50 protein-coding genes and 1 pseudogene (2 of these 51 only partly in view) are annotated in these 57,671 nt (G+C 64.3%); 7 read left to right on the plus strand and 44 right to left on the minus strand.

What is annotated here, in order from left to right; genetic code table 11:
* Nucleotides 1-659, plus strand: the 3' portion of a protein-coding gene (locus L8V00_RS03290) for an HNH endonuclease signature motif containing protein (RefSeq protein WP_239317050.1). The gene continues 493 nt to the left of window position 1, outside the view; the window shows 659 of its 1,152 coding nt (coding positions 494-1,152); the start codon falls outside the window, past its left edge; it ends in the stop codon at nucleotides 657-659.
* Here L8V00_RS03290 and L8V00_RS03295 read toward each other — a convergent pair.
* The 5 genes from L8V00_RS03295 to L8V00_RS03315 are packed head-to-tail and all read right to left on the minus strand — an operon-like array spanning nucleotide 656 to nucleotide 5,757.
* Complete coding sequence (locus tag L8V00_RS03295) at nucleotides 656-1,207, minus strand: carboxymuconolactone decarboxylase family protein (protein WP_035006035.1); 552 nt, start codon at nucleotides 1,205-1,207, stop codon at nucleotides 656-658. The genes L8V00_RS03290 and L8V00_RS03295 overlap by 4 nt on opposite strands.
* Before the next feature lie 25 nt (nucleotides 1,208-1,232).
* On the minus strand, nucleotides 1,233-2,102 hold the full coding sequence (gene map / locus L8V00_RS03300) for a type I methionyl aminopeptidase (protein ID WP_035006037.1): 870 nt from the start codon (nucleotides 2,100-2,102) through the stop codon (nucleotides 1,233-1,235).
* Nucleotides 2,103-2,113: 11 nt separating this feature from the next.
* Nucleotides 2,114-3,994, minus strand: coding sequence for a penicillin-binding transpeptidase domain-containing protein (locus tag L8V00_RS03305; RefSeq protein ID WP_269944205.1), 1,881 nt, complete (start codon nucleotides 3,992-3,994; stop codon nucleotides 2,114-2,116).
* A 20-nt stretch (nucleotides 3,995-4,014) separates the two neighbouring features.
* Nucleotides 4,015-4,665, minus strand: coding sequence for a response regulator (locus L8V00_RS03310; RefSeq protein WP_239317049.1), 651 nt, complete (start codon nucleotides 4,663-4,665; stop codon nucleotides 4,015-4,017).
* A 9-nt stretch (nucleotides 4,666-4,674) separates the two neighbouring features.
* Nucleotides 4,675-5,757 carry a sensor histidine kinase gene (locus L8V00_RS03315; protein WP_269944206.1) on the minus strand — a complete coding sequence of 361 codons (1,083 nt, stop codon included), beginning with the start codon at nucleotides 5,755-5,757 and terminating at the stop codon, nucleotides 4,675-4,677.
* A gap of 154 nt (nucleotides 5,758-5,911) precedes the next feature.
* Here L8V00_RS03315 and L8V00_RS03320 point away from each other — a divergent pair, with 154 nt between their 5' ends.
* A complete protein-coding gene (locus L8V00_RS03320; RefSeq protein WP_239199764.1) occupies nucleotides 5,912-6,793 on the plus strand; it encodes an FtsX-like permease family protein in 882 nt (293 codons plus the stop codon).
* Nucleotides 6,790-7,512 (plus strand): ABC transporter ATP-binding protein, encoded by a 723-nt coding sequence (locus L8V00_RS03325; protein WP_269944207.1) that lies wholly within the window; start codon nucleotides 6,790-6,792, stop codon nucleotides 7,510-7,512. The genes L8V00_RS03320 and L8V00_RS03325 overlap by 4 nt, the downstream gene beginning before the upstream one ends.
* Here L8V00_RS03325 and ispG read toward each other — a convergent pair.
* The 3 genes from ispG to dxr form a co-directional block, all read right to left on the minus strand.
* Nucleotides 7,505-8,665, minus strand: coding sequence for a flavodoxin-dependent (E)-4-hydroxy-3-methylbut-2-enyl-diphosphate synthase (gene ispG, locus L8V00_RS03330; protein WP_011273699.1), 1,161 nt, complete (start codon nucleotides 8,663-8,665; stop codon nucleotides 7,505-7,507). The two genes, L8V00_RS03325 and ispG, sit on opposite strands and share 8 nt — an antisense overlap.
* Nucleotides 8,666-8,756: 91 nt before the next feature.
* Complete coding sequence (locus L8V00_RS03335; protein WP_070487660.1) at nucleotides 8,757-10,001, minus strand: M50 family metallopeptidase; 1,245 nt, start codon at nucleotides 9,999-10,001, stop codon at nucleotides 8,757-8,759.
* On the minus strand, nucleotides 9,986-11,176 hold the full coding sequence (gene dxr, locus L8V00_RS03340) for a 1-deoxy-D-xylulose-5-phosphate reductoisomerase (RefSeq protein WP_269944240.1): 1,191 nt from the start codon (nucleotides 11,174-11,176) through the stop codon (nucleotides 9,986-9,988). The genes L8V00_RS03335 and dxr overlap by 16 nt, the downstream gene beginning before the upstream one ends.
* 144 nt (nucleotides 11,177-11,320) lie before the next feature.
* Here dxr and L8V00_RS03345 point away from each other — a divergent pair, with 144 nt between their 5' ends.
* A complete protein-coding gene (locus L8V00_RS03345) occupies nucleotides 11,321-11,722 on the plus strand; it encodes a DUF2631 domain-containing protein (RefSeq protein ID WP_035006047.1) in 402 nt (133 codons plus the stop codon).
* A gap of 71 nt (nucleotides 11,723-11,793) precedes the next feature.
* Here the strand turns inward: L8V00_RS03345 and rlmN are convergent, their stop codons facing one another.
* Nucleotides 11,794-12,891, minus strand: a complete 1,098-nt coding sequence (rlmN, locus tag L8V00_RS03350; RefSeq protein WP_035006049.1) for a dual-specificity RNA methyltransferase RlmN — start codon at nucleotides 12,889-12,891, stop codon at nucleotides 11,794-11,796.
* Between the two features lie 86 nt (nucleotides 12,892-12,977).
* Here rlmN and L8V00_RS03355 point away from each other — a divergent pair, with 86 nt between their 5' ends.
* A complete protein-coding gene (locus tag L8V00_RS03355; RefSeq protein ID WP_274707043.1) occupies nucleotides 12,978-13,373 on the plus strand; it encodes a LapA family protein in 396 nt (131 codons plus the stop codon).
* On the opposite strand, the gene L8V00_RS03360 is transcribed toward L8V00_RS03355, so the two are convergent.
* The 5 genes from L8V00_RS03360 to rpsB all read right to left on the minus strand — a co-directional run bounded on the left by L8V00_RS03360 (nucleotide 13,374) and on the right by rpsB (nucleotide 17,574).
* Complete coding sequence (locus tag L8V00_RS03360) at nucleotides 13,374-14,228, minus strand: phosphatidate cytidylyltransferase (protein ID WP_034986404.1); 855 nt, start codon at nucleotides 14,226-14,228, stop codon at nucleotides 13,374-13,376.
* Between the two features lie 43 nt (nucleotides 14,229-14,271).
* The gene (frr, locus tag L8V00_RS03365) at nucleotides 14,272-14,829 is read right to left on the minus strand and encodes a ribosome recycling factor (protein WP_034986349.1); all 558 of its coding nucleotides are present in this window, start codon (nucleotides 14,827-14,829) and stop codon (nucleotides 14,272-14,274) included.
* Nucleotides 14,830-14,891: 62 nt separating this feature from the next.
* On the minus strand, nucleotides 14,892-15,674 hold the full coding sequence (gene pyrH, locus L8V00_RS03370; RefSeq protein ID WP_049050452.1) for a UMP kinase: 783 nt from the start codon (nucleotides 15,672-15,674) through the stop codon (nucleotides 14,892-14,894).
* A gap of 88 nt (nucleotides 15,675-15,762) precedes the next feature.
* Nucleotides 15,763-16,581, minus strand: coding sequence for a translation elongation factor Ts (tsf, locus tag L8V00_RS03375; RefSeq protein WP_034986351.1), 819 nt, complete (start codon nucleotides 16,579-16,581; stop codon nucleotides 15,763-15,765).
* Between the two features lie 171 nt (nucleotides 16,582-16,752).
* Complete coding sequence (rpsB, locus tag L8V00_RS03380) at nucleotides 16,753-17,574, minus strand: 30S ribosomal protein S2 (RefSeq protein WP_034986352.1); 822 nt, start codon at nucleotides 17,572-17,574, stop codon at nucleotides 16,753-16,755.
* Nucleotides 17,575-18,196: 622 nt separating this feature from the next.
* On the opposite strand from rpsB, the gene L8V00_RS03385 reads away from it, so the two are divergent.
* Nucleotides 18,197-18,616, plus strand: a complete 420-nt coding sequence (locus L8V00_RS03385) for a M23 family metallopeptidase (protein ID WP_237746336.1) — start codon at nucleotides 18,197-18,199, stop codon at nucleotides 18,614-18,616.
* On the opposite strand, the gene L8V00_RS03390 is transcribed toward L8V00_RS03385, so the two are convergent.
* The 12 genes from L8V00_RS03390 to betT (L8V00_RS03445) all read right to left on the minus strand — a co-directional run bounded on the left by L8V00_RS03390 (nucleotide 18,591) and on the right by betT (L8V00_RS03445) (nucleotide 33,404).
* Nucleotides 18,591-19,499 carry a tyrosine recombinase XerC gene (locus L8V00_RS03390; RefSeq protein ID WP_049050450.1) on the minus strand — a complete coding sequence of 303 codons (909 nt, stop codon included), beginning with the start codon at nucleotides 19,497-19,499 and terminating at the stop codon, nucleotides 18,591-18,593. The two genes, L8V00_RS03385 and L8V00_RS03390, sit on opposite strands and share 26 nt — an antisense overlap.
* 17 nt (nucleotides 19,500-19,516) lie before the next feature.
* Nucleotides 19,517-20,707, minus strand: coding sequence for a DNA-processing protein DprA (dprA, locus tag L8V00_RS03395; RefSeq protein ID WP_269944208.1), 1,191 nt, complete (start codon nucleotides 20,705-20,707; stop codon nucleotides 19,517-19,519).
* Nucleotides 20,704-22,242, minus strand: a complete 1,539-nt coding sequence (locus L8V00_RS03400) for a YifB family Mg chelatase-like AAA ATPase (protein WP_269944209.1) — start codon at nucleotides 22,240-22,242, stop codon at nucleotides 20,704-20,706. The genes dprA and L8V00_RS03400 overlap by 4 nt, the downstream gene beginning before the upstream one ends.
* Before the next feature lie 3 nt (nucleotides 22,243-22,245).
* On the minus strand, nucleotides 22,246-22,608 hold the full coding sequence (locus L8V00_RS03405) for a YraN family protein (protein ID WP_237746337.1): 363 nt from the start codon (nucleotides 22,606-22,608) through the stop codon (nucleotides 22,246-22,248).
* 171 nt (nucleotides 22,609-22,779) lie between these two features.
* The gene (locus tag L8V00_RS03410) at nucleotides 22,780-23,085 is read right to left on the minus strand and encodes a DUF2469 domain-containing protein (RefSeq protein WP_005295294.1); all 306 of its coding nucleotides are present in this window, start codon (nucleotides 23,083-23,085) and stop codon (nucleotides 22,780-22,782) included.
* 4 nt (nucleotides 23,086-23,089) lie between these two features.
* The gene (locus tag L8V00_RS03415) at nucleotides 23,090-23,716 is read right to left on the minus strand and encodes a ribonuclease HII (RefSeq protein ID WP_269944210.1); all 627 of its coding nucleotides are present in this window, start codon (nucleotides 23,714-23,716) and stop codon (nucleotides 23,090-23,092) included.
* A gap of 18 nt (nucleotides 23,717-23,734) precedes the next feature.
* Entirely contained in the window at nucleotides 23,735-24,532 is a 798-nt protein-coding gene (lepB, locus tag L8V00_RS03420) for a signal peptidase I (protein ID WP_420840022.1), read from the minus strand.
* Nucleotides 24,533-24,617: 85 nt separating this feature from the next.
* Nucleotides 24,618-24,959 carry a 50S ribosomal protein L19 gene (gene rplS, locus L8V00_RS03425; protein ID WP_005295302.1) on the minus strand — a complete coding sequence of 114 codons (342 nt, stop codon included), beginning with the start codon at nucleotides 24,957-24,959 and terminating at the stop codon, nucleotides 24,618-24,620.
* A 113-nt stretch (nucleotides 24,960-25,072) separates the two neighbouring features.
* Nucleotides 25,073-27,361, minus strand: a complete 2,289-nt coding sequence (locus tag L8V00_RS03430) for a Tex family protein (protein WP_035006068.1) — start codon at nucleotides 27,359-27,361, stop codon at nucleotides 25,073-25,075.
* A 19-nt stretch (nucleotides 27,362-27,380) separates the two neighbouring features.
* Complete coding sequence (betT, locus tag L8V00_RS03435; RefSeq protein WP_269944211.1) at nucleotides 27,381-29,558, minus strand: choline BCCT transporter BetT; 2,178 nt, start codon at nucleotides 29,556-29,558, stop codon at nucleotides 27,381-27,383.
* Nucleotides 29,559-29,564: 6 nt separating this feature from the next.
* Nucleotides 29,565-31,136 (minus strand): aldehyde dehydrogenase family protein, encoded by a 1,572-nt coding sequence (locus L8V00_RS03440; protein ID WP_255721415.1) that lies wholly within the window; start codon nucleotides 31,134-31,136, stop codon nucleotides 29,565-29,567.
* Nucleotides 31,137-31,202: 66 nt separating this feature from the next.
* Entirely contained in the window at nucleotides 31,203-33,404 is a 2,202-nt protein-coding gene (gene betT, locus L8V00_RS03445) for a choline BCCT transporter BetT (RefSeq protein ID WP_269944212.1), read from the minus strand.
* Nucleotides 33,405-33,648: 244 nt separating this feature from the next.
* Between betT (L8V00_RS03445) and betA the strand changes: the two genes are divergently transcribed.
* On the plus strand, nucleotides 33,649-35,433 hold the full coding sequence (betA, locus tag L8V00_RS03450) for a choline dehydrogenase (protein ID WP_269944213.1): 1,785 nt from the start codon (nucleotides 33,649-33,651) through the stop codon (nucleotides 35,431-35,433).
* Between the two features lie 3 nt (nucleotides 35,434-35,436).
* Here the strand turns inward: betA and trmD are convergent, their stop codons facing one another.
* The 18 genes and pseudogenes from trmD to L8V00_RS03540 form a co-directional block, all read right to left on the minus strand.
* Nucleotides 35,437-36,285: a tRNA (guanosine(37)-N1)-methyltransferase TrmD gene (gene trmD / locus L8V00_RS03455; RefSeq protein WP_035006077.1), complete on the minus strand. Its 849-nt coding sequence runs from the start codon at nucleotides 36,283-36,285 to the stop codon at nucleotides 35,437-35,439.
* Nucleotides 36,286-36,287: 2 nt separating this feature from the next.
* Nucleotides 36,288-36,851: a ribosome maturation factor RimM gene (gene rimM / locus L8V00_RS03460; protein WP_049050441.1), complete on the minus strand. Its 564-nt coding sequence runs from the start codon at nucleotides 36,849-36,851 to the stop codon at nucleotides 36,288-36,290.
* Nucleotides 36,852-36,854: 3 nt separating this feature from the next.
* Entirely contained in the window at nucleotides 36,855-38,198 is a 1,344-nt protein-coding gene (gdhA, locus tag L8V00_RS03465; RefSeq protein ID WP_035006082.1) for an NADP-specific glutamate dehydrogenase, read from the minus strand.
* A 250-nt stretch (nucleotides 38,199-38,448) separates the two neighbouring features.
* Nucleotides 38,449-38,973, minus strand: coding sequence for a 30S ribosomal protein S16 (gene rpsP / locus L8V00_RS03470; protein ID WP_070487682.1), 525 nt, complete (start codon nucleotides 38,971-38,973; stop codon nucleotides 38,449-38,451).
* A gap of 232 nt (nucleotides 38,974-39,205) precedes the next feature.
* Nucleotides 39,206-40,804: a signal recognition particle protein gene (ffh, locus tag L8V00_RS03475; RefSeq protein ID WP_269944214.1), complete on the minus strand. Its 1,599-nt coding sequence runs from the start codon at nucleotides 40,802-40,804 to the stop codon at nucleotides 39,206-39,208.
* Nucleotides 40,805-40,919: 115 nt separating this feature from the next.
* Nucleotides 40,920-41,618: pseudogene (locus L8V00_RS03480) on the minus strand (ammonium transporter); the annotation flags it as partial.
* A gap of 257 nt (nucleotides 41,619-41,875) precedes the next feature.
* A complete protein-coding gene (gene ftsY, locus L8V00_RS03485; RefSeq protein WP_269944215.1) occupies nucleotides 41,876-43,369 on the minus strand; it encodes a signal recognition particle-docking protein FtsY in 1,494 nt (497 codons plus the stop codon).
* Nucleotides 43,370-43,413: 44 nt separating this feature from the next.
* On the minus strand, nucleotides 43,414-46,989 hold the full coding sequence (locus L8V00_RS03490) for a hypothetical protein (protein WP_274707077.1): 3,576 nt from the start codon (nucleotides 46,987-46,989) through the stop codon (nucleotides 43,414-43,416).
* Between the two features lie 81 nt (nucleotides 46,990-47,070).
* Nucleotides 47,071-50,559, minus strand: coding sequence for a chromosome segregation protein SMC (gene smc / locus L8V00_RS03495; protein WP_269944217.1), 3,489 nt, complete (start codon nucleotides 50,557-50,559; stop codon nucleotides 47,071-47,073).
* A 20-nt stretch (nucleotides 50,560-50,579) separates the two neighbouring features.
* Complete coding sequence (locus L8V00_RS03500; RefSeq protein WP_269944218.1) at nucleotides 50,580-52,055, minus strand: alanine/glycine:cation symporter family protein; 1,476 nt, start codon at nucleotides 52,053-52,055, stop codon at nucleotides 50,580-50,582.
* Between the two features lie 98 nt (nucleotides 52,056-52,153).
* Nucleotides 52,154-53,020, minus strand: a complete 867-nt coding sequence (gene mutM / locus L8V00_RS03505; RefSeq protein WP_049050436.1) for a bifunctional DNA-formamidopyrimidine glycosylase/DNA-(apurinic or apyrimidinic site) lyase — start codon at nucleotides 53,018-53,020, stop codon at nucleotides 52,154-52,156.
* Nucleotides 53,013-53,747 (minus strand): ribonuclease III, encoded by a 735-nt coding sequence (gene rnc, locus L8V00_RS03510; protein ID WP_049050435.1) that lies wholly within the window; start codon nucleotides 53,745-53,747, stop codon nucleotides 53,013-53,015. Before rnc ends, mutM begins: the two co-directional genes overlap by 8 nt.
* Before the next feature lie 39 nt (nucleotides 53,748-53,786).
* The gene (locus L8V00_RS03515; protein WP_049050434.1) at nucleotides 53,787-54,329 is read right to left on the minus strand and encodes a YceD family protein; all 543 of its coding nucleotides are present in this window, start codon (nucleotides 54,327-54,329) and stop codon (nucleotides 53,787-53,789) included.
* Nucleotides 54,330-54,347: 18 nt separating this feature from the next.
* A complete protein-coding gene (locus tag L8V00_RS03520) occupies nucleotides 54,348-55,103 on the minus strand; it encodes a DivIVA domain-containing protein (protein WP_070487696.1) in 756 nt (251 codons plus the stop codon).
* Between the two features lie 59 nt (nucleotides 55,104-55,162).
* On the minus strand, nucleotides 55,163-55,648 hold the full coding sequence (gene coaD / locus L8V00_RS03525; RefSeq protein ID WP_049050432.1) for a pantetheine-phosphate adenylyltransferase: 486 nt from the start codon (nucleotides 55,646-55,648) through the stop codon (nucleotides 55,163-55,165).
* 10 nt (nucleotides 55,649-55,658) lie between these two features.
* Nucleotides 55,659-56,228, minus strand: a complete 570-nt coding sequence (locus L8V00_RS03530; RefSeq protein WP_239317017.1) for an RsmD family RNA methyltransferase — start codon at nucleotides 56,226-56,228, stop codon at nucleotides 55,659-55,661.
* A 54-nt stretch (nucleotides 56,229-56,282) separates the two neighbouring features.
* A complete protein-coding gene (locus tag L8V00_RS03535; protein WP_269944219.1) occupies nucleotides 56,283-56,495 on the minus strand; it encodes an acyl-CoA carboxylase biotin carboxyl carrier protein subunit in 213 nt (70 codons plus the stop codon).
* Nucleotides 56,496-56,546: 51 nt separating this feature from the next.
* Nucleotides 56,547-57,671, minus strand: the 3' portion of a protein-coding gene (locus L8V00_RS03540) for an ATP-dependent DNA helicase RecG (RefSeq protein ID WP_269944220.1). The gene runs 1,041 nt beyond the window's last position; 1,125 of the gene's 2,166 nt are visible here — the last part of the coding sequence; its start codon lies beyond the right edge, outside the window; its stop codon occupies nucleotides 56,547-56,549.

Raw genomic sequence — 57,671 nt, forward strand, 5'->3', positions numbered from 1 at the left:
GCCTCGACATCGACGATCGGCCCGATACCACCACTGTTTTCTTCTTGACGCTACCTAAGCTCGAGGGGCTCGAGATGCTCAAAGCGGTCAACAGTGTGGCCAAGAGCAATTCCTGCTCCCGCGCCGAGGCGCTGATGCAGCTCGTGCGCAGGCAGACCACGGCGGAGGTAACGCTGAACCTGTACCGCAGTGTGGACGAACCGGACTCGCAGATCTGGGCTGCAGGGGGCTGGCTCAGCTCGCTGGCCACGCCGGAGTGGATGAAACGGGTGACGCACGTCCAGATCCCGGGAGCCGCGAGCAACGAGGGCTACTCCCCTACACCCCTGGTGCGCGCTGGCGTGGAAGGCCGCGACGGGACGTGCCGCTTCCCTGGCTGCTCGGTGCCCGCGCACAAGTGCCAGTTGGATCACGTGCAGCGCTACGACCATGAAAATCCGCAGGCAGGAGGGCCTACGGCCACGTCAAATCTCCACTGCCTTTGCGCCAAGCACCACAATGCGAAGACGACTGGCTCCTGGGACGTCACCATCCACCCGAACGGCAACGAGACCTGGACCAGCCACGGCGACGGGCACACCGTCATGACGGCACCCAACGGGCCGCTGGGGCGGGAAACCTTCGCCCAGCGCGCGGCGAATCGCAGGAGGGTTGCCTAACGCGGCTCGTCTACTGGGACTCCCATGACGTCCAACGCTGTGGCCAGGCCGTCGTAGTTGGTGACCAACATGACGAACGCGACCTGCTCGCGTTCGCTCAGCAGATCCCGCAGCCGCTGAGCCATGTCGGCGGAAAGCCCACGGTCGCGGACGAGCTGCTCGGCGGCGTCCAGCAAGGTGCCGTGGCGACCGGTGCGGCCGTGGTCGGGCTGGAATAGGGCGTCAATATCCTTGACCCCAACCTTTGCCGCGAGGGCACGGTGCTGGTCGGCTTCGTAGGCGCTGCCGCGCAGATAGGCGACGCGCAGGATGATCATTTCGGTTTCGACGCGCGAGAGGTAGCCGAAGGGCATCATCGAGCCGCCGTAAAGCAGCCAAAAGAAGAACAAGCGCGGGGCGCGGCCGATGGTGGCGAACACTCCGAGGTTCTTCTTTTTGGTCACGCGGGCGCCCACGCGCGTGGCGAAGGCGCCGAACGGGCCGAGGCGGCGCAGGTGTTCAGAACGTTGAGCGGGGCCGGGACCCAGCGGTGTAGTTTTGTCTCCCATACTTTTGGGAGGTTAGTCGGTCGAGCTAGTCCTCGCTGGGAATTGTCAGAACCTCGTAGCCGTCTTCGGTGACGACCAGGGTGTGCTCGAACTGCGCGGTCCACTGGCGGTCCTTGGTTTGGACAGTCCAGTCGTCATCCCAGACCTCGTAGTCGAGGCCGCCGAGGTTGATCATCGGCTCGATGGTCAGGGTCATGCCCGGCTCGAGCAGGTCGGTGTACATGGTCGGGCGGTCGTAGTGCAGCACGACGAGACCGTTGTGGAAGGTCGGACCAACGCCGTGGCCGGTGAAGTCCTCCACGACGTTGTAGCCGAAGCGCTTTGCGTAGCTTTCGATCACGCGGCCGATGACGTTGATCTGCCGACCGGGCTTCACGGCCTTGATGCCGCGCCACATCGCCTTCTCGGTGCGCTCGACCAGCAGGCGGTGCTCCTCGGAGACGTCGCCAGCCAGGAAGGTCGCGTTGGTGTCGCCGTGCACGCCGTTCTTGTAGGCGGTGATGTCGATGTTGACGATGTCGCCGTCCTGGATCACGGTGCTGTCGGGGATGCCGTGGCAGATGATCTCGTTGAGGCTTACGCAGCTGGACTTCGGGAAGTGCCGGTAGCCAAGCGTGGAGGGGTAAGCGCCGTGGTCGCACATGTACTCGTGCGCCACGCGGTCGACCTCATCGGTAGTCACGCCGGGGGCGACGGCGGCGCCGGCGGCCTGCAGGGCATCGGCGGCGATGCGGCTGGCCTCGCGCATCTTCTCGATGGTCTCGGGAGTCTGCACCCACGGCTCGCCCACGTTCTCCTGCACACTGTCCTTCCAGGCGTACTCCGGCCTTTCGATGTGAGCCGGGACGGAGCGGATGGGCGTGGGGTTACCGGGGGTCAATGGTGCTCGAGTCATGGCTCCCTATCTTACTCTTGACGCCCTTCCGCCTCCGCGTCTGGGCCATCCAGGTTCTTGAAGAAGTCGGCGGTCACGGAAGTAGCGTGCTCGGAGCCGCCGCCAAGGACAATGAGGGTGGCAAAGGCCAGGTCGCCGCGGTATCCGGCGAGCCAGCTGTGGGAACCCTCGTTAATTTCGGCTTCACCGGTCTTGGCATAGACCTCGCCGGCGCCGGCGACACCGGAGCCCGAGCCGTTGGTGACCACGGCGCGCATCATGCGGCGGAGTTCCCCGATAGCCTTCGGATCCAGCTTCTTCTTGGCGTCCTTCTTGGCCTCGTCGTTCTTGGCTTCGGTGTTGTGGTTCTCGCCGGCGATGAGGTACGGGGTGGGCGCCTTGCCGGCTGCCACGGCGGAAGCGACCAGGGCCATGCCGAAGGGGCTGGCGAGGTCGAGGCCCTGGCCATAGCCGGCCTCGGTGCGGTCGAGCATCGTCTCGCCCTCGGGTACGGCGCCGGTGATGGTCTCCAGCCCCTCGATGTCATAGTCGGCGCCTAGGCCGAACTGCGCGGAGATGTCCTTCAGTTCGCCCGGCTTCAGCTTGGTGGAGATGTCCGCGAAGGTGGTGTTGCACGACTTGGCGAAGGCATTCTCCAACGGGGTGTTGCCCAGCGAGAAGCCGTTGTAGTTGGTGACGATGCGCCCGCCGATGTCCTGCGTGCCGGGGCAGCCGACGATCGAATCCGGGCTAAGCCCCTGCTTCTGCAGGCCCGCGTATGCGGTGAGCATCTTGAACGTCGAGCCCGGCGGGTACTGGCCCATCAGGGCAACGTTGCCGTCCTCGTCGGCCTTCTCAGACTGGGCGACCGCCAGCACTTCGCCGGTCGAGGGGCGCATGACCACCATCATCGTCTTGGCGTCGGCTCGGGTATCCACGGCCTTCTGGGCGGCCTCCTGGACCTTGCGGGACAGGGATACGCGCACACTCGGGGAAGACTTCGGATCCTCGCCGCCAACCTTGGCCACCTCGTTGCCCTCGCTGGTGGCGGCGACGACCTTCCAGCCAGCCTCGCCCTGCAGGTCCTTCTCCACGACTCCCCTGACGCGCGCCATGATGTCGGGGGCGAAGGAGGGGTCGGGGCGCACAAGGGCGGGTTCCTCATTCAGGCGTACGCCTTCGACGTTGCCGAGGGCGCCCTGCAGGCGCTTGCCCTGGGCCTGGTTGACGGTCAGTACGGAGTACTCCCCGTCCACATCGGTGGCCTCCTTGGCCTTCTCCACCGGGTCGATGCGGGGCACGGACTTATCGCCGCCCCGTAGCGCATCCAGCTCGCCGGCGATGCGCCGCATGGTCCCCTGGACGCTGGAAACCTTGTTCGGATCGACGAGGACGCGATACTGGGTACCTGGCTCCAGCAGCACCGCGCCATCGGAGCCCACCACGTTGGCGACGGTGGCGGGAACGCTGCGCAGCTCCAGGTGCTGGTTGGCGCCCAGCTCCGGGTGTAACACGGCGGGCTGCCAGCGCACGGACCAATCGTCGCCGGTGCGGGTGAGGTTCATCGAGGAGTCATAGGAAAACTCGCGGTCGCCCGGCAGGTCCCAGCGCATCGAATACTGCGCGGTGGCCTGATTGTCCTGAGTATTAACGTTCTTCAGTTCCGTATGCAGGCCCTCGGCCTGCAGAGACTGCCACGCCTTCTCGATGGCCTGGGTTGCCTTGTCAGGGTTATCGGTCTCCCCTCCGGCCTGCGAGGCTTCACCCGGGTTGGAAAGGGCGGCGAGGAAGGCCTGGGCGGCGTCATCAGCAACATCGGGTTTCGGCGTACAAGCCGCAGCGCCCAGCACCAGGCCAGCCGTCGTGACGGCCGCGGTGATGCTCCGGCGAGGGGTCCAAGAGGTGGTGCGCATAGGCACAGAGAGTAACAGGATTAATCGATGATTCCGCGTTCCCTCGCCACGGCGACGGCAGCTGTTCTGTTTTTCACATTCAGCTTGGAGAAAACGTGTGCCATGTGGGACTTCACGGTCGCCTCGGTGAGGATGAGGTCCTTCGCGATTGCCCGGTTGGACTTGCCTTGGCTGGCGAGCACAAGGACCTCCTGCTCGCGATTGGTCAGCGACTCGAAGGGATTGGCCAGCCGGCCGCGGAGCTTGCCCATGATGTTCTTGTTCATCACCGTCTGCCCGCGGGCAGCCTGGCGGATGCCCTCGGCCAACTCGTCGGGGGCGCAGTCCTTGAGCAGATAGCCGACCGCGCCGGCGGAAATGGCTCCCAGGACGTCACTGTCGGTGGAATAGTTCGTCAGGATCAGCACCTGCGGAGCGGGCTTGCGCTTGCGGATCGCGCGGGTGGCGCGCACTCCCCCGGATTCAGCGCCCTCGCTGCCGGGGCCTTCCCCGAAGCGCAGATCCATGAGCACCACGTCGGGCTGTTCCTCGGCGCAGATGGCGACGGCGCGGTCGGGGTCGCCCACGGAGGCCACGATCTCCACGTCCCCCGTTCCGCGCAGCATCGCCTCGATCCCGGCGCGAACCACGGGGTGATCGTCGCAGATCAGGACACGTAGCTGGTCTGGCACTTCTAACTCCTAACGAATCGGCACCTGGATGGATACACCACAGCCGGCGCCCGGCGAGCTTTCCACGTGCATGGTCGCGCCGATGAGGTTGGCGCGGCGCCGCACGCCCGCCAGACCGACCGGCGACAGGCTCATCTTGTCGGCGGCGATCTTACTGACTAGTTCTTCGTCCATGCCCCGGCCGTTGTCCACGACGTCGAGGCTGAGAAGGTCGCTCTGGTAGGTCAAGGTGACCCGGGCGCGCGTGGCCTCCGAGTGCTTCACCACGTTGGAGACAAGGGACTGCGCGATGCGGGTGAGCTCCTGCTCCACCTTTTCGTCCAGGTCATAGGGCTCGCCCTCGACCTCGAAGCTCAAGGCCTCGCCCAGTGGGGTGCCGGAGCTTACGCGCGCCAGGGCTATTGGCAGGTCGCCGCCGACCAACGGGCCGGGCTGCAGTGCGGCGATGATGCGTCGGGTTTCGGCCAGGTTGTCCTCGGCGGTGGTGCGGGCAAGGCGCAGGTCCTCCAGAACCTCCGGGTCCTCCACCCGCTTTTCTACGGCCTGCAGGATCATGTGGATGGAGCTTAGCCCTTGCGCGATGGTGTCGTGGATCTCCCCGGCCAGGCGCGTGCGCTCTCCCATTTCGCCTGCGTGGCGGCTGGCTACCTCGCGAGCACTAGCTTCGTCGCGCAGCTCCTTAAAGCCCACGCCGACGACGGTGGCGACCACGGCGGCGACGATCGGCCCCAGTGCCTCTCCACCCTGATAGACCGACAGGATGGTCACCACCGCGTTACACACGATCGCCGGCCACAGGGGCAGCACGCCGACGCACAGGAAGAACAGCGCGAATGCCATGAAAACGGCGCTCGGGGCGACCAGCAACAGGCACGCCCAGGTGGCGATGACCAACGTCAGCCACAGCCAGGTGGGGCGCAGCCACAGGCCCATGACGTAGATGAAGCACAGGGCCACCGCGTTCCAGGACCAGCCGTCCCTGATGACGGTCACGGCCATCAGCAGGGCCATCAGCAGGTGGAGCCCCAGACCCAGGTAAGCCCAGGCGCGGTTCAGCGCAACGACTTTGTTCGACTTGGCTTTGTGCATCATGATCGCTCCCAAGTCTAGTGGCCGAAAGGTGCTGCCCGCCTCCACCAAAAGTATGAGGCAAAGACTACTCCTTAGCCCGATGTGTTCCTTCTATAACGCGCGAAGAATAAGAACCATGCTAAGTAATAAGTCGTTAACCCCGGTCCGGGGATTCATGTTTCAAGGGATCCGCGAGCTGCGCGTATCCCGTGGCAAGACGGCGCTCATCATCACCACCGTCCTGCTCATCACCGCAATGGTCACGCTCCTGAGCTCCCTGTCGGCAGGCCTGAGCTACCAGTCCGCCTCCGCCTTGGAGCACAAGGTCGGAAGCGATCGCCAACTCGTGCTGAACGATACCGGCGGCACTGTGAACTTGAGTACTGGTTCTCTTACTGACGCCCAAGTCAGCGAGGTCAAGAGCCGTGGCGGAGAGGTCGTCACGATGGCCCGCTCGAAGGATGAGGAGGGTCAGGCCTTCATCGCAATGTCCGACAACGGCCACAAGCCCAGCGAGGACCTCTACCTCGAGCACCAGCCCATCCACTGGATGAGCACCGGCGAGGTGGAGAACCTGCCCGGAGCCTCCACCTTCGGCGTGGTTGCCGAGGATGCCAAACCGATAGACGGCGCAGTCATGCTGAAGGGCAAGAACGCCCTGGATGCCAGTGCCTCCTACAAGGGCGAGCAGTCCTCCCTGAACCTCATGATCGTCCTCCTCTACGTAATCTCCGCTCTGGTGCTGGGAGCGTTCTTCACCGTGTGGACGATGCAGCGCCTGCGCGGCGTGGCCATCACCGTGGCACTCGGCGGCACGCGCTCCAGCATCCTGAGCGACGCGGTCGGGCAGGCTCTGGTCGTGCTCTTCGTTGGCATTGCCGCAGGCACCCTGCTCACCGTCGGCGTCGGCGGATTCATGGAAGGCATCCCCATGGAGGTCGCCGCCAACACCACCCTCGTCCCGGCCGCCATCCTGCTGGCCGCAGGCCTGCTCGGCGCCGGCCTGTCCATCATCCCCGTAATGAAGGTCGATCCGCGAAAGGCAATGAACTCATGATTTTCCCAGCACTCGAAGTAAAGAACATTTCCCTCGAGATCACCGACGGAACCACCAAGCGCAACCTGCTGACGGACGTCAGCTTCAACGTGGACCCCGGCGAGGTCGTAGGCATCACCGGCCCCTCCGGTTCCGGTAAGTCCACCCTGCTGTCCATCATCGGCTGCCTGGAGACCGCCACCTCCGGCTCCGCCACCCTGCACGGCGCGGACACCCTAGAGCTCGGCACCGTCTCCGGCCGCCAGGCCGCGGAGATCCGTCGCCGTCACCTGGGTATTGTGTTCCAACAGCCGAACCTGCTGCCGGCACTGACAGCCAAGGAACAGCTCATGGTGATGAGCCGTCTGGATAAGCCATTCGGCATCAGCGGCAAGACGTGGCGTCAACAAGAAGAAAAGGCCGAGCGCCTGCTCAAGGAAGTGGGGCTGGAAGGGCGAGAAAATGCGAAGGTCTCCGAGCTCTCCGGCGGCCAGCAGGCGCGCGTGAACCTGGCGCGCGCCCTGATGAACGATCCGGCACTGCTGCTGGTCGACGAGCCGACCGCGGCGCTGGATACCGCCAACGCGCAGCGCGTCACCGAGCTGATCGTGGACCTGGCCCGCGAACGCAACACGCCGGTACTGTACGTCTCCCACGACCAGGAGCAACTTGCCACGCTGGACCGCCGCATCGAGCTGGTAGACGGCAAGGCCAACGAGGCAGAGCTGGCGACTACTTAGTCACCCGCACCTCGGCCTTCTGGCCCTCGACGGCCTCCAGGCCCTCCTCCTCGGCGATGCGCATAGCTTCCTCGATGAGGGTTTCCACAATCTGGTCTTCCGGCACGGTCTTGATGACCTCGCCCTTGACGAAAATCTGGCCCTTGCCGTTGCCGGAGGCCACGCCCAGGTCGGCATCGCGCGCCTCGCCCGGGCCATTCACCACACAACCCATGACGGCCACGCGCAGCGGGAACTCCATGCCCTCCAGCCCCGCGGTGACCTCGTCGGCCAGCTTGTACACATCCACCTGCGCGCGACCACAGGAGGGGCAAGACACGATCTCGAGCTTGCGCGGGCGCAGGTTCAGCGACTGCAGGATCTGGTCGCCGACCTTGATCTCCTCCACCGGATCGGCGGACAGGGACACACGGATCGTGTCGCCGATGCCCTCGGCCAGCAGGGCTCCGAAAGCCACGGAGGACTTGATGGTGCCCTGGAAGGCCGGGCCGGCCTCCGTGACACCCAAGTGCAGCGGGTAATCCGACTGGGCGGCGAGCTGGCGGTAGGCCTCCACCATCACGACCGGGTCGTTGTGCTTCACAGAAATGGCGATGTCGCCGTAACCGTGCTCTTCGAACAGGCTGGCCTCCCACAGCGCGGATTCAACCAGCGCCTCGGGCGTGGCCTTCCCATACTTCTCCATGATGCGCTTATCCAGTGAACCGGCATTGACGCCAATACGGATCGGAATGCCCGCATCCCCGGCGGCCTTCGCAACTTCCTTGACTCGGCCGTCGAACTCCTTGATGTTGCCGGGGTTCACGCGCACCGCCGCGCAGCCGGCGTCGATGGCGCTGAAGATGTATTTCGGCTGGAAGTGAATGTCCGCGATCACCGGGATCGGGGACTTCGCGGCGATCGCGGGCAGGGCCTCGGCATCCACCGTCTTCGGGCAGGCCACGCGGACGATGTCGCAGCCGGAGGCGGTCAGCTGGGCGATCTGCTGCAGAGTCGCATTAACATCGTGCGTCTTCGTGGTGGTCATCGACTGCACCGAAATCGGGTGGTCACTACCGACCCCTACCCCGCCGACCATCAGTTGGCGGGTCTTGCGCCGCGGAGCCAGCACCGGAGGCGGACCGTCGGGGATACCCAGGGAAATACCAGACATGTACGAAGACAACCTTTCAGTCGTGAATGCCGTTCAAACTCCCACCAATTCTACGCGCCGTTCGGCGGGCGCAGAGGTGGGCGTCAACTAACTAGAAAATACGGATCGGGTTAACCACATCGGCGACGATCACGATGATGCCGAACACCAGCAGCACCGCCGTGGCCGCGTACGTGAGCGGCATTAGCTTCGTGTAGTCGGCGGGGCCGCCGGGCTGCTTGCCGCGCAGGCGGCGGAAGAAATCGCGGATCTTTTCGTAGATCACCACGGCGATGTGCCCGCCGTCCAGCGGTGGCAGCGGCACCAGGTTGAAGGCGGCCAGGAAGAGGTTCAGGCTAGCCAAGGTCATGAGGAAACTCATCCACTGCTGGTACTGCACCAGCTCGCCGCCGACGCGGGAGGCGCCGACCACGCTCATCGGGGAATCGTCCTCGCGGTTGCCGCCGAAGATGGACTCGACCACGCCCGGCACGCGCTGCGGCAGGGCGATCAGGCCGTGGAAGGTGTCGTTGACCATGCCGCCGGTGAAGGACAGCGTGCCGCCCACCGCGCTGGCGGGGTTGTACTGGTTGATCACGAGATCCGGGCGCTTGGCGCGGATGCCGACGGCGCCGGAGGTCATGGTGTTGCCGGCGGTGTTTAGGCGCTCGACCAGCTCGATCTGCAGGTCGAGGTTCTTGTGCTGCCCGTTGCGGTCGACGACGGCCGGGACCGTGATGCGGTCGCCGACCTGCTTGCCGTCGTCGGCGGCGCGCTCGGCTTCGGCGGCGATGGCCTTGGTGAACTCCCGGAAGTCTTCTGTTTCTTCGCCGTTGACGGAGAGGAATGTATCGCCGGTCTGGACGCCAGATTCCGCCGCGGGACCGTCGCCCGAACACTTGGCGAGCGTGCCATCCGAATTTTGCTTCGCCGGGGCGCACTGAGTGGATTCGACGGTGGGAGTAAAGACCACGTTGCGGTCCGGCAGTCCCCAGGCCAGCGCCACCCCGTAGAGAATGCCGAGAGCCAGCAGAATATTCATGATGATGCCGCCGAGCATGACGAAGATGCGCCGGTGCGCCGGCTTGTCGTACATGGCGTACGGGCGCTCCTCGTCGGTCATCTCGTCCAGCTTCGTCATGCCGGCGATGTCGCAGAAGCCACCGAGGGGCACTCCCTTCAGGCCGTACTCGGTGTGGCCCTTGCGGAAGCTAAAGATCGTCGGGCCGAATCCGATGAAGTAGCGCCGCACGCGCATGCCGGACATGCGGGCGGCAATCAGGTGCCCTGCCTCGTGCAGGGCGATGGATAGGGCGATGCCTAGGGCGAAGAGTAGGATCCCTAGTCCGAAAGCCACGTGGCCATCCTTTCGTGCGCCTTGGCTCGGGCTTCGCGCTCTGCCGCCAGCACATCTTCCAAATCGTTGGGTTCGGCGGACAGGTGCTGGCAGGTCTCCATGGTTGCCGCAACCGTGTCCACAATGCGGGGGAAGCTGAGCCGACCGTTGAGGAACTCGACGGCCGCTTCCTCGTTCGCAGCATTATAAACCGCAGGCATCGTTCCCCCGGCAGTGACCGCCTGGCGTGCCAGGATTACGGCCGGGAAGACCTCGTCGTCCAAGGGCTCGAAGTGCCAGGCGGTTGTCTGGGAAAAGTCCAGCTTGGGCTGAGCATCCGCGATGCGGTCGGGCCACCCGAGAGCCAGGGAGATCGGCAGCTTCATCGACGGCGGGGAGGCCTGGGCGATCGTCGCCCCGTCGATGAAGGTGACCATGGAGTGGACGATCGACTGCGGGTGGACCGTCACGTCGATCTTCTCGGCGGGAATGCCGAATAGCAGGCTGGCTTCGATCAGCTCGAGTCCCTTGTTGACCATCGTCGCGGAGTTCAGGGTGTTCATCTGCCCCATCGACCAGGTCGGGTGGTTTGCGGCCTGCAGCGGGGTGACGTCCTCCAGCTGGGCGCGCGTGTAGCCGCGGAATGGCCCGCCCGAGGCGGTAAGCACCAGCGAGTCGACTTCGTCCACCCGCCCGGAGCGCAGGCATTGCGCCATCGCGGAGTGCTCGGAATCCACAGGGATCAGCTGCCCTTCGTCCGCCGCCTTCAGCACCAGCTGGCCGCCTGCGACGAGGGATTCCTTGTTCGCCAGCGCCAACTTCGCCTTTGTGCCCAGGGTCGCCAGCGTCGCGTCGAGCCCCAGGGAACCGACCAGGGCGTTCAGGATGACGTCGCCCTCCCCCAGCTCCGGACCGATGGCCTCGACCAGCTCGCGGGCGGAATCCTTGCCCCGGATGCAGTGGGCGCCGAACTCCCCGTCCAGCCACTCCGCCGTGTGCTCGGAGGCCACCGCCACCCGCGCGAGGTCCAGCCCAAAGTCGCGGACCTGCTGCGCCAGCACCTCCGGCTTAGAGCCGTGCGCGGAAATGCCGACCAGCTCGAACCGCTCCGGGTTATCCGCCATCACCTCCAGCGCTTGGGTGCCGATGGATCCGGTGCTGCCTAAGACTACTACTCGCGTTTTCACGCGGTCTATTCTATTTCCTTTCTTTGTGACGCCGCGTCTCCCCACCTGAATTGGGTACTTTCCTGACCACGCCTGTCCGCGGATAGGGACATTCTCGCCCCGATGTGTCAAAATAGCGGGGATAGAAATTTTTTTGACTTTCAGGAGGAAACGGTGGCGCACCACTCTAAGGAAGCTGAAGTTTACAACGGCGTATCCACTGCGGACGTTCCGTCTGCGGCTTGGGGCTGGAGCGAGCTTCCGCGTCGCGGAATCATTACTGCCGGTGTCATCGGCGGCCTGTTCTTGCTGGGCATGCTTTTCGGCAACCACAAGGGCAACGTTGAGAACATCTGGCTGATCGTGTTGGCAGTCGTGGTCTTCCTCGGCGTTGGCCTGTGGGTGGCCCGCCCGACCTTCAAGCAGCGTACGACCGTTACCGCTCGCAACCAGCCCGAGGGCCATGTGGAGCCGGTATGGTCCGCTGACCAGCTGAACCTGACGGGTGCTTACGCCGACCTGAGCGACGATGAGCTGCGTAGCCAGAACATCGACCCGGCTACGCTGAACCGCTAGCTCTGACCAGCTAGTTTTTAGCCCCAAAAAATTTTTTAACTGCGCAGGCTGTTTGAAAGCCTGCGCAGTTTTTATTTCTCTTCTGCTGCCAGCTGGCCACAGGCCGCGGCGATCTCCTGGCCCTTCGTGTCTCGCACGGTGCAGGGCACGCCCTGGGCTTCCACACGGCGGACGAACTCGTCCTGCCGGTCCTTCGGGGAGGCATCCCACTTGGAGCCTGGCGTGGGGTTCAGCGGAATCAGGTTGACGTGCACCTTCGTGCCCAGCGCCCCGCGTAGCTTCTTCCCCAGCAGGTCCGCGCGCCACGGCTGGTCGTTCATGTCGCGAATCAGGGCGTACTCAATGGAAACGCGGCGGCCGGAGGTATCCGCGTAATAGCGCGCGGCATCCAGCACCTCCTCCACCGACCAGCGGTTGTTCACGGGAACGAGCTCGTCGCGCAGCTCATCGTCCGGAGTGTGCAGGGAAACCGCCAGGCGAACCTTCATCTCCTCGTCCGCCAGCTTGCGGATCGCCGGGGCCAGGCCGACCGTCGACACGGTGATGTTGCGCTGGGAAATGCCGAAGCCATCCGGCGCGGGCGCGGAAACCTTGCGGATGGTCTCCACCACGCGCTTGTAGTTGGCCAGCGGCTCCCCCATTCCCATGAACACGATGTTGGACAGGCGACCGCCCTCCTCCTGCATCGTGCTGGCCGCCGCGCGGGCTTGCTCCACCATCTCGCCGACGGAGAGGTTACGGTCCAGGCCGCCCTGGCCGGTCGCGCAGAACGGGCAGGCCATGCCGCAGCCAGCCTGGGAGGAAATGCACAGCGTGGCGCGCCCCGGGTAGCGCATCAGCACGCTCTCCAGCATCGTGCCATCGTGCAGTCGCCACAGCGTCTTGCGCGTCTCCCCATCGTCGGCCTCCATGTTGCGCATGGGGTGCATCAGCTCGGGGAATAGAGCATCCTTTACCGACGCGCGCTTGGACTCGGGCAGGTCGGTCATCTCCATCGGGTCGCCCTGCAAACGGCCGTAGTATTGACGCCGAATCTGATCCGCCCGGAACTTCGGCAGACCGAGCTCCTGCACACGCTCCTTGAGTGTCTCCTCATCGAGATCCGCCATGTGTACCGGCGGCATTCCCCTTTTGGGTGCTGCGAACTGAAGTTTTACTGGTGTAGCCATGATGCGCCCATTATTGCACGTAACGGGGGTAACCCTCACATTGCAAAAATCTGAACCCAGCCACGTTATGCCGTTGAATAGTAGGTATGAGCGACAACAACCAACCGAACTCTGTTCCTCAACCGACCAATCCCGAGCCGGTTAGCACTCCCCAAAACCCGCCGGTTTCGAACACTGAATCTGTAGCTGGGGCGCCGGCGCAGAATCCGGCGTCACCAAAAAAGAACAGCGAGCAGCGCGAGGTGAAGAAGACCCTGGCGGGAACGACGTGGGTGGCGCTCATCGTCGGCGTGCTGCTGCTGATCCTGTTGCTGGTGTTTATCCTCCAGAACCAGGAATCCGCCGAGCTCCAGCTGCTGGGCTGGACGATGACCTTCCCGATCGGCGTAGGCATGCTGATCGCCGCGATTGTCGGTGCGCTGATCATGGCACTGGTCGGCGGAGTACGCATCGTGCAGCTGCGCAAGCAGGTTACGGAATAGCTACACGCCGCTGAGCATATTCAGCACAACCCAGGTAATCATCGCCGACGGCAACATGCCGTCCAGGCGATCCATCAGGCCGCCGTGGCCCGGCAGCATACCGGACATATCCTTGATCCCGAGGTCGCGCTTGAACTGCGACTCCACCAGGTCGCCGAGGGTGGCGCAGCAGGCCAGGCCGGGCCCCAGCAGCAGACCGACCCAGAACGGGCCGGAAAGCAGCAAGGTCACGCAGGCCACACCGATGGCGGTGGATAGGATCAGCGAGCCGACGAAGCCCTCCCAGGACTTCTTGGGACTGACAGCGGGTGCCATCGGGTGCGTGCCGAAAAGCACGCCGGCGATGTAACCGCCCACGTCGGAGCCCACAACACACAGCATGAACGTGACGATGAAGGCCCAGCCGTCGACGTGATCGCGCTCCATACGCGACAACATGGCCGCGAAGCTGCCAAACAGGGGGATCCACGTCAGTACAAAAACGCCGACCGCCGTATCCCGCAGATAGTTATGCGGAGGCGAGGAACGGCCGTGGTGGAATAGGCGCGTCACCATCAGCAACAACACGCTGATGACGAAACCCGCCAGCGCGCCCGTCGGCCCGAAAGGCCACGAAAGCCACACGATCACCTGCGCGCCTAAGAAGAGGACGGGCAGGTTCAGCACATAGCCGCCCTCGTAGAGCCGGCGCCAGACTTCATAAACCGCCAGCGACAAGGCCAAGGCCACCAGCGGATACCACGCGAAAGGTGTGAAGAGCCCCGCGATGGCGATGGCGCCCAGAAATACGCCGACGGCGATGGCCTGTTTCAGATCCCGGCCGGGACCATTCTTGGGTTTCGGGCGAGCAACGATGAGAAATCGGCCTTTCGTGCGCGGGGGCTAGCAGGCGCTCGAGTTAAACCTCGAGCAGTTCCTTCTCCTTGGCCTCGACCAGGGAATCAACCTGCTCGACGTAGTTGTGGGTGATCTTCTCCAGATCCTTCTCAGCTGCGCGAACTTCGTCCTCGCCGGCCTCGCCGTCCTTCTGGATCTTGCCCAGCTGCTCCATGCCCTTGCGGCGGATGTTGCGGATGGCGATCTTCGCGTCCTCGCCCTTGGCCTTGGCCATCTTGACCATTTCCTTGCGGCGCTCCTCGGTGAGCTGCGGGATCGTGACGCGCAGCACCTGACCGTCGTTGGTGGGGTTGACGCCCAGGTCGGAGTTGCGGATAGCGTTCTCGATCGCATCCATGGTGGACTGCTCGTAAGGCTTGATCAGCAGCATGCGGGGCTCCGGAACACTGATGGTGGCCATCTGGGTGATCGGAGTGGGAACGCCGTAGTACTCGGCGACAACGCCGTTGAACATGGAGGGGTTGGCGCGACCGGTGCGGATGGTCGTCAGATCCTCTCGGGCGTGCTCCACGGAGCTAGTCATACGCTCTTCGGACTCAAGCAGAATATCGTCAATCATGATTAGAAATTTACCAGCTTACGGTGGGGATATGGGTTTAGGGATCGGGTTATGTTGGCTCTTTAGCGGGCACCGACGTTGCCGTCGACCAGGGTGCCGATGCGCTCGCCGTTGATCGCGCGGGCGATATTGCCCTCGGTGAGCAGGTTGAACACCAGGATCGGCATCTTGTTGTCCATGCATAGGGAGAACGCGGTGGCGTCGGCGACCTTGAGCCCCTTCTCGATGACCTCCCACGGGGTGATCTCGTGGAAGAGCTCCGCATCTGGGTTGGTGCGCGGATCGTCGCTGTACACGCCGTCGACGGCCTTGGCCATCAGTAGCACCTCGCAGCCGATCTCCAGGGCGCGCTGGGCGGCGGTGGTGTCGGTGGAGAAGTACGGCATGCCCATGCCCGCGCCGAAGATAACGACACGCCCCTTCTCCAGGTGGCGGGAGGCGCGCAGCGGCAGGTAGGGCTCTGCAACCTGCGTCATCTGGATGGCGGTCTGCACGCGGCAGTCCACGCCCTCCTGCTCGAGGAAATCCTGCAGGGCCAGGCAGTTCATGACCGTGCCGAGCATGCCCATGTAGTCGGAGCGGGAGCGGTCCAGGCCGCGCTGCTGCAGCTCTGCCCCGCGGAAGAAGTTGCCGCCGCCGATGACCACGGCGACTTCCACACCGGACTTGGAAACCTCCGCGATCTGTCGCGCCACGTTCTGCACGACGTCGGGGTCGATGCCGACCTTGCCGCCGCCGAACATCTCACCCCCCAGCTTCAACATAACGCGCTTGTAGCCTTCGCGGTTTTCGGCTGTAGTCACCGGGGAATCTCCTTTGTCGACGTGTTTTGCACTGCTGGCCATACTACCCCACCCAAGACATGGAAAAAGGCCTCGGCACCCTTACGGGCCGAGGCCAAAGTTACAAGGCTTTATGCCTAGCGGTACGTGGCTATGCCTGGCCAACCTCGAAGCGCTTGAAGCCCTTCAGGGTCACGCCGGCCTCGTCCATAACCTGCTTAACAGACTTCTTGGACTCGGTGACGGACGGCTGGTCCAGCAGGCAAACGTCCTTGAAGTAGCCCTTCAGGCGACCCTCGATGATGTTCGGCAGAGCCTTCTCCGGCTTGCCTTCCTCGCGTGCGGTAGCCTCGGCGATCTCGCGCTCCTTAGCAACGGTCTCAGCCGGGACCTCGTCGCTGCTCAGGTACTTAGCCTTCAGAGCGGCAACCTGCATAGCGGCTGCCTTTGCTGCGCCCTCGTCGTCGCCTTCGTAGGCAACCAGCACGCCAACTGCCGGCGGCAGGTCAGCGGAGCGGTGGTGCATGTAGACAGCGACCTTGTCGCCCTCGATGGTGGTGGCGCGCTTCAGCTCCAGCTTCTCGCCGATCTTTGCGGACAGCTGCTGCAGAGCGTCGACAGCCTTCTGGCCGTCAACCTCGACTGCCTCGAGCTCCTCGCGGGAGTTAGCCTTAACCTCGGCTGCAGCGGCTGCGACCTTGTCGGCGAACTCGATGAACTCGGAGTTCTTGGCCACGAAGTCAGTCTCAGCGTTGACCTCGATCATGGTGTTACCGGAAACGGCGATCAGGCCCTCGGAGGCGGAGCGCTCTGCGCGCTTGCCAACGTCCTTGGCGCCCTTGATGCGCAGGATCTCGATGGCCTTGTCGAAGTCGCCAGCGGCTTCTTCCAGGGCCTTCTTGCAGTCCATCATGCCGGCGCCGGTGATCTCGCGGAGCTTCTTAACGTCTGCAGCGGTGTAGTTCGCCATGTGGGGCGATCCTCCTTCTGGTGGAAGTGTTCATAGTGGCTGAAATAACAGTTTCTAAATTCAGTCCTGTTTTCCAGCCTAGGTTACAAGTAACGCCCACGCCCGTCGGACACGGGTCTGAAACTGTGTCCCATACGGGGGTGGGCGCTAAATCGCTAGCTCTAAAGCAGCTTATGCCTCGGTGTTGCCCTCGGCCTTTGCCTCAGCCTGAGCCTCTTCGGCGGGGGCCTCGGTCTTCTCAGCCTCAGCCGGTGCCTTGTCAGCGTCGCCGGCAGCTTCCTTGGCTGCAGCCTCCTGGCGCTCGGCGCGGGCCTGGCGGCCAGCCTCGACTGCGGAGGAGATGATGCTGGTCAGCAGGTTTGCGGAGCGGATAGCGTCGTCGTTGCCCGGGATCGGGTAGTCGACAACATCCGGGTCGCAGTTGGTGTCCAGGATTGCGACAACCGGGATGTTCAGTTTCTGTGCCTCGGAGACAGCGATGTGCTCCTTGTTGGTGTCGACGATCCACAGAGCGGACGGGGTCTTGGTCATGTCCGCGATGCCGCCGAGGACGCGCTCCAGCTTGTTGCGCTCGCGGGTCAGCATCAGAACTTCCTTCTTGGTGCGGCCCTTGTAGCCGTCCTCAGCTGCGTCCATTGCCTGCAGCTCCTTGAGGCGGTGCAGACGCTTAGCAACGGTCTGGAAGTTGGTCAGCATGCCGCCGAGCCAGCGGTGGTTGACGTAGGGCATGCCCACGCGCTCTGCCTCGTTGGCAACTGCTTCCTGGGCCTGCTTCTTGGTACCGACGTACAGGATGTTGCCGCCGTGGGCGACGGTCTCCTTGACGAACTCGTATGCCTCGTCGATGTAGGTCAGGGTCTGCTGCAGGTCGATGATGTAGATGCCGTTGCGGTCGGTGAAGATGAAGCGCTTCATCTTCGGGTTCCAACGGCGGGTCTGGTGACCGAAGTGGACACCAGCGTCCAGCAGCTCGCGCATAGTAACAACAGCCATGGTGTTACAGGGGCGTATTTCTTCTAGCCAACCGCGTGGTCGGCGCCGCCCCTTCCTCGCTTTCAAAGTTTAGGGTTTGACGGTTTTCTTCACGATGCACTCGACACTCACTGTACGTGCGTGGCTTATGCACCATCCTGGCAGATAGTCCCCGGTGTAGCTGTGGCTCGCCATGTTCGCCCGCTTCTTCTATCGGGACCGTGCTGGTGAGCCATTAGGTGGGGTGCGAATATCTACGCGTAGTCAGTCGCCTTACTCCGCCTCTCGGTCTTCGCGAAACCGAGTGCACTCCCTTAGAACTTGTGTGTATCAAGAAAGTGCGACAGACGGATCCGGACATACTGCGCTTGCTACCCTACCCCCACTCACGCTGCCAAAACAAGTCCTATCGCCGCGCGTTGTGCCGTTTCTGTGGACAACTTTTAGTTATCCACAGCCTCGCCGGTTCGCCCTTTCTTTTTGGTGACGCCCCCACGCATCATCTGTAGCCATGACCCCACGGCTATACCGCACCATTTCCTTAACGCTTGCGCTGGTTCTCCTCTGGGTTGGCACCCCGCCTGCTCCCTTGCCAACTGCAAGTTCCCAACCCGATGCGCCCCGCATAGTCCGCTCCCATAGGTTGCCAACTGCCAAGGATGCGCAGGTAATCCGCGCTGCGGACATTCCCGATGCCGTGTGGGAACCGGGTCACCGGGGCGTGGACCTGCAGGCCTCTCCCGGTGAGGCGATCTTAGCCAGCCGGGGTGGCACCGTCGCCTTTGCAGGAGTCGTCGCTGGCACGCCGGTTGTCTCCATCAGCCACGCGGACGGTATCCGCACCACCTATGAGCCCGTCATGGCACGCGTGCGCGCCGGTCAAAAGGTGCGCCGAGGCGAGGTCATCGGCGTGCTGGCGGATGTCGCCAACTTGCCTGAGCATGCCCGGAAATCGCCGGGGCTATCCTGGGGCGCGCGATTCGAAGGCAAGGGGCGGGTGTACATCGACCCGATGACGCTTCTCGGTTCCGTGCGGGTCAGGCTCTGGGATGTGCCTGGTTAAAGACGGCCTTCAGGCGCTCGGTGCCGACGTGGGTATAGATCTGCGTGGTGGACATGTTCGAGTGGCCAAGGAGCTCCTGCACCACGCGGAGGTCCGCCCCACCCTCCAGGATCGCTGTGGCCGCGGAGTGCCGCAGCCCGTGGGGAGACAGGCGCGGGCCGGGGCCAGCCTGGGTTACGCGATTCACCACGGTGCGCACCTGGCGGGGATCGATGCGCTTGCCGCGCACGCCCACGAAAAGAGCCGGGGTTCCCTTGGCCATGTCGCCTCGCACCTCGAGCCATTTCTCCAGGGCCGTCACCACGGTGGCCCCAAAGGGGACCACGCGGGTCTTGCTACCCTTACCCGTCACGCGGAGGAGGCGGTTGGAAAAGTCCACGTCGTCCACATCGCAGCCGGTCAGCTCGGAAACGCGGATGCCGGTGGCGTACAGCAACTCAACCATGGCCCAGTCGCGGATGGCGCTGGGCGTGGATGCATCGGCCTCGGGCTGCAGGCCGTTGAGCATGTCGGTGGCCTGATCGGCGCGCAGCACGCGCGGCAGCGTGCGCTGCGGCTTCGGCGCCTTCAGCGCGGCGACCGGATTGGCCTGCACGAAGCCGCGGTGTGCAAGGAAGGCTCCGAAGCCCCGCATGCTGGAGGCCAGCCGGGAGAGGCTGGCCCGGCTGGCGCCGTTATCCACCGCCCAGCCCAGCACGTCGCGGGCGCGGTCCAGGTCGAACTCCTCGATGCGCTCTAAGCCTTCCAGCGCGCTGTCGAGATCCCGTCGGTAGGCGCGGATCGTGTTCTCGGAGCGCCCGACCACGTGGCGCAGGTGCTGTTCGTAGTCGTCCAGCGCAGACCACAGCGGCGCCGTGGTGCCAGTGGGACGGGAGTTACTCATGTGACCAATCTAGCCGGTCACTCGACCCTAATCCAGCGATCCGCCTCCCTCCGGAGCCTGCCCATGGCCTCCAGGTCTCGCAAGCAGCGGATCACCGTGCGGGCGGGCAAACCGGTGGCTTCCACCAGTTGCGGCAGTCTGCCTTCGGGGCCTTTGCCGCTCGGCAAGGCTGCGGCGTCAATAATGGCGAGGTGCTCCCAGCTAGGCAGGAACGAACGATCCTCCTGGCCTAGCCCCAGCACCATCTGCTCGCCGAGAGGGGTGAGCTCCTCGATCAGGTCACGGGCGCTGACGGCTAGTGTGGCACGGGCGGTACGGATGCGGTCGAGGCACCCGAGGGAAGCGTGGGATGTGACGGGGCCAGGGACGGCAAAGGTGGGCTTCACGAAGGCCTCGGCCCAGTTCAGGGTGTTGAGGGCTCCGCTGCGCTGCGGGGCCTCCACCACCAGGGTCGCCTGTCCGAGCGCCGCCGCCAGGCGGTTGCGGGTGAGGAAGCGATGGCGGGCCGGCGGGGTGCCCGGCGGATACTCGCTGATAAGCATTCCGCCGGCGGCGACTATCTGCTCAAACAGATCCCCATGCGCCTTGGGGTAGGAAACGTCGAGCCCACAGGCCATGACCACAATCGTGGGCATCTTGGAATCGAGGGCCGCGCGGTGGGCGATAGCATCGATGCCGATCGCACCCCCGGAGATCAGGCTAAAGCCCGCGTCCGCCAGGTCTCCTGCGAAGGACCGGGTGACCTGCTCGCCGTAACGTGTGGCGGCACGGGTGCCCACGACCGTAACCGAGCGGCGCACCAACGCATCCAGGCGCGTGTCTCCGCGCACCCACAGGGCGAAGGGTGCCGCCGCCTGGCCGCGGACGGAGGAATCGTGATCCGCACCCGAATCGGCCATCCGGACGAAACTGGCTGTCAGTTCGCTCGGCCACTCATCGTCCTCCGGGGTGACCAGCCGCCAGCCGCGGGCGGTGGCCAGCTCCGCGTCGCGGGCAGGATCCTGCTCGTAGCGCTGCGACGTCGAGTCCGCCAACGCGCCCGGTAGCTCCCCGCCCCGGCGCGCCAATGCGTCCGCGACAGCTTGCACCTCCGCGGGGCCGAGCTGCTCCCAACCGTTGGGCCACAGCATGTCCAACACGTCGAGGCGCGATGCCTCTATGACCCGGCGCACGTAGACCCACTCCAAAAAATTTTCCTGGGTCGTCATCGCTGTACCTCCGCCAATTCCCTATCCGCTCCGAAGAATTCCACCGCGTCGCTGATGTGCCCCAGGTGCGGAGCGGAAGCGCGATCTAGGTCCGCAAGTGTCCAGGCGACCCGGATGGTGCGATCCACTCCCCGCTGCGTGATCGTGCCGGTGCGCAGCATGTCCTCCAGCAGCACGGCGCCGGAATCGTCCACGCCTACCTGCCGCAAAATTTTTCCGGGCACCAGCGCGTTGCTGGCGGTACCCCACCGCCGGCGAGCGCGATCCCTGGCCTCGGCCACCCGTTCGGCCACGGCGGCGCTGGTCTCCCCCGGACTGCTAAGCGCCTCAATCTGCGGCCTGCCCGTGGTGGTGGCGAACACGTCCACTCGGTCGCGCAGCGGGCCGGATAGCTTCGCCTGATAACGCAGCCGCGCCCCCGATGGGCACGTGCAGTCAATCGGCAGCTCCGCGCCACACGGGCAGGGGTTGGCGGCCATCACCAGTTGAAAGTCGGCGGGGAAGCTGGAGATTCGATTCGCCCGCATGAGCTCCACGCGGCGCAGCTCCATGGGCACGCGCAGGCACTCCAGGCTATCCCGGCGCGCCTCGCTGACCTCGTCGATAAACAGCACCCCGTGGTGGGCTAGGCTCACGGCCCCGGGCGCGGGCACGCGACCGCCGCCGATGAGTGCCGCCGGGGTCACGTTGTGGTGCGGGGCAATGAACGGCCGCTGCCCCGCGAGCACCTCCGGCAGGCTCCCCTTGACCCCCGCCAGGGAGTGCACGCTCGCGGCCTCCACCCGCTCGGTATCGGTCATGGGCGGGAGTATCCCCGGCAGGCGTTCGGCCAGCATTGATTTACCGCTACCCGGCGGCCCCGTCAGCATTAGGTTATGTCCCCCGGCCGCGGCCACCTCCACCGCCCGGCGGGCAGCGGGCTGTCCCACGACTTCCGCCAGGTCCCCCACTTGCCGGGGCGGGGCGTACTCCCCCGGGCATGCCTCTCGCAGCTCTCCCCCGCGCAGCCAGTCGATAACCGTACCCAGGTTCGGGGCCACCAGCACACTCACGCCCCCATCGCTCGCTGCTGCCTGCGCAGCCTCGGCTGCCTCGCTTTCGTTTCCCACGGGCACCACGACAGTGGAGAATCCCTCCATCGCTGCGGCCAACACCAGCGCGAACACTCCCTGCACCGGGCGGATCTGCCCGTCCAATCCCAGCTCCCCCACCAGGATCGTCTGGGCTAGTCGCCCTGCCCCCAGCGCGTCGTCCGCCACCGCGGAAAGCATCGCGCACACCATCGCCAGGTCGTAGCCCGCCCCCTGCTTCGGCAGCCCAGCGGGCGATAGGCTCATCACGGTCCGCGACCCCGGCCACCCCACGCCGGAGTTCTTGAGCGCCGACCGGATGCGGTCCTTCGCCTGCACCACCGCGGTATCCCCCATGCCCACGATTGATATTCCGGGCAGCCCCCTGCTCACGTCGCACTCGACGGTGATCACGGTCCGCCTGGTCCCCTCCAGCGCTATCGACTGCGCATGCCCCACGGCCATCGATCACCACACCCCCTCGACGTGCTCGCGCACCCCGTCCGGTCCGACGTCGATCACGTCCACGCGCAGTCCCCCGGAAAACTGCACCCCCTCGCGGTTCTGTTCCAGCCATAGCCCGGCCAGCGTGCGAATCCGCCTGAGCTTCCGCGGCCCCACCGCCGCCACTCCGCCCCCGTCGGAGTCCGAGGCGCGATACTTTACCTCGATGAAAGCCAGGTCGTCCTCGGGCGTCCGCGCCACCAAGTCCAGCTCCCCATAGCGGGTATAGAAGTTGCGGTCCAGCACCTCATACCCCGCCCGCTGCAGATACTCAGCCGCCAGGTCCTCCCCCAGGTTTCCCACTGCTCGCTTGTTCGCCGCCGTCACTAGTCGCCCTCCCCTTTTCGTGATCCGGCACCGGTCCTTCACGCCCGGCACCTGGTTCACAAGTGTGGGGCATCATCCCCGTGGGGTGGCGTCATAAAAAGAAACAGAGACAACAAAAGCCCAGGGGGCTGTGGATAACCCCTGGGCTGTGAATAAGAGGAAAGGTGCAGGTCAGTCCGGCAGTTGCAGCTCGGGCTTGTCGAGCTCCTCGATGTTTACGTCCTTGTAGGTGATTACGCGCACGTAGCGGACGAAGCGGGCGGGGCGGTACATGTCCCACACCCAGGCATCAGACATGCGAACTTCGTAGTAGACCTCCCCGCCGGAGTTGCGCGGGATCAACTCGACGGCGTTGGCCAGGTAAAAGCGGCGCTCGGTCTCCACAACGTAGGAAAACTGGCTGACCACGTCGCGGTACTCGCGGTACATCGACAGCTCGACGTTTGCCTCGTAGTCGTCTAGTTCCTCAGCGCTCACGGACTTACCCTCGATCCTTCCCTTTAAGCCACTGCTGGTGCGCAGCGGCCACGTTCTTGTAACTGTAACGGTGATAAGGGGTGCCACCATGTAGGCTCACCGCAGTCATGTGCGCCTTGGTGCCATAGCCCTTGTGACTAGCCAAACCATACCCCGGGAACTCCTCGTCGAGCGTTCGCAACACTCGATCCCTGGAAACCTTTGCCAGCACACTTGCCGCGCTAATGCACTTGGCCATCTGGTCGCCCTTCACCACGGGCAGGTGCGGCATGGGCAGGCCGGGGACCTTCACCGCATCCGTCAGCACGTATCCGGGCTGCACCTCCAAAGCGGCCACGGCACGCCGCATGCCCGAGACGTTCGCGTGCTGGATGCCGAAGCGGTCGATATCTTCGGCGCTGATGTGAATGATCGAGTAGGAAACGGCGACGTCGCGGATGACGTCATACAGCCGTTCGCGGGTCTTCTCCGTGAGCTTCTTCGAGTCGGTCAGGCGGTCCAGCCCGGCCCCGTCCAGGTCGGCAGGCAGGATGCACGCCGCAATCGAGATCGGCCCGCAGCACGCGCCGCGCCCGGCCTCGTCCACGCCTGCGACGGGCCCAAGCCCCGCGGCCTCTAGCTCGCGTTCCAACTTAACTCTCGAGTGGCTCTAGCCCTGGATGGGCAGGGCGTCCACGCCACCAATGCGGCTGAACGGCAGCAGGATGGTCTCGACCTCGCCGACGATGTTCTCCACAGGGATGGTTCCCTGGTGCTCGTCGCCCATGTGCGCGCGGGAATCCAGCGAGTTGGTGCGGTTGTCGCCCATCACCCAGACAGCGTCGTCCGGCACGGTAACGGGGCCGAAGTAGTCGCCCTGGCACTCCTTGGAGCCCGTGGTCGGGTCGATCGGGTTGGCCGGCGGATCCATCGTGTAGGAATCGTCAACCTTCTTGCCGTTGACCATGATGCCCGGGTCGCCCTCCTGGCACTGCACGGTCTGCCCACCGGTGGCGATCACGCGCTTGACCAGGGTGTTTTCGTCCGGCGCGACGATGCCGATAGTGGCGCCAAGGTTCTGCAGCCCGCGCACCACGTCGTTGGAGCTGCGGCGGGAGGTGTATTCCTCGTTCCAAGACTCAGTTCCGACGAAAACGACGACATCGCCCGGGTCGGGCATCTTGTCGCCGCGGTAGGCCAACTTGTTCACGAAGATGCGGTCGGGTGTGCAGCCCACGCAGCCGTGCAGCGTCGGCTCCATAGACTCGGAAGGAATCAGGTACATGCGGCCCACAAAGTTATTGAAAGCGCCCAGCACCAGCATCGTCACCAGGATGATGATCGGCATCTCGACCCACCAAGGGTAGGTCTTCTTCTCCTTCTTCTTTTTTGGTGACGCCCCCTGCTCCGGCTGCGCTGCAGCCTCATCGGGCACGTTAGGGTCGTTGGGTTCCTGTCGATGAGTCACAAAGAACGAGGATACCAGTGGGGCGAACAGCAAAAAACCCAGCCACGAAAGTGTGACTGGGTTGATAGCACTTAGGGGGTAAGTACTAGATGCGCTCCTTGATGCGGGCTGCCTTGCCGCGACGCTCGCGCAGGTAGTACAGCTTCGCACGGCGGACCTTACCGCGGGACAGGACGTCGATGCGGTCGATGTTCGGGGAGTGAACCGGGAAGGTACGCTCCACACCGATGCCGAAGGAAACCTTGCGGATGGTGAAGGTCTCGCGGATGCCGGAGTTCTGGCGGCGGATCACAACGCCACGGAAAACCTGCAGACGGGACTTGGAGCCCTCGATAACCTTGACGTGAACGTCCAGGGTATCGCCGGCGCGGAACTCGGGAATGTCGTCGCGCAGCTGAGCTGCGTCAACCTTATCAAGAATGTGCATGGATGAAATCCTTTTGCTCGTCTGGATAGAGGATCCTCGCGGCTTTTCGCGTGACGTGCGCGCCTACGGGTTCGTACCCACAACAGAAATTAACTTGAGTAGTATGACACCGACTAGCGGCTTTGTCCAAATCCCGCGTTCTTCAGCGCGGCGGCCATACTGCCCTGCGGGGCCTGATTGCGCGGGTTAGGCTTCCTCCGCGCATTGCGCTTCTGCCCCGCGTCCTTCTTCGGCTTGGACCTGCCGCTGGCTTTAGAGTCCTTGGGTTCGTCCTGCAGGCGCAGGGAAAGGCCAATGCGGTTGCGCGGCACGTCCACGTCAACGACACGCACCTTCACCACCTCGCCAGAGCTGACCACGTCGTGCGGATCCTTTACGAATTGCTCGCTCATGGCGGAGACGTGAACCAGGCCATCCTGGTGCACTCCGATGTCCACGAAGGCTCCGAAGGCGGCGACGTTCGTGACCGTGCCCTCTAGCACCATGCCCGGCTTGAGATCCTTGATGGTCTCGATCCCCTCGGCGAGCGTGGCGGTTTTAAACGTCGGGCGCGGGTCGCGCCCCGGCTTGTCCAGCTCCGCCAGCACGTCCGTGACGGTGGGGATGCCGAACTGCTCGTCCGCGAAGTCCCCCGCACGCAGCTTGCCCAGCACGGCGGAGTTGCCCACGAGCTGCGCAACCTCCACGCCGGTGGCGTCCACGATGCGGCGCACCAGCGGGTAGGCCTCCGGGTGCACGGCTGAGCCGTCCAACGGGTCGGCAGCTCCGTTGATCCGCAGGAAGCCCGCGGCCTGCTCGAACGCCTTCGGCCCCAGGCGCGGCACCTTCAGCAGCTCCTTGCGGGACTTGAAAGCGCCGTTCTCATCACGGTAGGCCACGATGTTTTCCGCCAGGGTCGGAGTAACGCCCGCCACCCGGTTGAGCAGTGGCGCACTGGCCAGGTTCACGTCCACGCCGACGGAATTCACTGCATCCTCCACCACAGTGTCCAGCCCGGCGGCCAGCAGCGCCTGGTTGACGTCGTGCTGGTACTGCCCCACGCCGATGGATTTCGGGTCGATCTTCACCAGCTCCGCCAGCGGATCCTGCAGGCGGCGGGCAATGGAAACAGCTCCGCGCAGCGAGACGTCCATGTCCGGGAACTCCTGGGCGGCCACCTCGGAGGCGGAGTAGACCGACGCACCCGCCTCGGAGATGACGACGGTCTGGGGCTTGGTACCCTCAGCCAGCCCGGCGATCTCCTTTGCCAGCTTCTCCGTCTCGCGGCTGGCGGTGCCGTTGCCGACTGCCAGCAACTCCACACCATGCTTGTTCACCAGGGCGCTGAGGATCGTGCGGGCCTTATCCCACTGGCCGGAGTGCGGGTAGACAACCACCGTGTCCAGCACCTTGCCGGTGCCGTCCACCACGGCACACTTCACGCCGTTGCGGTAGCCCGGATCCATGCCCAGGGTCGCCCGGTGGCCCGCGGGGGCCGCCAGCAGCAGATCCTTCAGGTTCTTCGAGAACACGCTCACGGCAGCCTCGTCGGCCCTCTCCTTCAGGCGCATGCGCACATCCACCGCGGAGCTGACCGCCAGCTTCGTGCGCCAGCCGAAGCGCACGCATTCGGCGCGGAACTTATCGGCCGGGTCCCCCTGGGCCTGCAGCCCAGTGCGGTCGGCGATGATGCCCTGGTAGAACTCGTCGTCCTCCCCCGGCGCAAAGTTCACGCGCAGCACGCCCTCGTTCTCACCGCGCAGCAGCGCCAGCACGCGGTGGCTCGGCAGGTCCCCGAAAGGCTCGTCAAACTCGAAGTAATCGCGGTACTTCTGGCCTTCTTCCTCCTTGCCCTCAATCACGGCGGATTCGGCACGGCCGCGCTTGAAGTATTCCTCGCGGATCTCCCCCACCAGATCTGCATCGGTGGAAATGTCATCGACCACGATGGCCCTGGCGCCGGCCATCACCGAGGCGGCGTCAGCAAAACCCTCCTGGACGTAGTCCGCGGCCAGATCGGGACTACCTCCGGCGAGCAGCTTCTCGACCAGCTCGCCCAAGCCGGCCTCGCGTGCGATGGCGGCCTTGGTGCGGCGGGACTTCTTAAACGGCAGGTACAGGTCCTCGAGGCGGGCCTTCGTGTCCACGGCCAGGATCTTTTCACGCAGCTCGTCGGTGAGCTTGCCCTGCTCTTCGATGCTCTTGAGGATGGTCTCCTTGCGGGCGGCGAGCTCGCGTAGGTAGTCGAGGCGCTGCTCGAGCTGGCGCAGCTGGCTATCGTCCATGCCGCCGGTGACTTCCTTGCGGTAGCGGGCGATAAACGGCACGGTCGCCCCGCCATCCAGCAGGTCGATGGTGGCCTGAACGCGGGGCTGATCCACCCCGAGCTCGTGGGCAATGATGCTAGCGATGCTATCGGTCATTCCCCACATTCTAGAGGGGCTACTGCTTGCCGAAGTCCTCGCCCCACTCGGGCGCATCGCTGGTGAACTCCGTCAGATCGCGCTCGCCGCTAAAGCCCTGCTGCATGTGCAGGTACTCCAGGTGGCGATCGAAAAGATCCAGCACGTTATTGATCAGCTGCGCGCGGGTGTAGCCGAACACGTCGAAGCCCAGGGAGCCGTTCATGCCGAAGACCTCGAGGCGGACGTAGTTCTTGCCGTTGTCGAGTTTGTCCGACGCGCCCTCGCGGACCGCGAACTCCGGGGTGGTGGAGATGACCGGGTAGAGCTGATAGCGGAAGACCGGGTCCTCCCCGAAGATCACGGACAGGTCCAACTGGGGAACCTTGGTGTCCTTACTGTCGGCGACCAACAACGTGGCGTCATAATCCCTAGCCCGCAGCGCCGTAGCAACCGATTCAAGGGCGGGCTTGGCGATCTGCACCACATACCGGTGCGCGGTCTGCTCCGACGGCCAGGTAGAGGTGCGATCGAGGCGGTTCTCCCAGTCCAGGTCGTTGCCAGAGGGCAGGGTACGTCCGGAGATTGCGGAGTGCAGAGCGATGGCACGGGAATCCACCTGGGCGGTCTCCATGCGTATCGAGCGCATCAAGCCCACCATAATCAGGTACACCACCACCATGAACGGCAAGCCCATGATCAGCGTGGCCATCTGCAGCGTGGCGATGCCGCCAACTTGCAGCATGGCGATCGTCAGCACGGCGACGGCACCCGACCACATCAGGCGCATCCACGGCGCGCCGTCCTGCTGTGGGTCCTGCGAGATGGAGGAGAACTTCGCCATAACCAGCGCGCCGGAGTCCGCGGAGGTCACGAAGAACAGCAGACCCACGAGGATGGCGATAAACACCACGATCGTGCCGCCGGGCAGTCCATCGAGCAGGGTGTAGAAGCCACGCTCCGGGGAGTCCACGGCGGTCTGCAGGAAGTCGTGATCCTTGTTGTTGACCGCACGATCCAGCGCAGTGTTGCCCAGGATGGAGGCCCACAGCGCGACGAAAAGGAAGGGGACGCACAGGGTACCGATGACGAATTGGCGGAAGGTGCGGCCACGGGAAATACGGGCCAGGAACAGACCTACGAACGGCGCCCAGGCCACCCACCAGGCCCAGAAGAACAGGGTCCAGTTAGCCATCCAATCCGCGGTGGCTGCCGGGTCCTGGGAGTAAGAGAAAGTCTCGAAGGTCCAGCGCGGCAGCCAGGCGAGGTAGTCGCCCATGTTCTTCACCACGGAGTTCAGCAGCCAGCCAGTGCGGCCGGTGAACAGGACGAACAGCAGTAGTGCGGTGGCGAGGTAGACGTTCGCCTCACTGAGGCGCTTAATGCCCTTGTCCACACCGGATACTGCGGAGATCGCTGCGACGCCCACTGCCAGCGCCACCAGGGCGATCTGCATGCCACGGCCTTCGGGCAGGCCGAACACCATGTTCAGACCGAAGTTCAGCTGCACCACGCCGATACCCAGGGAGGCCGCCACGCCGAAGATCGTGCCGAGCAGGGCGGCGACATCGACCGCGTCGCCGATCGGTCCGTTCACCCGCTTGCCGATCAACGGGTACAGGGCGCTGCGGATGGCCAGGGGCATGTTCAGGCGGTAGGCGTAGTAGCCAAAGGCCAGGCCCATCAGGGCGTACAGCGCCCAGCCGGACACGCCCCAGTGGAATAGAGTCCAGGCGATGGCCTCGTTGTAGGCCTGCTCCGTCATCCCCTCGCCCACCGGCGGGGTGGAATACTGCGCCAGCGGCTCGGCCACGGAGTAGAACATCACGCCGATGCCGATACCGGCGGCGAAGAGCATTGCCGACCAGGAGAAAAGGCTGTACTGGGGCTTGGAGTGGTCGGGACCCAAGCGGATAGCGCCCGCCTTGGACAGGGCGATCCAGATCATGAAGATCAGCGCAATGGCAACGGTGGCGATGTAGAGCCAACCCAGGCTCTCTGTCAGCCACCCGGTGATTCCCCCGACGACGGAATCGAAGTTATCGCTGGCGACGGCGGCCCAGATAGCGACCAGCAAAGTGATGACCATCGTGACCGCCACCACGGGCCAGTTGGCCTTGGGAGGCTCCCCACTGCGTGAACGGTCCGCCCCCGCAGAGTACGTACCGACGATGGCCCGAGGGCCAGCTGACAGTCTGGATCGCTTCTTGTCCGCCAACTTTTCCTATTCCTTAAACCACCCCGTCACCGCTGGCGCGATGTTGGTGTAGACGTGCTTGTGCTCCTGGTACTCGGCCAGTCCGGTGGGACCGAGCTCGCGGCCGTTGCCGGACTGCTTCATTCCGCCCCACTCCGCCTGCGGCAGGTAGGGGTGGAAGTCATTAATCCAGATAGTACCGTGACGCAGCTTACGTGCGGCCCTTTCCGCCTTTCCCGCGTCAGTGGTCCACACGGCACCGGCGAGGCCGTACTCGGTGTCGTTGGCAATGGCCACGGCCTCGTCCTCGGTGGTGAAGGATTCGACGGTCACGACCGGACCGAAGGCCTCGTCGTGCACGCAGTCCATCTCTTGCGTGCAGCCATCGATGATCGTCGGCAGGTAGAACACGCCCTGGGTCAGGTCCGTGTTGCCCGTGGCGTGAGAGCCCTGGTTGTCCTCGGCCGTCGGGATGCGGCCGCCGCAGAGGATCTTCGCACCTTGCTCGCGGGCGCGGTCAACGTAGGCCGCAACCTTGTCGCGGTGATCCGCGGAGATCAGGGCGCCGGTCTCGGCGGCCTCGTCCAGCGGGCCGCCGACCTTGATCTTCTCGGCCTTGGCCACCAGAGCCTCGACGAACTGGTCGTGGATGGACTCCTCCACCACGATGCGGGAGCCCGCAGAGCACACCTGGCCGGAGTGGACGAACGCGCCGTTCAGTGCGTTATCCACCGCAGCGTCGAAGTCCGCGTCGGCGAAGATGACGTTCGGGTTCTTGCCACCCAGCTCGAGGGCCACGCGCTTGACGGTCTCCGCCGCGTTGCGGGCGATCAGCTTGCCGGTGACCAGGCCGCCGGTGAAGCTGACCATATCCACATCCGGGCTCTGCGACAGCGGGTTGCCGCAGTTGGCGCCCGCGCCGGTGATCAGGTTAGCCACGCCGGCCGGCAGCCCCAGCTGGTCCAGGACCGTCATCAGCATCATGGCGGTGTGCGGGGTGAGCTCCGCCTGCTTCAGCACAAAGGAGTTGCCTGCGGCCAGGGCCGGGGCGACCTTCCAGGCCACCTGCAGCAGCGGGTAGTTCCACGGGGTAATCAGGCCGCATACGCCTACCGGTTCGGCGTCAATACGAGAGCGAACATTTGCATCGCCCGGGTCCACGACGCGACCGGCCTGGTGCTGGGCGAGAGTACCGAAGTACTCGAAGGAGTTGGCGATGTCGTCCATGTCGATCTCGGACTCGGCCAGGCGCTTGCCCGTGTCGGCGGACTCGGCGCGGGCGAAGGCATCCTTGTTCTCGCGGATCTTGTCTGCGACCTGTAGCAGGAGCTTGCCGCGCTCGGCGGCGGGCACGTCGGCCCACACGCCGGAGTCGAAGGAGGCACGGGCAGCGGCGATGGCCTTGTTCGTGTCCTCGTCGGAGGCCTCGGACACCAAGCCCACGGTGGAGTTATCGGCGGGGTTGGTGATCGTGCGGGTCTCGCCCTTTTCAGCCGCTACCCACTCGCCGTTGATGAACAGCGAGGCGGGAGCGCCCTCGTTCTTGTGCACCCCGGCCAGCAGTTCGCAGGTGGTGGGGTCGAACAGTACAGCGTTCATGGTTGTGATTCTCGCTTTCTGTATTTGACCTTTTGGTCCAGTTGGTCGGTCCAGTTGGTCCAGCTTTTAGTCTTCGGTCCAGGTGCGCACGGGATCCGCGCCGTCGGACATGTCGGAGGTGCCCGGCAGGTCGCGCTGCATGTGCAGGAACTCCAGGTGGCGCTCGTAGAGGTCCAGGACGTTATCGATCAGCTGTTCCGTGGTGTAGCCGTAGATGTCGTAGCCCAGCGAGCCGGTGTTGTCGAAGACCTCGAGTCGGTAGTAGTTCTCCCCATTGTTAGTGCTGCGGGTGAAGCTCGGCACCGGGTGCTCCAGGGGGTAGATCTGGTAACGGAAGTCCTGCTCTTCACCCAGGTGGATGGTGAGGTCCAACTGGTTCACGGGCAGGTTCGGGACGTCGGCAGCCACCAGCGTAGTGTCGATGCCCTCGTCCTTCAGCTCGCGTGCGACGGCCTCCAGCGCAGGCTGCGCCACCTTGGTGAGGTACTCGTTGGCCTTGGCCTGGCTAGGCCAGGTGGAGGCGCGCGACAGACGCTTGCGCCAGGACTGCTTATCCCCGCCCGCGCCGGAGCGGCCGGACATAGCACTGTGCAGCGAGATGCTGCGAGCCTCGGTGGCGTAGCTCTCCAGGCGCAGGGAGCGCCACAGTCCGAACATGATGAGGTAGATCACGATCGTGAACGGCAGGCCCATCACGATGGTTGCCAGCTGCACTGTTTCGACGCCGTTAACTTGCAGCATGACCAGGGTCAGCAAGCCGACCAGCACGGCCCAGAAGATGCGGGACCACTTGGCACCGTCCTGGCGGGAATCCTCGATCTTGGAGGTGAAGTTGGCGGTCACCAGCGCACCGGAGTCGGCGGAGGTGATGTACAGAAGCAGGCCAATCATGGTGCACAGGACGATCAGCACCGCGCCGCCGTTCATGTCCTGCAGCAGTGCGTAGAAGCCCTGCTCCGGAGTTTCCATGGTGTTGTTGGCGAAATCCATGTCGCCACCGACAACGCGCTTCAGGGCGGTGTTTCCGAACAGGCTCATCCACAGCAGGATGAACAGGAACGGGATGGTCAGTACGCCGACGACGAACTGGCGCAAGGTGCGGCCGCGGGAAATGCGGGCCAGGAACAGGCCGACGAAGGGCGCCCAGGCTACCCACCAGGCCCAGAAGAACAGCGTCCACGCGCCCATCCATGCCTTGGTGGCCTCCGGGTCCTCGGAGAAGGCAAACGTGTCCATCGTCATGCCCGGGAAGGAGGACACATAGTCGCCGATGTTCATCACGAGGGCGTCAAGAAGGAAGGCAGTCTGGCCCGTGACGGTGACATAGAGGACCAGGCCGATGGCGAGCAACACGTTGATCTCACTCAGGCGCTTAATGCCCTTGTCCACGCCGGAGATGGCGGACAGGGTGGCGATGCCGACGGCGAAGATGATCAGGCCGGATTGGACGGCCACGCCCTGATCCCAACCGAAGATGAGGTGCAGGCCGTAGGTCAGCTGCACCACGCCGATGCCCAGGGAAGCCGCGATGCCGAAAACGGTGCCCAGCACAGCGGCGATGTCCACTGCGCCGCCGATGGGGCCGTGGATGCGCTTGCCGATCAGCGGGTACAGGGCGCTGCGGATGGCCAGCGGCATGTTCAGGCGGTAGGCGTAGTAGCCAAAAGCCATGCCCATCAGGGCATACAGAGCCCAGCCGGTCACGCCATAGTGGAACAGCGCCCACACGACGGCCTGCTCTGCAGCCTCGCGGGTCTGCCCCTCACCTACCGGCGGTGCCATGTACTGGGTGACGGGCTCCGCGACGGCGAAGAACATCAGGTCCACGCCGATGCCGGCGGCGAAGAGCATCGCCGACCAAGAAAAGAGGCGGAACTGTGGGCGGGAGTGATCCGGCCCCAGGCGGATGTTGCCCGACTTCGAGAAGGCGACCACTAGGACGAAGATCACAGCGACCGTCGCGGTGACGATGTAGAACCAACCGAGGTTCGTGGAGATCCAGCTGGTGACGGTGCCCAGAGTGTCCTTGGCCTGCTCGCGGCCGAAGAAAGCGTAGAGGGCGACGGCCAGGATGCCGAGTGCCGAAACGATGAAGACGGGCCAGTTGGGCTTGGGGTCCGTAACTTCACCCGGCGAATAGCTATCACGGTCGTTAACATCAAAAAAGCCGACGATCACTCGTGGAGCAGAGCTGTTTTTCCTGCTCCCGATGCGCCGAGAGGTGCTTTCGGCCGCCTCCGGCTGATGGTCGTTTTCGGGATTTGTCATGTAATTCTCCTCTTGTTCTCCACGATCGCTTCCTCGCCAAAGGGAGTTCATTTTCTCAGAAATACAATTTCCTAGAGTACACAGGTCATTCTAATTTGCCAGCATTCCCCCTCACATAGGTGTTAATTACTGCCTCACTAGTGAGGTGGTTTAATGATGCCTTTTACCTGCTATCTAGCGAATTAAAAAAGAAAATGGCATACTAGTAAACGTTCAGTCATTTAACTAGGAGGCGAGTGAATAGATGAGCTTCATCGACAAGCTGATTCCAGGAAAGAAGAACGACACCAAAGGCCAGGTAATCGAAGACCGTCGTCGGGACATCGTCATCGTCGGCGGCGGATCCGCTGGCTCCGTATTGGCCAACCGACTCTCCGAAGACTCCACCAAGGACGTCATGGTCCTGGAAGCCGGTCGCCCGGATTCCCTGTGGGATCTGTTCATCCACATGCCGGCGGCGTTTTCCTTCCCCATCGGCGACAAGCACTACGACTGGCAGTACGAATCCGAGCCAGAACCGGAGATGAACGGCCGTCGTATCTACCACGCCCGCGGCAAGGTGCTGGGTGGCTCCTCCTCCATCAACGGCATGATCTTCCAGCGCGGCAACCCGATGGACTACGAGAAGTGGGGCAACCTGCCCGGCATGTCCAATTGGGGCTGGAGCCACGTTCTGCCCTACTTCAACAAGATGGAAACCGCTCTGGGCGCCGACGCTAACGACCCGCGCCGTGGCCACAACGGCCCGCTGAAGCTAACCCGCGGCCCGGCCACCAGCCCGCTGTTCCAGGCCTTCTTCAAGTCCGTCCAGCAGGCTGGCTACAACCTCACCAACGACGTCAACGGCTACCGCCAGGAGGGCTTCGCTCCCTTCGACCGCAACATCCTGGGCGGCAAGCGCCTCTCCGCTGCTCGCGCCTACCTGCACCCGGTCATGAACCGCAAGAACCTGGACGTGCGCACTCGCGCCTACACCACGCAGGTAATCATCGAAAATGGCAAGGCTGTAGGCCTGGAGTACCAGTGGAAGGGCCAGACCCACCGCGTCTTCGCCGACAAGGTCATCCTCTGTGGCGGCGCCTTCAACACCCCGCAGCTGCTGGAACTGTCCGGCATTGGTGACCGCGAGGTGCTGGAAAAGGCTGGCGTCGAGGTCAAGAAGCACCTGCCCGGCGTGGGCAACAACCTGCAGGACCACCTCGAGGTCTACGTGCAGTACAACTGCATCCAGCCGGTGAGCTCCCAGCCGTACTACAAGATGATCAACCGCCCGTTCATCGGCCTCCAGTGGCTGCTGACCCGCCGCGGCCCGGTAGCATCCTCCCACTTCGAGGCCGGCGGCTTCGCCCGTTCCAACGAGAACGAGGACTACCCGAACCTGATGTTCCACTTCCTGCCAATGGCGATCCGTTACGACGGTTCCCAGCCGGAGGGCGAGCACGGCTTCCAGTTCCACGTCGGCCCGATGTACTCCGACACCAAGGGCCACGTGCACATCAAGTCGAACGACCCGAAGGAAAAGCCGGAGATCCTGTTCAACTACCTGGCCACCGAGCAGGACCGTCGCGAGTGGGTCGAGGCCGTGCGCACTTCCCGCAAGCTGCTGGACACCCCGGCTATGAAGGAGTTCACCGACGGCGAGATTTCCCCCGGCGCTGCCGTGGAGACCGACGAGGAGATCCTGGAGTGGGTACGCAACGACGCAGAGACTGCTCTGCACCCGTCCTGCACCGCCAAGATGGGCCCGGCGGACGACGAGATGGCCGTTGTCGACCCGGAGACCATGCAGGTCCACGGCGTTGAGGGCCTGTACATCGCCGACGCTTCGGTCATGCCGATCATCACCAACGGCAACATCTACGCCCCGGTCATCATGCTGGCGGAGAAGGCCGCCGACCTGATCAAGGGCGACAAGCCCCTCGATCCGATCGACATCCCCTTCTACCACGCTAAGCAGGACATGCCGCTGTACGCGGAGGGCGAAGAGCCCCGCGATCACGTCAACGCCATCCCGGGCGCTGACCACTAGGGTTTAGGGCTCCAGCCCGTCCAGATACGCCCGATCTGCCTTGGATAGCTCCACGTTATCCAGCAGATCCGGGCGTATTTTTTTGGTTCGGGCGAGGGATTGTTCGCGCCGCCACTGCGCAATCTTCGCGTGGTTGCCGCTAAACAGCACGTCCGGCACGTCCAGCCCGCGCCACTGCCGGGGGCGCGTGTAGCTGGGGCCTTCCAGCAGCCCGTCCTGGAAGGAATCCTCCTGGTGGCTGGCCTGGTTGCCCAGCACGCCGGGGATCAGCCGCACCATCGCCTCGGCCATGACCAGCACTGCGACTTCCCCGCCGATCAGCACATAGTCGCCAATGCTGACTTCTTCCACGCGGTAGCGGTTCTGTGCGTCCTCCACCACTCGCTGGTCGATACCTTCGTAGCGGCCGCAGGCAAACACGACGTGTTCTTCGGTGCTCCACCGTTCTGCCATGTCTTGGGTGAACGGTTTTCCTGCGGGTGTGGGGACAATAAGCAGCGGTTTTGTGACGCCACCCGCTTCCTCACCTAAACGCTCAGCATCGCTGTCGCTTGTGGCTGGCAGCAGGTTGCGCTTGTGCTCCGCGGAGCTCTCCAGGTCGCTGACCGTGGCCGCCGGGCCGGTGCCCGCCGCGACGTCATCGAGAGCCGGTCCCCAGACCTCGGGCTTCATCACCATGCCAGGGCCACCGCCGCACGGGGTGGAATCCACCGACTGGTGGACGTCACTGGTCCAGGCGCGCAGATTATGCACGCCAACACTTAGGATGCCCTGCTCAATGGCCTTGCCTAGGAGCGCGTGGCGCAGCGGCTCTAAATATTCGGGGAAGATCGTTACTACGTCTAGGCGCAAAACTAGCTCAGCTCCAAAAGCCCCTCGGGCGGGGTGAGTACGAGGATCTCCTCCTCCAGGTCCACCACCGGGACAATCTGGTGACGGAAGGGTACGAGCACTTCCTTGCCGGCGGTCGGCAGCTGGGACTCGGCGTCAATAAGAATAACGAGCAACTGCCCGGCCGGAGTGTGCTCAACGGCGACGACCTCCCCTACCAGATCGCCGAGCTGGATCTCGTCGCCCTCCAGATCCGTGCCGGGGGCGAGGAGGTAGGCGGTGAGGCCCTCGAGTTCGTGGTCGTAGAAACCGTCGTCGTCCTCATCGTGCACGGGGGCAGCGAAGAAGCGCACGCCGCGCAGGGACTCGGCGGCCGTGCGGTCGGCGACCTCCTCGAAGGTGACCAGCAGGCGCCCCTGGTGCGGGCGGAAGGAACGGACGGTCAAGGACAGCTCCTTGCCCGCCTGCCTACCCTTCAAAACCTCGCCGGTGGCGAAGCGCTGTTCGGGGGTGTCCGTCGTGGGATCGACGACCACCTCTCCCCGCACGCCGTGGGGCTTGATCACCCGGCCGATCTGCAACTCCATAGGCTAGATAACACCCTGTGCCAGCATTGCATCTGCAACCTTGCGGAAGCCGGCGATGTTGGCGCCGAGAACGTAATCGTCTTCCCGGTCGTACTCGCGAGCTGTCCTATCGCAACGCTTGAAGATTCCACGCATGATGTCGCGCAGGCGCCTATCGGTGTAGTCAAAGGTCCAGGAATCGCGGGAGGCGTTCTGCTGCATCTCCAGCGCAGAGGTAGCCACACCACCGGCGTTGGCGGCCTTGCCCGGGGCGAAGAAGATCTTGCGCTTGCGGAAGACCTCGATGGCCTCCGGGGTACACGGCATGTTGGCGCCCTCGGCGACGTAGCGGCAGCCATTGTCGGCGAGCATGATGGCCGCCTCGCCGTCCAGCTCGTTCTGGGTGGCGCACGGCAGAGCCACGTCGGCCTCAACCTCCCAGATGTTGCCGCCCTCGTGGTAGGTCACGCCGTCGGTCTCCTTGGCGTAGTCGGACAGGCGGGCGCGGCGCACCTCCTTGATGTCCTTCAGAAGTTCGATGTCCACGCCTTCGGGGGTGCACACATAGCCAGAGGAATCAGACATGGCAACGACGGTTGCCCCGAGCTCCTGGGCCTTTTGAGCAGCGTAGATGGCGACGTTACCGGAACCGGAGACGATGACCTTGGCACCGTCGAAGCGATCGTCGTGGGCACCCATCATTTCCTGAGTGAAGTACACGGTGCCATAGCCAGTGGCCTCGGTGCGGACCAGGGAGCCGCCCCAGGTCAGGCCCTTGCCGGTGAGCACGCCGGACTCGTGGCGGTTCGTCATGCGGCGGTACTGGCCGAACAGGTAACCAATCTCGCGACCGCCCACGCCGATATCACCGGCGGGAACGTCGACCTCTTCGCCGATGTGGGTGTGCAGTTCCGTCATGAAGGACTGGCAGAAGGACATGATCTCGCGGTTCGACTTACCCTTCGGGTCGAAGTCGGAGCCACCCTTGGCGCCGCCGATCGGCAGGCCGGTCAGCGAGTTCTTGAAGATCTGCTCGAAGCCCAGGAACTTGATGATGCCCAGGTTCACCGAAGGGTGGAAGCGCAGGCCGCCCTTGTAGGGACCAAGCACGGAGTTGAACTGCACGCGGAAACCGCGGTTCACGCGCACCTCGCCCTCATCCGTGATCCATGGGACGCGGAAGATGACCTGCCGCTCCGGCTCACACATGCGCTCGATGAGTGCATAATTTGCGTAGTGCTCGTCCTTCTTCAGGACGTACGTCAAGCTGTCCAGCACCTCTGCAACGGCCTGGTGGAACTCTGGCTCCCCCGCGTTGCGCTGAATAATCTGCTGGTAGTAACCGCTGACGGTTTCTTCGACGTTCATTGAGGATGCCTTCTTTGCCTCTCGCGAAAACCCAATGGTCGGCATGCGGCCGACCTGTGATGACAGTCATTTAGTCTACTCCCCATGACTAACAACACATTCAAGTGGTGTACTCGGGGGCAATTGCCACAGAAAGCACCTTGAAAAGCACCATAGAAGCAAACCTTCAAACACAGAAGAAACCCCAGGTGAGTAGTAAATACTCATCCTGGGGTTGGAAAGCAGGTGGCGGTGCGCACCGCCGATGCTTTTACTCTGCGGACTCGGCCTCAGCTTCTGCCTCGCCCTCGGAGTCAGCCTCAGCCTTCTCGGCTTCCTCAGCTGCCTTGGCAGCAGCCTCTTCCTCAGCGGCAGCCTCAGCAGCGGCCTTGGCCTCTGCCTCTTCCTTGGCCTTGCGCTTCTTCTCGGTGATAGCTTCAGCGGTCGGGCCATCGGCAGCCTCAGCCAGAGCCTCGTTGAACAGGTCCAGCTTGGACTTCTTCTCCTCGGCAACCTTCAGGGTGCCCTCAGCGCCCTCGATGCCCTTGTACTTCTGCCAGTCGCCGGTGACCTTCAGCAGAGCCAGAACCGGCTCGGTCGGCTGTGCGCCGACGCCCAGCCAGTACTGTGCGCGCTCAGAGTCGATCTGGATCAGGGAAGGCTCCTGGGTCGGCTGGTAGATGCCCAGGTTCTCGATGATCTTTCCGGAACGCTTGGTGCGTGCATCCTGAACGACGACGCGGTACTCCGGGGTACGGATCTTACCCAGGCGCTGCAGCTTAATCTTGACGGCCATGTGATGGCTCCTTTTCTTCTAGTTGGTCACTGGGCAGTTCAGACACTCCGCGAAAAATTTCTGCGGAAAATCCGCTGAAAAAATTTTTCTGGCCGGAGCCGGTTCAACCCTTCGTATTTTTGCTGCGCGTGACCACCGGCCGACCGTGGTCGGGGACGGTGTTACACAGACAACCTGCATAAGTGTAGTAGCTGGTGCCCGCGGGAACCAAATCCCCTGCTGGCGGTGCCGGTTACTTCTTCGGGAAGTTCATCTTCGACAGGTCGATGCCCTCGAAGCCCGGGGGAAGCTGCTCCTGCATCTTCTCCAGATCCTTCATGCTGGGCATTCCGCCGCCCATACCCGGCATCCCAGGCATGCCGGGCATACCTGGCATCCCCTGGCCGCCGCCCATGTTCCGGCGCATGTTCTTGCGGTTCTTGTTCTTGGCGTTCTTGCCCTTCTTGCCCTTGCGGTGCACCTTCTGCTTCTTGGTCGCAGAACGGCCGCCCATGCCGAACTGACCGGCCATCTTGCCCATCATCTTCTTGGCCTCGAAGAATCGGTCGACCAGCTTGTTCACGTCGGAAACGCTCACGCCAGAACCGTTGGCGATGCGCTTGCGGCGGGAGGCGTTCAGGATCTTCGGGTCCTGGCGCTCGGCGGGAGTCATGCCGCGGATGATGGCCTGGATGCGGTCCAGTTCCTTCTCATCCACCATGTCGGCCATCTTCGACATCTGGGAGCCGCCGGGCATCATCTTCAGGATGTTGCCCAAGGGCCCCATCTTGCGGATCATCAGCATCTGCTCGAGGAAGTCCTCCAGCGTCAGGTCGCCAGAGGCCATGCGCATGGCGGAATCTTCGGCCTTTTCGGCGTCCAGAACCTGCTCGGCCTGCTCGATCAGGGTGAGCACGTCACCCATGCCGAGGATGCGGTTGGCCATGCGATCCGGGTGGAAGACGTCGAAGTCTTCCTGCTTCTCGCCGGTGGAGGCGAACAGGATCGGCTTGCCGGTGACCTCACGGATCGACAGCGCAGCACCACCGCGGGCGTCACCATCCAGCTTCGTCAGGACGACACCCGTGAAGTCCACGCCATCGCGGAACGCCTCGGCCGTAGTAACGGCATCCTGGCCGATCATGGCGTCAATAACAAAGAGCACCTCGTCGGGCTCCACCGCATCGCGAATGTTGCGCGCCTGGCGCATGAGCTCCTCGTCGATGCCCAAGCGACCCGCGGTATCGATAATGACGATGTCGTGCTGGCTGCGGTAAGCCTCCTCGATACCGCGCTGCGCGACGTCGACGGGATCCCCGTGACTGGTGCCCATCTCGTGGTCGTGGGAATCCAGGCTGGTGCCCGGGTCCGGGGCGAAAGTCTTCACACCGGCGCGCTCACCGACGATCTGCAGCTGCTGCACCGCACCCGGGCGCTGCAGGTCACAGGCCACCAGCATCGGAGTGTGGCCCTTCTTAGCCAAGTGCAGAGCCAGCTTACCGGCCAGGGTAGTCTTACCGGCACCCTGCAAACCGGCCAACATGATGACTGTCGGCGGGTGCTTAGCCAGGTTCAGCCGGCGGGTCTCGCCGCCGAGGATCTCCTTGAGCTCCTCGTTGACGATCTTGATGACCTGCTGCGCCGGGTTCAGCGCCTCGGATACCTCTGCCCCGGCGGCGCGCTCCTTGATGCGCCTGATAAAGGCGCGCACCACCGGGAGGGATACGTCTGCCTCCAACAGCGCAAGGCGGATCTCGCGCGCGGTGGCATTAATATCAGCCTCGGACAGCTTGCCCTTGCCACGAAGGCCCTTCATGGCAGATTGCAGGCGGTCTGACAAAGACTCAAACACTACTTAGTGCTCCCTTGTAGGTATCGGGGGTTGGTTTATAACTCCCCTAGCTTAGCCAGTGGCCTACACGACAGTCACATTTCACCGGTGTTTTACGGTGTTTTACAGCGCCGTTTTATAGCGCATCCTCTCCGCGCTCGCCGGTGCGCACGCGGATCACCACGTCCACCGGAGTGATCCAGATCTTGCCATCGCCAATCTTTCCTGTGCAGGCGGCGCCGACAATCGCGTCGACGATGCTATCCACCGAGGCGTCTGCCGCCACGATCTCTAGCTTTACCTTCGGCACAAAGTCCGCCGCGAACTCGGCGCCGGTAAACACACCGTTGTCCTTCGACAGCAGCGCCAGGCCCACCGTGCCCCACAGCCCTGCAGCCAGGTGCACACCCACGACATCAAGGGAGTCATCGTAGCCGAAACGGTACTTGAGACCGATTGCCATGCAGGCGATGACGCCACCTATGAATCCAATGACGATGGAAGTTAGGGGCGTCAACGTTCCAGCCGCCGGGGTGATCGTCACCAGACCTGCCACGGCGCCAGAGGCGATGCCCAGGGAGGTAGCGGCGCGGTCGCGAATAGTTTCACAGAGCATCCAGCCGAGCATCGCGGCCGCGGCAGCGACCGTGGTGTTGATCCAGGCCAGACCAGCCATGCCGTCGGCAGCGAAGGCGGAGCCGCCGTTGAAGCCGTACCAACCGAACCACAGCAGTGCGGCACCGAGCATCACCATCGGCAGGTTGTGCGGGCGACCCACCTTGGAGGGGAAGCCCGCGCGCTTACCAACGATCAGAGCCAGAACCAGCGACGCGCTGATGAGCATCCAAGCCGAATTTCCGGAGGTCAGTACAAGTTGATCTGGGGTCATTTTTCACATCCATATCTGTGAGCCTCAGCACTTGTGCTGCAAAGAATAAAATGCTGAAAACTCGCATTCAGGAAAGAAAAAATTTTCTGAGACGCAGATCACCGACTTTTTAGCCGGACAACGCGAATAACCCCGTACGCTGCACGCATACGGGGCTATTTACGTAAATTTTTTAATTTTTGCTGTCCGAAGGGGCTTATTTTCTACCCCAGCAGTGCATCGACGAAGCTTTCGACCTCGAACGGGGCCAGGTCGTCCGCGCCCTCGCCGAGGCCCACCATCTTCACCGGCACGCCGAGTTCTTCCTGCACCTGGAAGACGATGCCGCCCTTTGCGGTGCCGTCGAGCTTGGTGAGCACCACGCCGGAAATGTCCACGACCTCGCGGAACGTGCGCGCCTGCATGAGGCCGTTCTGGCCCACGGTCGCGTCCAGCACCAGCAGCACCTCGTCGACCTTCGCCTTCTTCTCCACCACGCGCTTGACCTTGCCCAGCTGGTCCATCAGGCCCACACTGGTGTGCAGGCGGCCGGCGGTATCGACCAGGACGACGTCCACGCCGGAGTCGATGCCCTTCGCCACTGCGTCGAAAGCAACGGAGGCTGGGTCTGCGCCCTCTGCGCCGCGTACCGTTTCTGCCCCCACTCGACGCCCCCACGTCTCCAGCTGGTCAGCCGCAGCCGCACGGAACGTATCCGCCGCGCCGAGCAGAACCTTGTGGCCCATGCCGATGAGCACGCGGGAGAGCTTGCCGGTGGTGGTGGTCTTGCCGGTTCCGTTGACGCCCACCACCATGATCACGGCTGGCTTGCCCTCGTAGGGCATGGCCTTGATGGAGCGGTCCATGTCCGGCTTGCAGGCGTCGATCAGCGCCTCGCGGAGCATGCCGCGGGCTTCTTCCTCGCTGGAAACGCCATTGATGGCGATGCGCTCGCGCAGGTCGTCGACGACCTTCATCGTGGTTGGGGTACCCAGGTCGGCCATGAGGAGGGTGTCTTCGATCTCCTCCCATGCGTCCTCGTCGAGGTCGCCGGCGCTGAGGATGCCGAGCACGCCACGGCCGATGACATTCTGGGACTTGGACATGCGGCCGCGCAGCTTGCCAAGGCGGCCCTGGACGGGCGCGATCTCCTCGCGCTGTTCCGCGGGAGCTGGTTCTGGTTCGGGTTCAACTTCCGGCTCGGGCGTCGGCTCGGGTTCGGGTTCCGGCTCAACCTCCGGTTCAGGCTCGGGCTCAGCGACAGGTTCCGGCTCCTCCACCGGCTCTGGCTTGGGCGTGGGCGCCGGGGCCGGGGCGGCCTTCGGAGCCTCTGGTTCGGGAGTTGGCTCGGGCTCGGGGGCAGCCTCTGGTTCCGGGGTCGGCTCCGGTTCCGGGGTCGCCTTAGGCTCGGGGGTCGCTTCTGGCTCTGGGGTTGCCTCTGGGGTTTCCTTCGGCTTCTTCAGCTCCTGGTCGGGGCGCAGTTCCGGCTGCTTCTCGGCAGTCGCGGCACCGGCGCCGGCGCCACCACCGGCAGTGAAGTTGAACCCGCCCTGAGCCTTGTAATCGCCACTGCTGGGCTTCTTCTGCTCGATCTCTTCCTTCTTCTCGAAGGAAACCTGCTTTGCCTTGTTCCGGCGCAGCCCCAGAACAACAAGAATCGCCACGATAATGGCGAGAACCAAAAGTCCAATGAGGACCCACATCAAAACACTATTCATAGCTTCCAGTGAATCAGAACTTCGTGGCTAATGCCGACTCATGGTCAGACAGTCGGCCCGAACACGCCGCGGACCATGGCATCTGCCATGACGATGTCTCCGGTCACGAGGTCCGGCACCAGCCGCGCCATGGCCGCCCATCCCGGGTAGGCGCTGAGCAGTTTGCCCAGGCTGGACATCTTCTTGTGCGCGTACATGCGGGTGGCCAGGGCGAACACCATGGAGATCACGGGCGCCAGCGCCCAGCGGTTTTCCGGAGTGTCGGTATCCACGCCCTCCAGGCGGTCGAAGCGCACGCGCGCGGAGAGGTACAGCTGCCGGTTCGCGGCCTTCACCTTGCGCAGCAGCGTGACGGCGGTCTTCATCAACTCCGGGTCGCCCAGCAGCTCGGAGAGTTCGGCGCGCTTGTTGAAGGTCTCGAACACGGCGATGAGGCGGCTGTTCTCCTCGCTCAGCGCGCCCGGCACCACTCCTGCTTTGCCGAAGAACATGTCCAGCACGGCCTTCTGCTGTGCGGGGTCCATGTGCGCGATCTGCACGGTGGTGCTATCGATGCACGCCGTATCCAGGGACACGTCGCGGCCGGTATCGACGGTCTGCACTGCGGGTTGCCCGGCGACCTTCTTAAGCTCCTGCCGCAGGCGCTTGTCTTGTTCTTTTTCTTCTGACGCCCCTTCGGGGTCAACCAGCGACATGTCCCCCAGGATCTCGAGGGCTGCGATCCACGGGGTATTCGAGCGTTCGGATTCTTCCCCTACCAGGGTGGAGTGCACCAGGCCGGAGAGGATGAACTGCGCGGGGCGGTCGGCGGCGGGAACCAGGGACTGCGACATGGCGTGGACGGATTCCCGCGGGTTGTTCGTCAGCGCGGTGCGCAGGTTGTCCAGCACGTCGAAGCGTCCGCGCAGCCAGCCGGCCTGTACGTCCCAGAGGGTGGAAAGCGTGGCGGTATCGCTGGGGAGCTCTTCGGATTCGCCTGCCAGGAAGGCGGCCAGCTGCACCCACGGGTCGGTGTCGGCGTCTTCCTTATTGGCCCCGAAGTAGCCCTCGGCCTGTGCGACGGCGGCGTGTTGGCCGGCGGCGACGGGAGCCCGCAGGTAGTTGAAGCGGTCGCGGCCGAACAGCTGCACGCTCAAGGGGCCAGCGCCCACGAGCTCGGCGGGCAGTGTGCCCTGGGCTAGAGTGCCCTGATCTAGGGTGCCTGCAGCACTGGGCGTAGCTTGCAGCTCCACGAAGTATGCGGCCTGCCAGGGCGCGGTGATGGGCCAGACCCACGCGCCGGCGCCCGGCGCGCCGAACTGTACCGGCGTCTCTTCGGATTCGCCCCCGCCGTGGATGAACAGGGCGTCCCCGTCGACGGAGGCTGTGTAGTCGAACCCGGGCACGATGCGGGCCAGGCGTACGCTTACGCGGCGGTCCTCCACGAACTCCAGCTCGATTGCTCCGGAGGTCAGTGTGGCCAGGGACCCGGCGGCGCTGGCGAGGTCCACGAACCAGGTGACCTCGTCTATCGTTTCCAGTTTGAGGGTGCGCACGGGCGAGCCGTGGTGGTTGCGGATCACCACGCGGGCGTCGTCCATCAGCGCCAGGTTCTCTGCCTTGGAGCCCATGCCGGGGCGGAAGCCGGGGCGTACGCGGAAGCGGGTCTGCGTGTCGATGGAACGGGCGGAGACTTCAATGGGGTCGGTGCGCCACATCGGATCCTCCCCCTGCATCGTCAGCTGGTAGCGCAGGCGGGAGGGCTTGACGATGATGGGCAGTGCGTCGCCCGCGTCGGTCTGCACGACGGTGGTGCTGAAGCGGTCGGTGGGTCCGAGCTTCTGCGGCGGGATCTTCTCGAAGGGCTTCTCCCCCGGCAGCAGGCGGACCGTCACAGGGCTTAGGCCCCCGGCCATCGGCAGGCGCGTTTGGGTGCTGGGCCCGCCGAATTCCATCTCCAGGGATAGTCCCTCCACCAGGGCGTATTCGTGGCGGAAGGATTCGTTGCGGGGTCCGCGCAGGCGCACCAGGTATTCGCCCACCCACGGGCTATCCCACGCCTCGGGGTCGAATACGTCGAACACGCCGCCCTCGGCGGGAACCTCCAGCGGTTCCTCGTCGGAGACGGCCTCGCCGGTCTCGCCGGGCCCCGCATAGGCGGAGACAGACAGGTACCAGATCTCGTCCGCGCCGGAAATCGTGGGCGGGAATTCCACCTGCAGGCTCTGGGAATGGATCACCTTGCCCGAGGTGGTCTCCACGCCGCCCACCACGTCATCGGGCTCCACGAACTGGGCGCGCTGGCGCGGGTCCACGGCACGTACTCCGGCCATGGACGGGCTGCGCTCACCCGGCTTGGCGATGTGCAAGCTCAGGCATTCACTCAAATCCAGCCGGCGGATAACCCAGCCGTTCCAGCTCTTCATCGGCTGTTCTTCCAGTACCGGGATGTCCGCTCCGGTCACCGGATCCACGGCGGAAGTCTCGGAGGGAACCACCACGTACACCTGCTCGTGGTGCAGGGAAACTCGGTCGGTCAGGTCCGTGCCACGGATGGTGAACACAAGCACGGGATCCTCGGTATCCACCAGTGGCAGCTGCCAGTGCTGGCCGTCGTTGGCGTTGCGCACGCTGACCTTGCGTAGCGGCTGGCGCACGGGAATGTCCAGGATCTCGGTCACGGCCCGGCCGGCGTTGTCCGCGTGCATGGTGCGGAAGGCCGCGGGCTCGCCGTCGAAGTCCACGCGCCAGCGCACCTCGGTGTGTACCTTCCCCTCGCTCTCCAGGGGCTGTGAGGGCAGACGCAAAACTACGCGCTGGCGCAGAGTGTCTAGCTGCAGGCGCGGCTGGTCTTCACGGTGCGCCACGCCCACGCTGTGACGCCGATCCTGCGTGCCCACCGGCCTTTCCCGCAGCTCTTCAATCACATCCTCCAGGATGAGTGCGGGCAGTTCCACGGCGGGAAGCGTGTACTCCCAGGAGTCCGGGTGCGCGGCGGCGTGGGAGACGATCTCCACGATCGGGGCGATCAGCTTCACCGCCGCCTCCGGCAAGGTGGCACACAGTGGACCTACCTGGCGCGGTTCGTCGGCCAGCTCGGCCACAACTGCCCGCGCAATGTCGGCGGCGTCGGCTCCCTCCCCACTGTCCCCACTGTCTTCGCTGTCCGCCCGGCGGTTATCCACCAGCTCGATCAGCTCGGGCACCCAGTCAGAGGCGATGCCCACGTGGGCGAACAGGCGCCCGAGCTCCTCGTCCGGCCCGCCGGATACCGCATCCATGGGATCCAGCCCAGCGGCGGAAAGTAGTTCCCCAAACCGCCCCTCGATCAGCTGGGTACGTGTGGGCGTCGGCTCCAAACCAAGGCCGTACCAGTACTCGGCTGGCAGTTCCGAGACCTCATGGAACCGCGCGGCGCGGGAGAGCAACGTGGCGATCGTCAGCGCGGGACAGGCCTGCAGCAAGGCCTCCTCTGTGGAACCGGCGGCGACTTGGCGGGCGATGAAGGTGCCGAAGAAGCGGCTGGTGCGCTCCAGTTCGTCGCCGTCGATGTCTAGCTCTACGAAAAGTTCCACGTCGGCCAGCTTTCCGGCCAGTGCCGCCTCGGTGGACGAGGCCCACGGCAGGAGCGAATCCTGCATGTCGGAGATCGGGCTGGTGGTAGGTGCTGCGCTGGCTGGGGTCTTCTCGCTAGAACTCACGCGACCATCCTACGTCACCGGTCAGGCGCTGTTCTCGGGAGCCATCCTCTGCGAAATCACCCTGGTCACACCGTCGCCGCGCATTGTCACACCGTACAGCACATTCGCTACATCCATGGTGGGCTTCTGGTGGGTGATAACGATCAGCTGGGAATCCTTCCGCAGCTCCTCGAACAGGGCGATCAGGCGCCGCAGGTTCACGTCGTCCAGCGCGGCCTCGACCTCGTCCATCACGTAGAACGGGCTCGGGCGTGCCTTGAAGATAGCCACCAGCATCGCCAGCGCGGTCAGGGACTTCTCGCCACCGGACAGCAGCGACAGGCGCTTGACCTTCTTGCCCGGTGGGCGGGCCTCGACCTCGATGCCGGTGGTCAGCATGTCGTCCGGGTCGGTGAGCACCAGCCGGCCTGCGCCGCCCGGGAACAGGGTGCTGAAAACCTGTGGGAAGGCGACCTCGACGTCCTCCCACGCCTCGGTGAACAGCTGCAGAATCGTGGCATCCACGTCCGCGATCACCTCGTGCAAGTCATTGCGCGCCCGCTCCACGTCGTCCAGCTGCTGGGCTAGGAAGTTGTAGCGCTCCTCCAGCGCCTTGAACTCCTCGAGCGCCAGCGGGTTCACCTTGCCCAGGGAGTTCAGCGCCTTCTCGGCCTTCTTCAGCTCCGCCTTGGTGGCGGCCGCGTCGAAGTCCTCCGGCAGTTCCTCGGCCAGCAGCTGCTCGGCGGTGAGCCCCAGCTGCTCCATCGCGCCGGCCACCGCCTGCTCGATCTTCACCTGCGCCTGGGTGCGCGCCAGCTCGGCGGAGTGCGCGTTGTCGTTCATGCGCCCCAGGTGCGCGGTCAGTGCGGAGACCTTGTCGCGCTGCTGTGCCATCGTGGATTGCCACTGCTTGTGCGCCTGCTCGGTGTGCGAGCGGTTGGCCTCGGCGGTGGCCAGCGCGTCGGCGATGCGTTCGGCGATGCGCTGGGCCTGTTCGCGCACGCAGGTGGCCATTTCGCGGGCGGCTGCCCGGCGGGCCTGTTGCTGCTGGTGGTGCTTGCGCGCGGCTTCTTCTGCCCGGGCCTGTCGGCGCAGGTTCTCTGCCCGGCCGCGGGTGGATTGCGCGCGTTCCTCGGCGGTGCGCTGGGCCAGGCGGGCTTCCATCTCCATGGCCTTGACCTGCGAAAGGTGCAGCGCGGCGGCATCTCGCTCGGCCGAAGAGGGCTCGGTCGTGTGCTCCTCGTCGTCCACGCGCGCCACGCGGTCGGCCAGCTCGTCGAGTTCCTCGGTGGCCTTCGCCAGGCGCTGCTCGGCGGATTGTTGCTCGGCGGTGCTGCGCTCCAGTTGGCGCTGCGCGGCCTCGCCCTGCTTCTGCAGTGCGCTCAGGCGCTTAGCCGCCGCATCGCGAAGTGCCCGGTGCTCTTGCTCCGCCGCGCGCGCCGCAGCCGCGGCGGTACGCAGATCGCTGGCCGCGTCGAGTGCACCGGAGAGTGCGGCCTGCAGGTCGTCGAGCTCCTTCTTTTTCTTTGTGACGCCCTCTGTCTCCGCCGCGATCCTATCCGCCAACTCGACAGGGGTGGTCCCGCCGGAGCCGCTGGCGACCCACCCGGCGCCGTAGACGGAGCCGTCCTTCGTCACCGCACGCAGGCGAGGGTCCGCAGCCACGACCTTCCGGGCTTCCGCGGCACTGCCCACGGCCACCACGTCCACCAGCAGGGCGGTCAGGGGGCGCAGCAGGTCGGTGGGCACGTCCATCAGGTCCAGCAGCCACTTGCCTGCGGAGACGTCCGTATCCAGGCGGAACGTCGCACTCGCATCCCCTTCCGGAGCTCCCGGGTCGAGCAGCACCGCGCGGCCTTCGCGGGCATCGGTAAGGGCGGAGATGAGGGCGTCAGAAAGAGGGGCAACAATTCCCGAGCTCGCCGCATCGCCCAAAACGGCGGCCGCGGCGGCACCCCATCCGTCGTGAATGTGCAGCTGCTCGGCCAGGCGGCGGGTGGCGATGCCCTCCTTATCGGCGGCGCGGACGACCACCGCAGCGCCGTCGGTCGGGGTCAGCCGGTCCTTCCAGGCGGCGATGGTGGCTTCGGCGGTGGCGATGTCTCGCTCCAGCTGCAGCTGCTCGGCGCGCAACTGTTCGGCGCGCTCCTCCGCGCCGGCGGCCTCGCGGTCGGCCTGGGCGCGGGTTTCCTCCAGGTCACCGCCGGAGGCCTCAGTCTCGCGCAGGGCTTCCTCCGCCTCGGTGATGTCCTCCATCAGGCCGTCGAGGGTTTCCTGCTGCTCGGCAGCATTTTCTTGCAGGCGCTCGACCTCCGCGGCGGCGTTGTCGCGTTGGGTGGCGGCGGCTTCATGCTGGGCCAGCAGACGCACCACGCCCTCGCGCCGGTCGGCAATGGCGCGGACCTGGGCGAAGTGTTCTTGTTCTGCGGCGCGGGCAGCCTCCTCGGCCTCGGCGACCTGCTCGGCGATCGTCTCCAGCTTCTCGGCGGCGATCTCCACGTTTTCTTCCAGCTCGGCCTGCTCCTCGGCGGCGCGCTCGGCGCGTTCCAGCAGCTCTTGTGGGTCGGGACCGGACCATTCGGCGACCTGCGCTTGCTCCGCGCGGTCGCTGGCGATGCGCAGGGTGGCGGAGTTTTTCTCCTGCACCGCGGACAGCCGGTACCAGAGGTTCTTCGCCGCCTCGGCTTCCTCCAGGGCGGTGCGCAGTTCTTCCTCTGTGACGGCCAGGGTCTCGCTGTGTTCTTCCAGCTCAGCCTGTAGTTCGGCGCGCTGTTCGGCCAGCATTTCGCTGCGCCGCGTGGAGTCGTTGAGCTCCTCGGATAGCTGCTTGACCTTGTGCGCAGCCAGCTGCACGCGCGTGCTGCGGATGGTGGCCTGCACGGCGGAGGCCTTCTGCGCGGCCTCTGCCTGGCGCGCCAACGGCCCGAGCTGTTTGCGCAGCTCGTCGGTGAGGTCGTGCAGACGGTCGAGGTTAGCCTGCATGTTGACGAGCTTGCGTTGCGCCTTTTCTTTTCGACGCCGATGCTTCAGCACACCAGCGGCCTCCTCGATGAAGGCGCGGCGCTCCTCGGGGCGGGATTCCAAGATCTGTGATAGTCGGCCTTGTCCGACGATCACGTGCATTTCGCGGCCGATGCCGGAGTCGCTCAGCAGCTCCTGGATGTCCATCAGGCGGGCCTTGGCGCCGTTGATCTCGTATTCCGAGGCACCGTCGCGGAACATGCGTCGGGTGATGGAAACCTCGGAATATTCGATGGGCAGCTTGCCATCGGAGTTGTCGATGGTCAGTGTGACTTCCGCGCGCCCCAGTGGTTTACGGTCCCCCGTTCCGGCGAAGATGACGTCTTCCATCTTCCCGCCGCGCAGGGTCTTAGCGCCCTGCTCCCCCATGACCCAGGCCAAGGCATCTACGACATTGGATTTTCCGGAGCCGTTCGGCCCCACAACGGCGCAGATGCCCGGCTCTAATTTCAGGGTCGTCGCGGACGCAAAGGACTTGAATCCTTTGAGCGTCAACGACTTTAAGTGCATTGCCTGATGCTATCAAACAGCTAGGCGGTTGCCCCGGTGGGAGCCTCGCGGCGCTGGCACTCCGGGTCCGTACCGTCCCAGCACTCGACGTTCTTTAGCTCCGGCAGGCTGTCGCGGTGGAAGATCGGATCCTTGCCCGCAGCCTTTTGCTGGGAGAAGTCCCGCAGCAGCTTGATGGCCACCCCACCGAGCGGGACGATGGCGCAGAGGTTGATCAGAACCATCGTGGCGGCAAAGGTGTCGGCCAGGGACCAAACCAGCGGGACGGTACCGATGGCGCCGCCGAACACGCAGAGAACCACGAGCACGCGGAAGATGTTCAGCTTGGCCTTGGACTTGGTGAAGTACTCCACGTTCGCCTGAGCAAGGTAGTAGTTGCCCAGCACGGAGGAGAACGCCAGGAAGAACAGAATGATCGTGATGAAGTGGGTGCCCCACTCGCCCACCTGAGCGGACAGCGCGCTCTGGGTCAGGTTGGCAGTCTGCACGCCCTCGCCATAGGCCGGGTTGGACAGCAGGATGATGAAGGCAGTGATGGAACAAACCACCAGGGTGTCAAAATATACGCCCAGGGTCTGCACCAGACCCTGCTTGACCGGGTGGGATACCGCAGCCGTGGCGGCGGCGTTCGGGGCGGAGCCCTGGCCGGCCTCGTTGGAGAACAGGCCACGGCGCATGCCGTTCATGAACGCTGCGCCCAGGGTGGCACCGGCGATCTCCTTGATGCCCAGAGCGTGCTCCACGATGGTGCCGAACATCGCCGGGACCTCGCTGATGTTGATGGCCAGCACGATCACGCCCAACAGAATGTAGGCACTGGCCATGAGCGGGACGATCACCTGGGTAGCGTTAGCGATGCGCTTCACACCACCGAAGATCACCAGCGCGGTCAGCGCGGCCACCAGCAGGCCCGTAGCGATCTTCAGCCAGGTCGCATCGGGCGCGATGTTGGGGTTCAGGGAGTGCAGGGAGGAGCCCGCGGCCTCCGCGATGGAGTTGGTCTGCACGGCGTTGTACACAAAGCCATAGGTGATGGTGATGGCGATGCCGAAGATCAGCGCCAGCGGCTTCGCGCCCAGCCCCTTGGTCATGTAGTAGGCCGGGCCACCGACGTAGCCATCCTTGTCGCGGGACTTCCACAGCTGCGCCAGCGTGGCCTCCACGAATGCGGTCGCGCCGCCAACCAAAGCCACGACCCACATCCAGAACACCGCGCCCGGGCCACCCAGGGTGATGGCGATAGCCACGCCCACCACGTTGCCTGTGCCCACGCGCGACGCTGCCGAGATGCTGAATGCCTGGAATGCGGAGATGTTTTCCCCACTCTTGCCGACCGCCGGTTCCTTCACCGAGCGGAACATGTCCGGCACCATGCGGATCTGCACCACCAGGGTGCGAATGCCGAAGTAGGCGCCGGCTGCGAGCAGGAAGACGGGGATGATCTTCCAAATATTTTCGTTCAGCGTATTCGCCACGAAATTTTCAATTGTTTCCATGCGCAGAAATCTACCCGAAACCAATGCCAGAAAATAACTGCGACATGTTTGCTTTCCTCACCTATCGGTGCAGATCAGTAAGCTTTAAGCTTTCGCCGCTACCTCTGACACGTCGCGCAGTAGTGCGTGGATCGGCCTCCTAAGACAATCCGTTTGATCGGCGCCCCGCACCTCTTACAGGGTTCACCGCCGCGCCCGTACACGTTTAACGAGCGCGAAAAGTACCCCGACGCACCGTTGACGTTCACATACAGCGAGTCGAAGCTGGTGCCGCCCTGCTCCAGAGCGCGCTCCATCACTTCCGCCGCTGACTGCAACACCCGGTGCAGGGTGGGCCTGCTCAGCAGAGCCGCGCTGCGCCGCGGACGCACTCCAGCCAGAAAAAGCGCCTCATCGGCGTAGATGTTTCCTATACCGGAGACAACCTCCTGGTTCAGCAGCACCGTCTTCACCGCCGCGCGCTTGGACTTCATCCGCTCCACCACCGCCTGCGCGTCAAAGACGGCCTCTAGCGGATCGGCAGCAATGTGGCTGACGTTCTGGGGTAAAAAATTTTTTGGTGACGCCACCCCGGCCCCCACTGCCCACGGATCCGGCACGGCCTTTTCCAGCCGCCACTCGCCGAAGGTTCGCTGGTCCACGAAGCACAGCTCACGCCCATCGGATAGTCCCGCCCGGATGCGCACGTGCGGGGATTGCACCTGGCCGGGCTCGGCCACGAGCATCTGGCCACTCATGCCCAGGTGCACTTGCAACAGGAAGTCCTCGCCGAAATCCAACCACAAAAATTTTCCGCGGCGTTTCACTGCGGTGACGGTGGCGTCACGAAGAAAAGAAACAAGAACTTCCGGGTCCCCGGAGCGGACGGCGCGCGGGTGACAGACCTCGACGTCGGTAAAGCGGCGGCCGACCAGGTGTTCTTCGAGGCCGCGGCGAACGACCTCAACCTCGGGGAGCTCAGGCACGTTCGTTGAGCTTCTGCACGGCCTGCTTGGCGGCGGCGTGTTCGGCGACCTTCTTGGTGTGGCCTTCGCCGTGGGTCACCAGGTCTTCGATGGTGACGGTGGCATAGAAGGTCTTGTCGTGTTCCGGGCCTTCGCCGCGCACCTCGTAGGTGGGCAGGGGCAGCTTCATGTCGGAGAGCTTCTCCAGCAGCACGGTCTTCCAGTCCATCGTCAGGCCGGTGGTGGGAGCCTCGGTGATCTTGTCTGCGAACAGGCGCAGCACCGTGGCGCGGGCAACCTCGAAGCCGTGGTGCAGATAGATCGCGCCGAGCATGGACTCCACGGAGTCCGCCAGGATGGAGTGCTTATCCTTGCCGCCGGTCAGCATCTCGCCGCGGCCGAGCAGGATGTAGTCGCCCATCCCGAGGCGGCGCGCGACATCCGCCAGGGCGTACATGTTCACCACTCCGGAGCGCATCTTCGAGATGTCGGATTCCGCGCGCTCCGGGAACTGGCGGTACAGCTGCTCCGCGACGGCCAGGCCCAGCACCGCGTCGCCCAGGAACTCCAGGCGCTCGTTGTTCGGCAGGTGGCCGTTTTCGTTGGCGAAGGAGCGGTGGGTCAGCGCCAGTCGCAGCAGGTCATCGGGCAGCTCCACGCCCCACGCCTCCAGCAGCGGTGCGTGGTCGGACTTGCCATAGGCGGCGTTGAGGGCGGCCTCGCCGGTCAGTCGGCGTTTACGAGCCATGTGGTTTCGGGTTGCCTTTCTTGAAGTTTCTTTAGGGTTTTAGAGGTTCTTGAACTTCTCCAGGCCGGCCCAGCGCGGGTCCGGGCGATCCTCTTCCTCGACTTCCTCGCTGATGCCGTCCGGCGCCGGGGTGTCCTCGCGGCATTCGGAGCCGAAGTCGGCGCACACGGGGCTAAACGGTGCGTTCAGGCCGGCCTCGTCGATGACCAGCTGGGTGATGTCGATGGCGTTATCCTGCACCAGCAGCGGCTCTTCCTCGTCCTCAGCATCGTCGCCCTCGGCGCTGTCATCGGTGATGAAGTCCGGGGTCAGGCCGAAGACGTCGCTGATGGAGTACTCCAGGGTGGTGGACAGCTCCTGCAGGCAGCGGGAGCACGTTCCCTTGGCCTCGCCGCTGACCTGCAGGTTGGCCATGATTGCCTCGCCCAAGTTCGCCAGGGTTCCATGAACTTCGACGGGTGCGCCCTCTGCCACGCCCAGCATGTTGCCGCCCCACGGTACGGGGGACGCCCCCTGGGCGTCGACCGGCTCGCTGAGTCCAGTTGGGATGTCGCCGACTGCAAGAACGAAGGGGTTACTCATACCCTTCTTTCTACCCGTCTATCGCTGCTGACGGTAACCGTGGGGGTCGGAATCGTTCTGGTATCCGGCAGTGCCGTTCTGGTATCCGGAGGCACCAGCGCCCTTGCGCAGTGCGGATCGGTCGCGGTTGACAGTGCGCAGCGTGGTCGTGAGGGTGTCCTCGAACTCGGCCAGGGTGGAATCGACGTAGCGGTCGCACTCGGTGCGCAGGCGGTCGGAGTCCGCGTGGGCGGATTCAATAATGCGGTTGGCCTCGGCCTCGGCGTTGCGGACAACCTCGGAGTCAGAAACCAGGCGGCGCTGCTCGGCCAGGCCTTCGTCGACGGAGCGCTGGTAGCTGGCGTTACCTTCGCTGACCAGGCGCTCAGCTTCGTCGGCGGCGCGGGTAGTGACCGTCTCGTACTCGCGGCGGGCGTCGCTGACCAGGCGGTCGGCCTGATCCTCGGCCTGGGCGACGGTGTTGGTTGCACGATCCTGTGCATCCTGGAGGATCTGGTTCGCGCGTTCCTGCGCATCCTGCACGATCGCGTCGGCTTCAGAGTTGGCGCTGGAGATGGTTGCGTCGGCCTGGTCCTGGGCGTCGGCGATAATGTCATCGCGGTGGTCGAGGACGTCCTGCGCGTCGTCCATCTCAATGGGGATCGCGTTGCGCATTTCGTCGAGAATGTCGAGCACCTCGCGCCGCGGAACCATGCAGTTGGAGGTCATGGGCACGCCGTAGGCCTGCTCCACCATTTGCTGAAGGTCATCCATACCCTGGAATGTCTTGTACATGGCCTCCACTGTGCCATCACTTGACCTCAACTACAGGTTTAGACACGCCTTGACGGGCGCTAGCCGCGGAACTTCTCCTCCAGCGCCGCGACAACCGGCTCCGGCAGCAGCCCGGAGACGTCGCCTCCGTACTTCGCGACCTCCTTGCACAAGGTGGAAGACACGTAGCCGTACTCCGGGGAGGTCAGCAGGAAGTACGTCTCCGCGCCCGACAGGCGCTGATTCATCTGCGCCATCGGCAGCTCGTACTCGTAGTCCAGGGAGCTACGCAGCCCCTTGACCATCGCCTGAATATTGTTCTCGTTCAGGTAGTCCACCAGCAGCTTGTCCCACGTATCGACCGTAATGTTCTTAGGCCCATTGGGGATGGCAGCGATGGACTTCTCGATCAGCTCGATGCGCTCTTCGGCGGTGAACAGGCCGTTCTTGTTCGGGTTATAGGTCACCAGAACCACGACCTCCTCCCAGTTGGCAGCGGCGCGGGTGAAGATATCCAAGTGACCCAGCGTGATGGGGTCGAAAGATCCGGGGCAAACTACTCGCATGGCACCTAACCTAACCCTCGCCCCGCCAAATCGCCATGTCGAAGCGGGCGATTCCGTAGGTGCGCTTCTTTAGCTTCTGCCCGGTCGGCTCGAAGCCTTGCGGCCACGCGGTTTCGGGTGAAGCACTATTGCGCTCGACCACCACGACGGCGTCACTAGTAAGAACAGGAATCAGCGCCTGCACCATTTCTGCGACTGCCTCGTCGGTGAGCTCGTACGGTGGGTCGGCCAGCACCATCGTGTAGTGGTTGCGCGGGGCACCGGCCAGGAAGGATGACGCCTTCGCCTCCACCACCTGCACTTTCGCCTCGGGAACCACGCGCGCGTTGTCCTTGATGGTCTTCACCGCCGCGTCGCTGTTATCCACCAGGGTGACCTCCTTGGCCCCACGGCTGGCGGCCTCCAACCCGAGGGCACCGGAGCCGGCGAAGAGGTCCAGCACGACCTCGTCGACGAAGCCGAAGCGGACCTGCAGAGAGGAGAACAGCCCTTCGCGGGCGCGGTCCGAGGTGGGGCGGGTGCCTTCGCTGGGCACCTTGATGCTGCGGCCGCGGGCGGTTCCGGAGATGATGCGTGTCATAGTGCTTTGCAGTCCTGCCTTAATTTTTGCTCGTGGTCGTTACTAGTGCCGGCCTTATTGGGCCTCGACCCGCAGAATCACGTCCCCGCCGTGCACATCCTCATAGTCCTGCGAGTTCGTCCTGCGCACCACCCCGGGCCCCGGCGCGAGCACGGGCGCTTCCAGCTTCAGCGATTCCACCGTGCACAGCGCGTCGCCGGTGTTTACGGTTTCTCCGTCGGCGACGAGGAAGTGCACAACTCCCGCGAATGGGGCACAGATTTCCATGCCCCAGAGTCTAGCAACTGGGTCGGCTGGCTCTTCTCCCCTAGCTCTTCTCTAGCTCTTCTCGATGTAGTCCTGGTCGTCGATCTCGATGTCCACCACCAGCGAGCGCGCCAGCTGCTCATCGTAGGCCACCAGCGCTTCTGCATAGTCGCGCGCCGATTCGATGATCTCGCCGTCGGTGCTGAGGTCTAGTAATGACGCCCTTCGTGCCGACCGCCCCGACTGGTCCTGGCCCAGGATGTCTCCTTCGGTGCGCATCTTCAGGTCTTCCTCCGCCAGACGGAATCCGTCGTTGCTTTGCGCCACCACCTGCAGGCGGTGGAAGGAGGGGCTATCCGGCGCGGCGGTGGTGTGCAGCAGGCACAGCGAGTCCCGGCGCCCGCGGCCGATGCGCCCGCGCAGTTGGTGGAGTTGGGAGAAGCCGAAGTTCTCTGCCTCCAGGATCATCATCATGGAGGCGTTGGGTACGTCCACGCCGACCTCGATGACGGTGGTGGCGACCAGCACGTCGATCTTCCCGGCGGCGAAGTCCTGCATCACCTGGTCCTTGTCGGCGGGGTCCATCTTGCCGTGCAGCATCGCCACTCGGCAGCCGGGCAGTTTCTCGGTGGCGATACGCTCGCACCACTGTTCCACGCCGGAGTGGCCTTCGATGCGGGGCGCGACCACGTAGGCCTGGCCGCCGGCCTTGAGCTCCTCGCCCATGCGCTCCCAGGCGCGCCGTACCCAGCGGTGTTTATCGGCGGGTACCACCACGGTTTCGATCGCCCCGCGTCCACCGGGCTTGCCGACCAGCGTGATGGGCGTCAGGTCGCCGAACATCGTCATGCCAACGGTCCGCGGGATCGGGGTGGCGGTCATGACCATCATGTGCGGGGTGGCATCCACCGGTGCGGATTCCCGCAGCTTGTTGCGCTGTTGCACGCCGAAGCGGTGCTGCTCGTCAACGATGACCATGCCCAGGCGGTAGAACTCCACCGAGTCCTGGATCACCGCGTGCGTGCCCACCACAATGTCGGTTTGGCCGGAGACCAGATCCAGCAGCGTGCGCTGCTTGTCGGCCTGCTTCTGGCTACCGACCAGCACGGATACCCGCACGTCGGTGTTCTCCAGCATCTTCACCAGGCTGCGGGCGTGCTGCACGGCCAGGATTTCCGTCGGCGCGATGAAGGCGCA

This window comes from Corynebacterium evansiae, assembly GCF_027570065.1.
Classification (GTDB): domain Bacteria; phylum Actinomycetota; class Actinomycetes; order Mycobacteriales; family Mycobacteriaceae; genus Corynebacterium; species Corynebacterium evansiae.

What these genes read in the sequence shown, in the direction of transcription:
- L8V00_RS03295 (WP_035006035.1), bottom strand. Translation starts at nt 1,207, where the DNA reads ATGGGAGACAAAACTACACCGCTGGGTCCCGGCCCCGCTCAACGTTCT.
- map (WP_035006037.1), bottom strand. Translation starts at nt 2,102, where the DNA reads ATGACTCGAGCACCATTGACCCCCGGTAACCCCACGCCCATCCGCTCC.
- L8V00_RS03305 (WP_269944205.1), bottom strand. Translation starts at nt 3,994, where the DNA reads ATGCGCACCACCTCTTGGACCCCTCGCCGGAGCATCACCGCGGCCGTC.
- L8V00_RS03315 (WP_269944206.1), bottom strand. Translation starts at nt 5,757, where the DNA reads ATGATGCACAAAGCCAAGTCGAACAAAGTCGTTGCGCTGAACCGCGCC.
- L8V00_RS03320 (WP_239199764.1), top strand. Translation starts at nt 5,912, where the DNA reads ATGTTTCAAGGGATCCGCGAGCTGCGCGTATCCCGTGGCAAGACGGCG.
- L8V00_RS03325 (WP_269944207.1), top strand. Translation starts at nt 6,790, where the DNA reads ATGATTTTCCCAGCACTCGAAGTAAAGAACATTTCCCTCGAGATCACC.
- ispG (WP_011273699.1), bottom strand. Translation starts at nt 8,665, where the DNA reads ATGTCTGGTATTTCCCTGGGTATCCCCGACGGTCCGCCTCCGGTGCTG.
- rlmN (WP_035006049.1), bottom strand. Translation starts at nt 12,891, where the DNA reads ATGGCTACACCAGTAAAACTTCAGTTCGCAGCACCCAAAAGGGGAATG.
- L8V00_RS03355 (WP_274707043.1), top strand. Translation starts at nt 12,978, where the DNA reads ATGAGCGACAACAACCAACCGAACTCTGTTCCTCAACCGACCAATCCC.
- frr (WP_034986349.1), bottom strand. Translation starts at nt 14,829, where the DNA reads ATGATTGACGATATTCTGCTTGAGTCCGAAGAGCGTATGACTAGCTCC.
- pyrH (WP_049050452.1), bottom strand. Translation starts at nt 15,674, where the DNA reads ATGGCCAGCAGTGCAAAACACGTCGACAAAGGAGATTCCCCGGTGACT.
- tsf (WP_034986351.1), bottom strand. Translation starts at nt 16,581, where the DNA reads ATGGCGAACTACACCGCTGCAGACGTTAAGAAGCTCCGCGAGATCACC.
- rpsB (WP_034986352.1), bottom strand. Translation starts at nt 17,574, where the DNA reads ATGGCTGTTGTTACTATGCGCGAGCTGCTGGACGCTGGTGTCCACTTC.
- L8V00_RS03390 (WP_049050450.1), bottom strand. Translation starts at nt 19,499, where the DNA reads ATGAGTAACTCCCGTCCCACTGGCACCACGGCGCCGCTGTGGTCTGCG.
- dprA (WP_269944208.1), bottom strand. Translation starts at nt 20,707, where the DNA reads ATGACGACCCAGGAAAATTTTTTGGAGTGGGTCTACGTGCGCCGGGTC.
- L8V00_RS03400 (WP_269944209.1), bottom strand. Translation starts at nt 22,242, where the DNA reads ATGGCCGTGGGGCATGCGCAGTCGATAGCGCTGGAGGGGACCAGGCGG.
- rplS (WP_005295302.1), bottom strand. Translation starts at nt 24,959, where the DNA reads ATGCACATTCTTGATAAGGTTGACGCAGCTCAGCTGCGCGACGACATT.
- L8V00_RS03430 (WP_035006068.1), bottom strand. Translation starts at nt 27,361, where the DNA reads ATGACCGATAGCATCGCTAGCATCATTGCCCACGAGCTCGGGGTGGAT.
- L8V00_RS03440 (WP_255721415.1), bottom strand. Translation starts at nt 31,136, where the DNA reads ATGAACGCTGTACTGTTCGACCCCACCACCTGCGAACTGCTGGCCGGG.
- betT (WP_269944212.1), bottom strand. Translation starts at nt 33,404, where the DNA reads ATGACAAATCCCGAAAACGACCATCAGCCGGAGGCGGCCGAAAGCACC.
- betA (WP_269944213.1), top strand. Translation starts at nt 33,649, where the DNA reads ATGAGCTTCATCGACAAGCTGATTCCAGGAAAGAAGAACGACACCAAA.
- rimM (WP_049050441.1), bottom strand. Translation starts at nt 36,851, where the DNA reads ATGGAGTTGCAGATCGGCCGGGTGATCAAGCCCCACGGCGTGCGGGGA.
- gdhA (WP_035006082.1), bottom strand. Translation starts at nt 38,198, where the DNA reads ATGAACGTCGAAGAAACCGTCAGCGGTTACTACCAGCAGATTATTCAG.
- rpsP (WP_070487682.1), bottom strand. Translation starts at nt 38,973, where the DNA reads ATGGCCGTCAAGATTAAGCTGCAGCGCCTGGGTAAGATCCGTACCCCG.
- ftsY (WP_269944215.1), bottom strand. Translation starts at nt 43,369, where the DNA reads ATGAATAGTGTTTTGATGTGGGTCCTCATTGGACTTTTGGTTCTCGCC.
- L8V00_RS03490 (WP_274707077.1), bottom strand. Translation starts at nt 46,989, where the DNA reads ATGCAGGATTCGCTCCTGCCGTGGGCCTCGTCCACCGAGGCGGCACTG.
- smc (WP_269944217.1), bottom strand. Translation starts at nt 50,559, where the DNA reads ATGCACTTAAAGTCGTTGACGCTCAAAGGATTCAAGTCCTTTGCGTCC.
- L8V00_RS03500 (WP_269944218.1), bottom strand. Translation starts at nt 52,055, where the DNA reads ATGGAAACAATTGAAAATTTCGTGGCGAATACGCTGAACGAAAATATT.
- rnc (WP_049050435.1), bottom strand. Translation starts at nt 53,747, where the DNA reads ATGGCTCGTAAACGCCGACTGACCGGCGAGGCCGCCCTCAACGCCGCC.
- L8V00_RS03515 (WP_049050434.1), bottom strand. Translation starts at nt 54,329, where the DNA reads ATGAGTAACCCCTTCGTTCTTGCAGTCGGCGACATCCCAACTGGACTC.
- L8V00_RS03520 (WP_070487696.1), bottom strand. Translation starts at nt 55,103, where the DNA reads ATGTACAAGACATTCCAGGGTATGGATGACCTTCAGCAAATGGTGGAG.
- coaD (WP_049050432.1), bottom strand. Translation starts at nt 55,648, where the DNA reads ATGCGAGTAGTTTGCCCCGGATCTTTCGACCCCATCACGCTGGGTCAC.
- L8V00_RS03530 (WP_239317017.1), bottom strand. Translation starts at nt 56,228, where the DNA reads ATGACACGCATCATCTCCGGAACCGCCCGCGGCCGCAGCATCAAGGTG.
- L8V00_RS03535 (WP_269944219.1), bottom strand. Translation starts at nt 56,495, where the DNA reads ATGGAAATCTGTGCCCCATTCGCGGGAGTTGTGCACTTCCTCGTCGCC.